This window comes from Nocardioides sp. NPDC101246 (genome assembly GCF_044767415.1).
Lineage (GTDB): Bacteria > Actinomycetota > Actinomycetes > Propionibacteriales > Nocardioidaceae > Nocardioides.
Genome location: NZ_JBIWNX010000005.1, coordinates 1 through 55484, shown reverse-complemented (window position 1 = coordinate 55484; position 55484 = coordinate 1). Strand labels below are relative to the sequence as shown.

The window sequence follows — 55484 nt, the reverse complement described above, 5'->3', positions numbered from 1 at the left end:
CAAGATCCCGCGCTACGTCCTGGTCGTCGAGGAGTTCCCGATGACCGTGACCGGCAAGGTCCGCAAGGTCGAGATGCGGCAGAAGACCGTCTCCGAGCTCGGACTCTAGGCGCTCAGGAGGTCAGGTCAGCGAGGCCGCCGCGACCGCGGTGTCCTTGCCGACGAGGGTGATCTCGACCCGCTCGACGTCGGTGATCGGCACCGCGGAGGAGGCGTCCAGCCCGAGCGTCTCCCCACCCGACCAGGTCCACGACCCGGCGACGGTGCGCGACCCGTCGCGGCCGACGAGCACCAGGTCGTACGTCACCGGCTCACCCTGATAGTCCGACGAGGCCGGCGGGCTCTTCCCGGGCTGAGGCGGGTAGTGGCAGCTCCAGTTGAGCTTGGTTCCCCACGACGTCGGGGTGACGACGAGCTGGGCCCACATGTCGACGCTGCCCACGGGGCGCAGATCGACGGTACGTACGTTCGCACCCTCAGAACCCGTCGGCGTGGCGGAGGACGAGGGGGCCGCGGCCGGCTGCTGGGTGCCGTCACGACCGAGCAGCAGGCCGCCGATCGCCGTACCGCCCGCGAGCAGGACGACCGCGGCCGCGACAGCGAAGGCCCGGCGACGGACCCGCGACCTGCGTACGGCCCCGGCCAGCTCTGCCAGCGGCGGCGTCGCCACCTCCGCGGCATTCTCCTCGAGCAGCTCCTCGGCCTCCTCGCGGGAGAGGGCGCCGAGCAGCCCGGGCATGCCGGCGAGCTCGGCGACGGCGCCGCGGCAGATGCTGCACCCGGTCAGGTGTCGCTCGTAGGCCCGCCGGTCGCTCGGGCTCAGCGCGCCGAGCACATAGGACGCGTCCCAGTCGGCGTACGTCTCGTGTGCGGAGGCGTCCGGTTCATCGTTCATGAGGTGACCCCCTTCTCTTGCAGGGCGAGACGCAGGGCTCGCAGACCGTAGTGCAGCCGGGACTTGACCGTGCCGGGCGGGATGTCGAGCTCGCGGGCGAGCTCGGTGACCGACCGGCCGCCGTAATAGGCGCCCACCACCACGGCCCGGTGCTCGGGGGAGAGGGCGAGCAGCGCGTCGGCGACGACCCAGGAGTCGAGCACCGCCTGGGTCTGGTCGGCCCGGCTCTGCTCGGGCGGCGACTCGGCGGCGTACTCCCGCTTCCGGCGTGCGCTGCGCAGGTCGTCGATGACGAGGTTGCGGGCGGTGGTGAACAGCCAGGCGCGCACGCCCTCGTCGGGCCGCTGCAGCACCTCGGGATGGCGCCAGGCGCGCAACAGCGTCTCCTGCACCACGTCGCGCGCCTCCTCGGCGTCACCGGTGCGGCGTACGACGTAGCGGTAGAGCGCCTCCGAGTGGGCGTCGTGCACCGCTACGAGCAGCTCGTCCTCCGCGCCCATGTCACCTCCCGCACCCACCCAGGATCCCAGAGCCCCGGATCAGCCCTTGGCCAGGTCGAGCGAGAACTCGATGCTGCCGGTGTCCTCGACGCTCACGAAGCCCAGGTTCGGCGCCTCGACACCGAAGTCGGCGAACGTGATCGGCACGCTCCCGACGACCTGCAGGGCGCTGGCGCCGTCACCGCCGACCTCGGCGTCCACGGTCACCGACTTCGTCTCGCCACGCACGGTGAGGTCACCGACGAGCTGGACCTCGGTCGCGCCCTCCTCGAGTGCTGCGGGCTCGGTCAGCTCGAAGGTGGCCGTCGGGAACTGATCCGCCTGGATCGCGTTCTCGCGGAAGTAGCCGTCGCGGTTGCCGGAGTCGGTGGCGATCGTCGCGACCTCGACCTCGATGCTCGCCTCGGTGACCTCGGCGTCGGCGATGGTGACCTCGCCGGTCACGTCCTCGGTGCGGCCGGTGACGGTGACGTCCTCGCCCCGCAGCACCTCGTCGACGCGGTAGCCGGCGAAGGAGCCGTCCGAGACGGTCCAGGTGCCGCTGCTGTCCGCGCCGTCGGCGGGCGCGGCCGACGCGCTGAGGCTGGGCTCGTCCGCAGCCGCGTCCTCGGCCCGGTCCGCGTACCAACCGGGCCCGAAGATCACCGCGACGCCTCCGACCACGACCACTGCCGCACCGATCCCGACTGCTGCTTTCGTACGTGTCCGCACGCCGTTTCCTCTCGCCTGGAGGCCGACCCGATGCCGGCCTTCACCCCCTACTACGGAGCGCTGCGCCGAACGGTTCAAACGACTTCCAGTGACGGGTGACACAATCGGCAGCGCCCTCTCTCGACCCCAAGGAGACCCCATGCCCCAGACCCCGCTCGAGCTCTTCGGCACCGAGGCACTCATCGGCGATGAGGACCGCGCGATCCGCGACACGGTGAGATCCTTCGCGGAGAAGGAGATCAAGCCGCACCTCGCCGACTGGTTCGAGGCGGGCTCGGTCCCGGTCAAGGAGCTGGCCCCTGAGCTCGGCAGGCTGGGCGTCCTCGGGATGCACCTGGAGGGCTATGGCTGCGCGGGCACCAGCGCCACGGCGTACGGCCTGGCCTGTCTGGAGCTCGAGGCGGCCGACTCCGGGATCCGCTCGCTGGTCTCCGTGCAGGGTTCGCTGGCGATGTTCGCGATCTGGAAGTGGGGCAGCGAGGAGCAGAAGCAGGAGTGGCTGCCGCGCATGGCGGCCGGCGAGGCGATCGGCTGCTTCGGCCTCACCGAGCCCGACTTCGGCTCCAACCCGGCCGGGATGCGGACGCGGGCGCGCCGGGACGCCTCGGGCGACTGGATCCTGTCCGGCACCAAGATGTGGATCACCAACGCCCCCGTCGCCGACGTCGCGGTGGTCTGGGCGCAGACCGACGAGGCGCCCGACGGCAAGGGCATCCGCGGCTTCGTGGTCCCCACCGACACCCCGGGCTTCTCCGCCCCGGTGATCAAGCAGAAGCTGTCGCTGCGGGCCTCGGTGACCGGCGAGATCGTCCTCGACGACGTGCGTCTCCCGGACTCTGCCGCGTTCCCCGAGGTCAGGGGCTTGAAGGGTCCGCTGTCGTGCCTGAACGAGGCGCGCTTCGGCATCGTCTTCGGCGCAGTGGGCGCGGCCCGCGACTGCCTCGAGGCAGCCATCGCGTACGCCGCCTCCCGCGAGATCTACGACAAGCCGCTGGCCGGCTACCAGATCACCCAGACGAAGCTCGCCGACATGAGCCTGGAGCTCGGCAAGGCGATGCTCCTCGCGCTGCACCTGGGCCGCCTGAAGGACGAGGGCACCCTCCGCTCGGAGCAGATCTCGCTGGGCAAGCTCAACAACGTCCGCGAGGCCATCGCCATCGCCCGCGAGTGCCGCACCATCCTGGCTGCCGCCGGCGTCACCCTCGAGTACCCGATCCTGCGCCACGCCAACAACCTCGAGTCGGTGCTCACCTACGAGGGCACCAGCGAGGTCCACCAGCTCATCATCGGTCAGGCGCTCACGGGGGAGTCCGCCTTCCGCTGAGGCTCGATGCTCACCTGCTCCGGGGGAGTCGTCGCGGCTGTGCACGACGGATCCTTCCTACATGGCAGGAGCTCTGGCCGTCACGGCGGCCGACGTCACACGCATCGCCGAACGCCTCTTCCTGACGTTGGGCGACCGGCGGCGCAACCTCACCGCCTTCTGGGTGCTGCTCGTGCTCGCCGGCGTCATCGCCACGGCGGGCGTGGTCGCCGACTCCACCGCGACCGTCATCGGGGCCATGATCGTGGCTCCGCTGATGACGCCGATCCTCGGCACGGCGTTGGCGCTCGTCCTCGCCGACCGGCGCCAGCTGGCGACGAACATCGCGCTGGTGGTCGGTGCCGCGATCGCGGTCGTCCTCATCGGATTCGTGATCGGACTGACCGTGCAGACCGACGTCGTCGCCGCCACCAACAGCCAGGTCGCGGGCCGGGTGAGCCCACGGCTGATCGATCTTCTCGCCGCCGTGGCCACCGGTATGGTCGGAGCGTTCGCGCTCGTCCGGCCCGACGTCTCCGACACCCTCCCCGGCGTGGCCATCGCCATCTCGCTGGTCCCGCCGCTCGCTGTCGTGGGCCTCACCCTCGAGTCCGGCGCGGCCGGCGAGGCAGCCGGCGCACTGCTCCTCTTCGGCACCAACGTGGCCGCGATCATCGCCACCGGTACCGTCGTGATGCTCGCGGCACGTATCCGTCACGTGGCCCCGGACGCCGGCATCCGCGTCGGGCGGCTCCGCGGACGTTCCCTGGTCGCCGTCGCCGCCTCGCTCGTCCTGGTCACCGTCCCGCTGGCCGCCGGCAGCATCCACGTGCTGCAGGAGCAGCGTCTGGTCAGTCAGGCCAAACCCGTCGCCGCCTCCTGGGCGGAGGCCAAGGGCTGGCAGGTGTCCGACGTGTTCCTCCGGGGGAGCTCGCTCCACGTCGTGGTGATCGGCACCCCACCGGAGCCCGACGGCGGTGAGCTGCGGGAGGCTTTCGACGCCGAGGGCCTCTCCGACGTCGAGGTCGAGCTGACCCTCCTCGTCGGCGGGTCCGAGACCCTGGATGGCGCCTGACCGACGCCGGCCGATCTCAGCTACCAGCCGTCAGTCGCGCGGGACCAGGAAGGATGCCCGCCACAGCTTGCGATCCTTCTCCGAGACCAGCCCGTGCTCGGTGAGGTACGGCATCATCTTCTCGCCCATCCAGGCCAGGGTCGCGCGGTAGTGCTCGTTGCCGAGCGCCTCGCGGCGGGCCGCCATCGGGTCGAGGCCGACGGCCGCGTAGCAGTCCGGGTGGACCAGCGAGCGCGCCATCACGTAGGCCGAGCGGGCGGTGAGGTTCTGGTGCAGCCGGAGCTGCGTACGGCCCATCTTCTGCGACATCGCCGCGGCGAGCTCCTCGCGGGCGAAGGTGACGTGGCGAGCCTCCTCGGTGACGTGGATGCGGGAGGCCATCCGGGTCAGCGGCTGGCAGCGCTCGTCCTTCATCAGCTCGCGCTGCCACCGGTCCAGCGGCTCCTCGCCGACGAGGGTCGCGGAGAAGACGCTGGGTCCGTGCAGCAGCGGAGCGAACTTCCCGATGCGCAGGACGGCGGGCCGGGGTCCGTACGCCGGTGCCCCCATCGCCGCGATCGCCCGGCCGAACATCACCGAGTGCCGGGTCTCGTCGCCGATCTCGGTCAGCGCGTACTGCGTCCGAGCCGTGCGCGGGTCCGCCCCGTAGACCTCCCGGAGCAGCAGCTGCATCAGCAGCACCTCGAACCACAGGCCGACGCTCATGATGCTGGCCACCTCGTGGCGAGAGAGCTCGATCTGCTGCTCCTGGCTGAGCCGGTCCCAGGTCGGGGTGCCGTAGAGGGAGACGCGCTCGGGCTGCATCCACCACAGTCCCTCGACGGGCGCGGCGTCCCAGTCGAGGTCGACCTCCGGGTCGTAGGACTGACGCGCGGTGGAGCGCAGGAGCCGGTCGGAGGTCGGGTCGGCGAGGGTCATGATTCTCCCAACTAGGTGTTACCAAGAGTTACAGGTAGTTGCTAGAGTGCAGGACATGACACGGAAGGTCAAGGACGACGGTCGCTCCTCGCGCTGGGACGCCCACCGCGAGACCAGGCGGGCGGAGCTGGTGGCGGCAGCCGTACGCGCCGTCGACTCGGCCGGGGCGGAGGTGTCGATCGCCGACATCGCCGCGGAGGCCGGTGTCAGCAAACCGGTGCTCTACCGCTACTTCGCCGACAAGGCCGAGCTGCACGCCGCGGTGGGGATGTGGGCTGCTCGGCAGATCCTCGATGCGGTCGTCGATGCCGTGCTCGCGCCCGCCCCGACCCGTGAGCGGGTCGGGGCCGGGGTCGCGGCGTACGTCGAGACCATCGCCGAGCACCCGAACGTCTACCTGCTCCTGGTGCGCCAGCACACCGGCGGCACCGACCCGCTCGCCGACGGCAAGCAGCTCATCGCGGCCACCTTCGCGCGACTGCTCGGCGACGCCTTCGGCCGCCTCGGTGTCGACGCCGCCGGCGCCGAGCCGTGGGCGCACAGCCTCGTCGGGATCGGTGAGTCCGCCGGCCAGTGGTGGCTCGAGCGGCGCACCATGTCCCGCGCGGCGTTCACCCGCTATCTCAGCGAGTTCGTCTGGCACGCGCTGGAGGGCACCACCGCCGAGTACGGCGTCGACCTGAGCGCCCTCGACCGACCCGAGATCGTCACCCCGCTGCGAAAGAGCCCCCGATGAGCGAGCGCCAGCAAGCGACCAAAGAATCTTTCATCGGGCCGCGTCCGTACTCTGGCGCTTGCGCTACGGAGGTGGCCCGATGAGCGAGCATCAGCCCCAGCACCTCTACGACGGCCCTGCCCGTCTCGAGTCCGAGCACGGCACCTGGGAGGTCGACGTCGCGCTGCGCGGCGTCTTCCAGCCGATCGACGGCCACTTCCACTGGTACGGCCGCGTCGGCGCAGCCCTCGAAGGCGTACGCAACGGCCAGAGCGTCACGGTCCACACCGACCACGGCGAGGCCGAGGGACGGCTCTCCGACATCGACCCCTGGGGACGCTTCCGCATCGCCGGGACGGGAAAGCCGCCGTTCTGACGCCGAGGTGCCTCAGCGCACGAGCATGAGCGTCGCGGCCCCGATCCCGACGACGACGATCAACGAGCGCAGCACCGTGGCCGGCAGCCGGCGGCCGATGTGCGAACCGACGTACCCGCCGACGACCGATCCTGCGGCGAGCAGGCCGATGGCGCGCCAGTCGAGGTCGGCGATGGCCAGGAAGATCAGGGTCGCGACCACGTTCGAGGCCATCACCGCGAACGTCTTGAGCGCGTTGACCGTACGGAACTCCAGATCGGTCCCGAGCCCGAGCACGGCCATCATCATCACCCCGGAGCCGGCACCGAAGTAGCCGCCGTAGGCGCCGGTGATCGTGGCGAACACCCCGGTGACGGGGGAGACCCGCATCCGCGGCCCGTCGCTGCGGGAGTGCTGGCGGACGAAGCGGCTCAGTCGTGGCTGCACGCCCACGAGTACGCAGGTGCCCAGGATCAGCCACGGCACGACCGCCTCGAAGACCGATCCCGGCAACCACAGCAGCAGCAACGACCCGACGATGCTGCCGCCGCCCGCGGTGAGCAGGACGGCGGCGGTCACGCCCGGATGCTCGGCCAGCTCGCGCCGGTAGCCGAAGGAGCCGCTGAGCCCGGCCGGCGTCATCCCGACCGTGTTGGACGTGTTGGCCACGACCGGCGGGAGACCGACCGCGACCAGGACGGGGAAGCTGAGCAGCGAGGCGACGCCGACGGTGGAGGTGAGGATGCCCGCACCCAGGCCCGCGGCGAGCACGACGAGCTGGTCGAGCGCCGTCATTCGCCGCGGAGAAGAGCGACGTCGCTGACCAGCATGACGTGGCCGTGCATGGCGGCGGCGGCACGTTCGGCATCGCCGGCGGCGATCGCGTCGGCGATCTTCTGATGGCCCGCGAGCGAGGTCCGGGGGCGGTCGGGCTGGGAGAGCGACTCGATGCGGGTCTCGCGGATCAGCTCGCTGATCTCGGACATCATCTGTTCGAGCAGGGGAGAGTGGGCGGCCTGGGTCACCGCCCGGTGGAACAGCTCGTCGCCGTGGACGCCGCGCCCGCCGCCCGCGATGTCCTCGTCCATCGACTTCAGGGCCGCGTCGATGTGGTCCAGGTCCTCCTGCGTACGCCGCTGCGCCGCGAGCGCGGCGAGCTTGGTCTCCAGTGCGTCACGCGCCTCGATGACGTCCGGGATCCGCTCCGCGTGCGCCCGGATCGCATCGGTGATGCGCTCGACCCTCGGCTTGTCGGTCAGCACCGTGCCGTCGCCGTGGCGAACCGCGACGACGCCGATCACCTCGAGCGCGACCAGGGCCTGGCTGAGGGTCGCTCGGCTCACGCCGAGGCTGGTCGCGAGCTGTCTCTCCGGCGGGAGGCGGTCTCCGGACTTCAGGTCGTTCTCCGAGATCCAGGCCGTGATCTGCTCCGCGACCTGCTCGTACAGGCGGGTTCGCTGCAGTGGACGTGGAAAGCGCGCGGACTCACTCATGGCTACAGGGTATTGACGTTCGCCCCATTGTCCTATTGGCTAGGCCACTGAGCCGTTGGTGATGTGAGTCACACCGGTGCCAGGCGGGGGCCAGACAGAAAGGAAGTCCGATGGGACCGGAATGGGTGGCGATCATCGCGCTGGTCGCCTTGTTCGTGGCAGGCACGTTGCTGCCGATCAACATGGGAGCGCTTGCGTACGTCGCCGCGTGGCTTGTCGGGATGTTCGCGCTGAACCTCGACGAGAAGGAGATCCTGGCCGGAGTCAGCGCCGACCTGATCCTGACGCTGATAGGGGTGACCTATCTGTTCGCGATCGCGAGGAACAACGGCACGGTCGATCTGATCGTCAGCAGTGCCGTACGCGCGGTGGGCGGCAGGGTCGCCCTGATCCCGTGGGTGATGTTCGGCGTGACCGCGCTGCTGACCGCCATGGGAGCCGCCAGCCCGGCGGCCTGCGCGATCATCGGACCGGTGGCGCTCGGGTTCGCGGGCCGCTACAAGATCAACCCGCTGATGATGGGCATGTTCGTCGTGCACGGTGCTCAGGGCGGTGGCTTCTCGCCGATCAGCATCTACGGCACGATCACCAACTCGGTCATGGTCGACAACGGCCTCCCCGCCAGTGAGATGACGATCTTCCTGGCCAGCCTGGTGGTCAACCTGATCATGGCGACCATCCTGTTCTTCGCCCTCGGCGGACGATCGTTGATGAGCATGCGGCTCGACCCCGACGAGGCGGCCAGGGCCGCCGCCGGCGTACCGAGCGACCTGAACGAGGGCGGCGTGACCGTCCCGGCCCGCGGCTACGGCACCGTCGCCCCGACCGGGACCAAGCCCGGCATCCGCACCGAGCAGGTCCTGACCCTGGCCGCCTTCGTGATCGTCGCCGCCGTCGCCCTGTTCTTCGACAAGAACATCGGCTTCGCCTCGATCACCGCGGCGACCGTCCTCGCGGCGCTCTCGCCGAGCCAGCACAAGGACGCCATCCGTCAGATCGCCTGGCCGACGGTGCTGCTGGTCGCCGGCGTCTCGACGTACGCCACGATCCTGAACACGGCCGGATCGCCGGAGTTCGTGGGCAGCTGGGCGGCCGGCCTGGGCGTCGCGGCGATCGGCGCCCTCGTCCTCTGCTACGTCGGCGCGGTCGTCTCCGCGTTCGCCTCCTCGACGGCGCTGCTTCCGATCATCATCCCGATCTCGGTCCCGCTGATCGCCGAGGGCGGGATCTCCGCCGCCATGTTCGTGGCCGCGCTGGCGATCTCCTCGACCATCGTCGACGTGAGCCCGTTCTCCACCAACGGCGCGCTGATGCTGGCCAACCGGCCCGACACCATCACCGAGGAGCGCTACTACAAGCAGATCCTCGGCTACAGCGTCATCGTGGTGCTCGTCGGTCCCCTCCTGGTCTGGGCCACCATGGTCCTCCCGGGCTGGTGACGCGCATGCGTGGACCACTCGACGACGTCGTCGTCCTCGACCTCTCCCGCGCCCTGGCCGGGCCGCACGCCGCGATGATGATGGGCGACCTCGGCGCCCGCGTGATCAAGGTGGAGGCGCCGGGGCACGGCGACGACACCCGCGGCTGGGGCCCGCCGTTCGTGGGGGAGGCGGGGCAGCGGGAGGCGACGTACTTCCTCTCCGCCAACCGCAACAAGGAGTCGATCACCCTCGACCTCAAGGACACCGACGACAAGGACGTACTGCTGCGCCTGGTCGACCGGGCCGACGTGCTCGTCGAGAACTTCCGCACCGGCGTCCTGGACCGGCTCGGGCTCGGCATCGACGACCTCCAGGCCCGCAACCCGCGTCTCGTCGTGCTCTCGATCACCGGGTTCGGCCACGACGGCCCCGAGGGCGGCCGCTCCGGCTACGACCAGATCGCCCAGGGCGAGGCCGGACTGATGTCGCTCACCGGATCGGGGCCCGGAGACCCCCAGCGGGTCGGCACCCCCATCGCCGACCTGCTGGCCGGGATGTACGGCGCCTACGGTGTGCTCGCCGCTCTTCACGAGCGCGACCGCACCGGCCGCGGCACCGTCGTACGCACCTCGTTGCTCTCCGCCGTCGTCGGCGTCCACGGCTTCCAGGGCACCCGATGGACCGTGGCCGGCGAGGTCGGGCGAGCGCAGGGCAACCATCACCCGAGCATCTCTCCGTACGGCCTGTTCCGCTGCGCCGACGGGACCGTGCAGATCGCGGTCGGGAGCGAGGGGCTGTGGCGGAGGTTCTGCACCGCCTTCGACATCTCGCCGGACCTCGAGGGGATGGCGACCAACCCCGAGCGGGCGGCCAACCGGGAGAAGGTCGTCGAGCTCGTCGAGGCGCTCTTCGCGCCCTGGCCGGCCGAGGACCTGCTCGCCAAGCTCGCCGAGGCCGGCGTCCCGGCCGGCAAGGTGCGCTCCCTGGACGAGGTCTACGCCTGGGAGCAGACCGCCAGCCAGGGTCTGCTGATCGACGTCGACCACTCCACCCTTGGCCACCTGACCCTCCCCGGGCCGCCGCTGCGGTTCTTCACCGACGGCGCTGAGGTGACCCCCACCGACCACGCCGCGCCACCCACCCTCGACCAGCACGGCCGGCTGCTGCGTACGTGGGCGGGGGAGCACCTCGACGAGACCGAGTAGAACGCCGTGGCAGTCCGGCCCTTTTCAGCATTCTCGCTGGCCAGGGCCGGACCGTCGTGGTTCTGCGTCCTAGGTGCAGGTCAGGAATCGGCGAGCCAGGCGTCGTAGCTGACCTTGCCGATCCGGGCGTCCGGTCCGGTGGTGAGGGAGTCCTCGGCGACGCGCGCGCCGTAGTACAGGGCGTTGGCATCGGCGACGATCGCGCGGGAGTCGCCTTCGTGGTCCAGCGCTCGGCGCCCGAGGTCGGCGAGCGGGATCGAGTCCGGTCCGCCGATCTCCACGATCCCGTTGGCCGCGGGCTCCAGGGTCGCGTCGGTCACGAACGCGGCGACGTCGTCGGCCGCGATCGGCTGGAACAGCGAGTCGGTCAGCCGGATGACGTCGCCGTCCACCCCCTGCTCGACGATCGCGCGAACGAACTCGTGGAACTGGGTCGAGCGCACGATCGTGTAGGGCTGGCCGGAGTCGGTGATCACCTTCTCCTGGGCGACCTTCGCCCGCATGTAGGCGCTGTCCTGCTCCCGATCTGCACCGACGATGGACAGGGCCACGTGGTGGCCCACCCCCGCCTCCTTCTCGGCCGCGAGCTGGTTCGTCGTCGAGCTGACGAAGAAGTCCATGACAGCCTGTGGCTCCCATGAGGGCGAGTTGGTCACGTCGAGCACCACGTCGGCACCCTCGAACGCCTCGGCGAGCCCTTCGCCGGTGATGGTGTTGACGCCGGTGTTCGGCGAGGCCGCCACTGCCTCGTGTCCCCGCTCGGTGAGGTCTGCCACCACCTTGGACCCGATCATGCCCGTGCCGCCGATCACGATGATCCTCATGTTGATCCCGTTTCCTGTAGTCGAAGTTTGATGTCCGTCGACACACTGACCGGGTCGGTCGCCGGAATGTGACAGCGAGACCTCAACGCGAGCAGACAACGCGGTTGACTGTGATACTGCTGGCACCTGCCTTCACCTTCGGAAGGGAAGGAGCACGATCATGACCAGCATCCCGCCCGACGGCGCGGCGCTTCGGCTGGGCACCCCGCGCGGCCGCTGGGTGTTGGCGACCACAGTGCTGGGCTCCGGCCTGGCGATGCTCGATGCGACGGTCGTCAACGTCGCGCTCGGACGGATCGGGGAGGACCTCGATACGGGCTTCGCCGGCCTGCAGTGGACGGTCAACGCCTACACGCTGAGCCTGGCTGCTCTCATCCTTCTCGGCGGCTCGCTCGGCGACCGCTTCGGCCGGCGTCGGGTGTTCCTCATCGGTGTCGTCTGGTTCGCCGTCGCCTCGCTGTTGTGCGGGCTCGCCCCCGACATCGAGCTGCTGATCGCGGCGCGCGGGCTCCAGGGGATCGGCGGCGCGCTGCTGACCCCAGGGAGCCTGGCGATCATCGCCGCGTCGTTCCATGCCGACGACCGGGCGGCCGCGGTGGGCGCCTGGTCGGGTCTGAGCGGCGTCGCTGCCGCGGTCGGTCCGCTCATCGGCGGCTGGCTGGTCGAGCTCGACTGGCGGCTCGTCTTCATCGTCAACGTCCCGGTCTCGGTTCTCATCGTCATCACCGCCCTGCGCTACGTACCCGAGAGCCGTGACCCGGACGCAACCGGCCGGATCGACGTGAGCGGCACCCTGTTGGCGGCCGTCGGGCTCGGCGCGCTCACGTTCGGGTTGACGAGGGCGGGCGAGGTGGGGTTCGCCGGCTCCGTGGCGGCGACAACCGTCTTCGGGATCGCGTGCCTGGCCGCGTTCCTCGTGGTCGAGGCCCGGTCGAGTCATCCGCTGGTCCCGCTCGAGCTCTTCCGCAACCCTCAGTTCAGTGCGGCCAACGCCGTGACCCTGCTCGTCTACGCCGCGCTCGGCGTGATCTTCGTGCTGCTCGTCCTCCAGCTCCAGATCGTCAGCGGCTGGTCGCCGCTCGCCGCGGGTTCGGCGATGCTTCCGCTTACCGTGGTGATGCTCCTCTTCTCCTCCCGTGCCGGAGCGCTGGCACAACGCATCGGCCCGCGGCTGCCGATGACCCTCGGCCCGCTCGTCGCGGCAGTCGGCGTGCTCTGGATGGGGCAGCTCGGCCCGCAGGCGTCGTACGCCACCGATGTGCTCCCGTCCGTCCTGCTCTTCGCCGCCGGGCTCACCCTGCTCGTCGCCCCTTTGACCGCCACCGTGCTCGACGCCGCCGACGACCGGCACGCCGGCATCGCCTCGGGGGTGAACAACGCGGTCGCCCGAACCGCCGGGCTGCTCGCCGTCGCCGTCATCCCGGCCGCCGTCGGGATCGCGGGCGACGACTACACGGACCCGACCGCGTTCGACGACGGCTACGGCATGGCGATGCTCATCAACGCCGGCCTCCTGGTCCTCGGCGCGGCGATCGCGGTGACGTTCGTACGCCGCCCGCTTGCGGCCGAACCCGAGCCCGAGGACCACCGGATGCACATCGAGACATGTGTGCACTGCGGCGTCACCGGGACGCAGCTGCACCCGGCCGACCACGACCACTGAGTCAGGTGTGACTCCGGCGACTTCGGAGCGGAAAGTGTCACGGATCGGCACCCAGTTCGGTCTTCATGGGTGACCGACCTCGCCGACACGAGAAGGAACCGTCGTGAACACACCAGAGACCAGAGTCGCCACCTCCGTGCTGGTCATCGGAACCGGGGGAGCCGGTCTGCGAGCGGCCATCGAGCTCGCCGAGCGCGGCGTCGATGTCCTCGCGATCGGCAAGCGCCCGAAGACGGACGCGCACACCACGCTGGCTGCCGGTGGTATCAACGCCGCCCTGGCGACGATGGACCCCGAGGACACCTGGCAGCAGCACGCCGCAGACACCATCCAGGAGAGCTACCTGCTGGCCGATCCGGAGACCGTACGCGTCGTCACCGAAGGCGCTGCCGAGGGCATCGCGGACCTGGTGCGATACGGGATGCCGTTCCACCGCGAGTCGGACGGTCGGATCTCGCAGCGCTACTTCGGAGCGCATACCTACCGGCGCACCGCGTACGCCGGCGACTACACCGGGCTGGAGATCCAGCGCACGCTCGTCGCCCGAGCCAAGCAGCTCGACGTGCCGATCCTCGACTCGGTCTACATCACCCGGCTCCTGGTCCACGACAACGCCGTCTTCGGGGCCTACGGGTTCGACGTGGGCGACGGGACCAGGTACGTCATCCATGCCGACGCGGTGATCCTGGCCGCGGGCGGGCACACCCGGATCTGGCGGCGCACCTCGTCACGCCGAGACGAGAACAACGGCGACTCGTTCCGCCTCGCCGTGGAGGCAGGCTGCCGAATCCGTGACGCCGAACTGGTGCAGTTCCACCCCTCCGGGCTCATCGCGCCCGAGAACGCCGCGGGCACACTGGTCTCCGAGGCCGCTCGTGGTGAGGGAGGCATCCTGCGCAATCAGCTCGGCGAGCGGTTCATGGCGCGCTATGACGCGGATCGGATGGAGCTGTCCACGCGCGACCGGGTCGCGCTGGCCGCCTACACCGAGATCAAGGAGGGCCGTGGCACCCCGGACGGCGGAGTCTGGCTGGACGTCTCCCACCTGCCGCACGACACGATCATGAAGAAGCTGCCGCGCGTCTACCAGACGCTCATGGAGCTGCAGATGCTCGACATCACCAAGGCCCCGATCGAGGTGGCGCCGACGGCCCACTACTCGATGGGTGGTGTGTGGGTGCGGCCCGAGGACCACGGCACCGACGTCGACGGCCTGTACGCCATCGGCGAGGCGTCCAGCGGTCTTCACGGAGCCAACCGGCTCGGCGGGAACTCCCTCATCGAGCTCCTCGTCTTCGGACGCATCACCGGCCGTGCGGCCGCCGAGTACTCCACGAACCTGCAGGCCCAGCGCCGATCCGTCGAGGCGCTCGCAGCCGCCCGGGCGGAGGTCGACGTGCTCCTTGCGGCGGATGGCCCCGAGAACGTACGCGCCATGCAGCGCGCCGTCCGCGACATCATGACCGAGCACGCCGGGGTGGTGCGCGACGAGGGCGGCCTGGTCAAGGGGCTCGCGCACCTCGACGAGCTCGAGACCCGGCTCGCCGATATCGGCGTCCACCCCGACATCGCCGGGTTCCAGGACCTCGCCCACGCCTTCGACCTGAAGGCCGCGCTGCTCTCGGCGCGGGCGACCATCGAGACCGCGATCGAGCGTCGGGAGACCCGAGGCTGCCACAACCGTTCCGACTACCCGGACCTCGACCCGAGCCTGCGCGTCAACCTCGTGTGGTCGGGTCCCGGGTCCGTCGCGCGCGAAGCGATCCCGCCGATCCCCGCCGAGGTCGAGGCGCTCATGCGCGAGGTCTCGGCTGAGGGGAAGCTCGTCGAGTAGCTCCGGATGGTGACCAACATCGGCGGGTTCCGGACGGAAGCAGTCATCTCGATCGGACCACGGACACGGTCCGTGCCCTCATCGGCCAGCACCGCAGGGTGAGTCATGATTGACACTCTGACGACGAAAGGATCCGCGATGGCGCCGGTCGATGAGCTGGACGATGCTCTCGAGGCCTTCAACCAGGCGCGGCCCAGGCTCTTCGGCGTCGCCTACCGCATCCTGGGCAGTGCGGCTGAGGCCGAGGACATCGTCCAAGAGGCGTGGCTGCGTTGGCAGCAGCACGATCGAGCATCCGTACGCAGCCCCGCTGCCTTCCTCACCACGGTGACCACGAGGCTGGCGATCAACTCCGTCGGTTCGGCCAGAGCTCGCCACGAGACCTACGTCGGGCCGTGGCTGCCGGAGCCGGTCAGCACCACCGAGGACCCCACCCTCGGCGCCGAACGAGCCGAGGCGCTGGAGCTCGCGACGCTCCTGCTGATGGAGAGCCTCGGTCCCGACCAGCGAGCCGCCTACGTCCTGCGGGAGGCGTTCGACTACTCCTACGAGAAGATCGCCGAGATCCTCTCGGTCTCCGTCGTCAACGCGCGCCAGCTCGTCAGTCGCGCGAAGAAGCACATCGGATCCGGTCGAAAGCAGCCGGTCGACATGGCGGAGTACCACCGGCTGCTCGCCGCTTTCGTCTCGGCTGCCCGCGATGGCGAGGTCAAACGCCTCGAGGCTCTGCTGAGCGAGGACGTCGTCAGCCGTTCCGACGGAGCCGGGATCGTGCCCAGCGCCGCCCGGCGCCCAGTCCGGGGCCGTGACCGGGTCGCACGGTTCCTCGCCGGCTGGTCCGATCGGTGGTGGCCCGAGGTCACCGTGGAGTGGGCCCAGATCAACGGGCTTCCGGGGTTGCTCATGCGTCGCGACGGTGCGCCTGCCGCGGTCCTCTCGATCTCCGCCTCGCCCGACGGGATCGACGAGATCATGTGGCAGATGGTCCCGGACAAGCTGCGTCGGGCGATGTAGGTCGACAGGCCCTAGGGTGCGGGTATGGCACTGACCCACGACTACACGGTCTCGGTGGAGTGGACGGGCAACCGTGGCACCGGGACGAGCGGCTACCGCGACTACGCCCGGGACCACGTCGTACGCATCGAGGGCCTGCCCGAGATCCTCGGCTCCGCCGATCCGACGTTCCGCGGCGACGCGAGCCGGCACAACCCCGAGCAGCTGCTGCTGACCTCGCTGGCGCAGTGCCACATGCTCTCCTACCTGCACCAGGCGGTGACGGTGGGCGCGGTCGTCATCGACTACCACGATGCCGCGACCGCCACCATGGAGACGCAGGGGACCGGCGGCCGGTTCACCCGCGCCGTCCTGCACCCGGTCGTCACCGTCACCGACGCGTCGATGATCGAGGCCGCGACCTCCGCCCACCACCAGGCCCACCTGGACTGCTTCATCGCGAGCAGCGTGAACTTCCCCGTCGACGTCGAGCCGACCGTTATCGTCGGCGGGCTGACCCTCTAGTCGTCCCGTGGGCGGTTCGGGGAAGTGGTCTGGGCCCGGACGAGCGAGGCCACGACCACGATGTTGAAGACGATCATCACGCACACCAACACCCTCGCGATCTGACCCTCGGCGTGGACATCGCCGTACCCGACCGTCGTCATGGTGCTCAAGGTGAAGTAGAGAGCATCGGTCCGCGTCTCCAGGCCGCTGATCTCGTGCGGGCGGATCTCGTTGAGCAGGAAGAAGGTCAGCGACGCTGCCATCACCAGCAGGATCAGCAACATGGCCAGCACGCGCGTGCTGTGCCCGGTCCCGCCCCTGCGGACGGCGCCGAGCTCCCTGATCATCACGGTCCCGACGAGCGAGAGTGCCCCCACCGTCACCAGCAGGCTCGCACCGACGGCCACCATCGAGTCTGTCGCCCACTTCAGAGGGAAGGCGTAGTAGGCGACCAGCAGGCCGCTGAAGGTCAGGATCGGACGCGACCAGGCCTTGGACCGCGGACTCCGCTCATCTGATCGACTGCTCGTCACCGGGCTCTCCGCTGGCCAGAGGTAGGCGCCTCGTAGGCGGCTTTCCCCATCGAAGTCTCGATTCGTCGTACGAACTGAAACCTCAGGATGCGGTCACGGACGGGGCCGCCGCGTCACCCGTCACGGGTGACAACCGCAACCAGCCGGCCAGGTTCCGCTGCACCTGGCCCCCTCTTCCGGGGGTAGGGCGGGTGTCGGCCTCGCGGCGATGATGACCGCCATGACTGGATCGACCTCGACCGACGCCCTGCTCGCCGCCCGGGACGCGCTGATCGCCCAGCGCCTCGACTACGCCGCGGCGCTCGACACCTTCCGCTGGCCCGACGTCGGAGAGAGCTTCAACTTCGCCCACGACTGGTTCGACCCGATGGCTCGGGGCAACGACGCCCCGGCGCTGGTGATCTCCGAGTCGGACGGGTCGCGGGCCGCGTACTCCTTCGACGAGCTGGCGCGCCGCTCGGACGCGGTGGCCCGCTACCTTCGGCGCCTCGGCGTCGGCTCGGGCGACAGCGTGGTCGTCATGCTCGGCAACCAGGTCGAGCTGTGGGAGACGATGCTCGCGGCGATGAAGCTGGGGGCGGTCCTGATGCCCACGACGACGGCGGTCGGCACGGCCGAGCTGGTGGACCGGCTCGAGCGTGGCCGGGCGAAGGCCGTGGTCTGCAATTCTGAGGACACCGACAAGTTCGACGGCGTCCCCGGCGACTACGTGCGGATCAGCGTGGGGGAGCGGGAGGGCTGGAACGGCTACGCCGCAGCTGCCGCGGAGCGCGAGGAGCCGCTCGAGCACCCCGGCAACGCCACCACCGACGCGCTGCTCCTCTACTTCACCAGCGGCACCACGAGCCGTCCGAAGCTGGTCGAGCACACCCACTACACCTACCCGGTCGGGCACCTCTCGACGATGTACTGGCTCGGGCTCCGCCCCGGCGACGTGCACATGAACATCTCCAGCCCCGGCTGGGCCAAGCACGCCTGGTCGAACTTCTTCGCGCCCTGGCTCGCCGGAGCGACCGTCTTCGTCCTCAACTACGCGCGCTTCGACGCGGCCACGCTGCTGCAGCGGATCCGGGAGGAGCAGGTGACCAGCATGTGCGCTCCGCCGACCGTGTGGCGGATGCTCATCCAGGCCGACCTCTCCGGCGGCTGCGGATCGCTGCGCGAGGCGATCAGTGCCGGTGAGCCGCTCAACCCCGAGGTGATCAGCCAGGTCGAGCGGGCGTGGGGCCTGACCATCCGGGACGGCTTCGGGCAGACCGAGATGACCGCGACGATCGCCAACAGCCCCGGTCAGCCCGTACGTCCCGGCTCGATGGGGCGCCCGCTGCCCGGTGTCCCGGTCGTACTGGTCGACCCGGTCGATGGGACCGTGATCGAGGGGCCCGGGGAGGGCGAGCTCTGTCTCGACCTCGCCCAGCGTCCCGCCACTTTGATGACCGGCTACCGCGACGACGAGAAGCGCACCGCCGACGCGATGCGCGACGGCTTCTTCCACACCGGCGACGTCGCCGCCCGCGACGAGGACGGCTACATCACCTACGTCGGCCGCACCGACGACGTCTTCAAGGCCTCCGACTACAAGGTCTCACCCTTCGAGCTCGAGTCGGTCCTGATCGAGCACCCCGCGGTGGCCGAGGCGGCGGTCGTGCCGGCTCCGGACCCGGTGCGACTGGCCGTCCCCAAGGCGTACGTCTCACTGACCGCGGGCCACGAGCCGACCGCCGAGACCGCCCGGGCCATCCTCGAGTTCGCCCGCGACCACCTTCCGCCCTACCTGCGCGTGCGTCGCCTGGAGTTCTTCGACCTGCCGAAGACGATCTCGGGGAAGATCCGGCGCGTCGAGCTCCGGGTGCGTGAGCAGGAGGTCGTCGACCAGCGGCCGACGGGGGAGCACCGCTACGAGGACTTCTTCTCACGTCAGTCCTGATCCACCAGGCGCCGGACGCTCTCGACGACGATCTCCCGGCATCGGGAGCGGCTCGGCCGGCGCACCAGGGCCAGCTCGGGGGTGTGCAGGTGCCAGCTCATCGCCAGCGCACGAACCTCGGTGAGCAGCTCGAGCGGCGAGAAGGCGGTCGTCAGCTTCCCTGCATCCTGCGCCTCCTCGATCTTGGCCAGCTTCGCATCGTTGGAGGCGACGATCGCCGGGAGCTTCCCGTCGGGGCGCTCGAGCTGATACCAGGTGGTCAGTCGTAGCGTCGTGGGGAAGCGCTCGTACAGGTCGAAGGACCGTCCGGCATAGGCGGGCAGGTCGGTGGCGTCGAACTCGACCTCGTCGACGAACGCGAGCACCCGGTGGGCGAACACGGCGTCGAAGAGCTCGTCCTTCGTGCCGAAGTACTTGTAGATCAGCGCCTTGTTCGCCAGCGCCGTCTCCGCGATCCGGTCGACGCGCGAGCCGGCGATGCCGTACGCCGCGAACTCGGCCTCGGCGGCGTCGAGGATGCGGGCACGGGTCGCCTCGGAGTCTCTGGCCATGCGCCCATACTAAAGCAAGTAACTAGTTAGTTGTCTTTTCCGGTGAGGAGTGCTTCACTGATATAACCAACTCGTTAGTTACATAGGAATGGTGCACTCATGTCTTCGACACCCCCGAGCGCCGGTGCCCGTCACCGGGCGGTGGTCCTCATGGTGATCCTCGGCTGCCAGCTGATGATGACCCTCGACGCCTCGATCGTGACCACGGCGCTCACCCACATCAAGACCGAGCTCGGCTTCACCGACTCCTCGCTGTCGTGGATCCAGAACGCCTACGTCCTCGCCTTCGGGGGTCTCCTGCTGCTCGGCGCCCGAGCCGGCGACCTGCTCGGCCGGCGCCGCGTGTTCATCGCCGGCACAGCGCTGTTCACCGCGGCCTCGCTCCTGGCCGGGCTGGCTCCGTCGGCCGGTCTGCTCATCGCGGCGCGCACGCTGCAGGGGCTGGCCTCGGCCTTCGCGATCCCGTCGACGCTGGCACTCCTGATCACGAGCTTCCCCGAGCCCGAGGAGCGCACCCGGGCCATCGCGATCTACAGCGCGGTGATCGGCGCCGGAGCAAGCGTCGGGATCATCGTCGGCGGCGTCTTCACCGAATACCTCTCCTGGCGCTGGGGTCTCCTGATCAACGTCCCGCTCGGGATCCTGATCCTGGCTCTCTCACCGCGCTATCTGCCCGAGACCGAGCCCCGGCCCGGCCAGGTCGACATCCTGGGCGCGCTGAGCGTCACGGTCGGCATGTCGGCACTGGTCTACGGACTCGTCGAGGCCGCCGAGATCGGCTGGGGCAGCGCCCGGACCCTGCTCCCGCTGGCCGGGTCGGCGGTTCTGCTCGTCGCGTTCGTGCTCATCGAGCTGCGCGCCGCCCAGCCGATCGTGCCGATCCGGCTCTTCCTCAGCGTGCAGCGCTCCGGGGCGTACGTCGGGCGGATCCTGATCGTCGGCGCGATGTTCTCGACGTTCTACTTCCTCTCGCAGTACCTCCAGAACGTACGCGGCCTCAGCCCTCTCGCCACCGGACTCGCCTACATCCCGATGACCGGCATGTTCTTCGCCATGGTGTACGCCGTGCGCTGGGCCGGCCCGCGGGTCAGCAAGCCCGCGCTGCTGGTGGTCTCCCTGGTCACCGCGGGGATCGGCATGGCCTGGCTCAGCCGGATCGACGCGACGACCAGCGTGGCGTGGATCCTGCCGCCGCTGCTCGTGCTGGGCATCGGCCAGGGCATCGCGATCATCCTGCTCACCGACCTCGGGATGGCCGAGGTCGACCCGGGTGACGCCGGCGCCGCGTCCGGGCTGGTCAACACCGCCCACCAGATCGGCGGCTCGATCGGGCTCGCGCTCCTCACCGTCGTCTACGGCAGCGCGGTGCACCACGATCCCGCCCCGGACACCATCACCCAGGCCCATGGCTACTCGACCGTCTTCGACGTCGCGACCGGCTTCTACGCCCTCGCGGTGATCGTCGCTCTGGTCATCCTCGCCGCCCACCGGCGCCGCGCGAGCAGGTCGATCACGCCGGTCACGGTGGCCGCCGCCGGCTGAGCCGTCACGGACGCACGGTCAGGCACTGCGTACTGACGCCGAAGGCGCCCTGCTCGTCATGGAGGACGGACGTGGTCACGCCGGCGCCGGCCGGCCCGAACGAGACGGTCGTGTCGAGGCCCAACCAGCCGGGAGCGGGAGCGCGGAACAGGTGCGCGGTCAGGTCGACGTTGGGGAAGCTGACCACCTTCGGGTCGACCCGGACCGCCACTCCGTTGGTGATGTCGAGCAGCCCGGCGACCTGCGCCAGCCGGCTCACCTCCTCGTCGGCGACGAGGGGGTGAGCCGTACGCACCCAGGACTGCGCCCGCCCCGGGCCGAGGTCGTGACGGCGCACCTCGACCGAGGCGATGAAGCCACCGCCCCACAGCGTGGTCATGTCCCAGACGGGCACCTCCTCCGGCGTGGGCATCGGCACGTGGTGAGTCCCCTCGAGCTCCGCGGTCGGGTAGCCGGCGGTGAGCCAGGCACGGAGGAGCACGACCGGTCGGCCGCCGTGGCAGGCGCGAGCCTCGACGAGCTCGATCGTGCGCCCGCCGCGGAGCAGCGTGACCTCGATGTCGACCGGCTCCAGCGGGACGGTGCCGAGGATGTCGTAGCCGATCCGGGTGACCTGGAGCCCGTCGTCACGGCGGGCGTCGCGGTCCCGTTCGACCTCGTGGGCGAGCACGCCGAGCAGGGTGGAGATGTGCTGCGTCTCCGGATCCCACGCCCCGCCGACGTGCTCGGTCGGAGTGAAGGCGTGCGGGCCGGTCCGGTGCCAGTAGGCCATCCGGCGGCTCACAGGCCGAGCAGAGCGACGCTCTGCTCGCGCATGTCGATCTTGCGGACCTTGCCAGTCACGGTCATCGGGAACTCCTCGACGAGCAGCACGTAGCGCGGTGCTTTGTAGTGGGCGAGCTTGCCGCTGGCGAAGGCGCGGACGGCCTCGGCGTCCAGCGGCTCGGCGCCGGGACGCATCCGGATCCAGGCGCAGAGCTCCTCGCCGTACCTCTCGTCCGGGACGCCCACGACCTGGGCCTCGGCGATGTCGGGGTGGGTGAAGAGGAACTCCTCGATCTCGCGTGGGTAGATGTTCTCACCGCCACGGATGACCATGTCCTTGATCCTTCCCACGACCACGCAGTAGCCGTCCTCGCGCATCACGGCCAGGTCGCCGGTGTGCATCCAGCCGTCGGCGTCGATCGCGTCGGCGGTCTTCACCTCATCGTCCCAGTAGCCGAGCATGACCGAGTAGCCGCGGGTGCAGAACTCGCCCGCGGTGCCGCGTGGGACGACCTCGCCGGTGGCCGGGTCGACGACCTTGATCTCGACGTGCGGGGCGGCCCGGCCGATCGTCTCGGTGCGACGCTCGAGGTCGTCGTCGGTGCGGGTCTGGCAGGAGACCGGCGAGGTCTCGGTCATCCCGTACGCGATCGCGACCTCGCTCATGTGCATCTCGCTGACGCACCGCTTCATGACCTCGATCGGGCACAGTGCGCCGGCCATGATCCCGGTACGCAGCGTGGAGAGGTCGTAGGAGGCGAAGCCCGGGTCGTCCTGCATCGCGATGAACATCGTCGGCACGCCGTACAGCGCCGTGCACTTCTCGTCCTGGACCGTCCGCAGCGTCGTCGCCGGGTCGAAGCCGGGGCCCGGGATGACCATGGTCGCGCCGTGGGTGGTGCAGCCGAGGTTGGCCATCACCATCCCGAAGCAGTGGTAGAAGGGCACCGGGATGCACAGCCGGTCCTGCTCGGTGAAGTGGATCGTCTCGGTGACGAAGAAGCCGTTGTTCAAGATGTTGCGGTGCGAGAGCGTCGCGCCCTTCGGGAACCCAGTGGTCCCGGAGGTGTACTGGATGTTGATCGCGTCGTCCGGGGCCAGCGCGTAGTCGACGTGGTCGGCCAGCCGCTCGCCACGGCCCGCGGCCAGCAGCGCATCCCACTGCGGCGTACCCAGGAAGATCGTCTGCTCGAGGGCGCCGCAGTCGCCCTCGACCTCGCCGACGAGCGAGACGTAGTCGCTGGACTTGAACGCCTTGGCGCTGATCAGCAGCCGCACCCCGGACTGGTTGAGCGCGTAGGCGAGCTCGTGGGTGCGGTAGGCGGGGTTGATGTTGACCAGGATCGCGCCGATCTTGGCCGTGGCGAACTGGACCATCGTCCACTCGGCGCAGTTCGGAGCCCAGATGCCGACGCGGTCGCCCTTGCCGATGCCGGCCTTGCGCAGGCCGACCGCGAGGGCGTCCACGTCGGCGTCCAGCTCGGCGTAGGTCCAGCGCCGGCCGGTGGCGATCTCGACGAGCGCCTCACGGTCTCCATGACGGGCGACGGTGCGCTCGAAGTTGGCGCCGATCGTCTCCTCGAGCAGCGGTACGTCGATGTCGCCACGAGCCGACGATGCGGTGATGGATGAGGTCTCGGTCATGCCGCGAGCATGACCGAGACCGTGGTGGCAGCCACACCCCCGAAGGAGGGTGAGCGGGTGCCGGATCAGGCGATCGCGGGCTCCGCGTCGAGCTCCACGCGGCTGGTCTCCTTGGCGACCAGCAGGCAGACGACGCTCAGCAGGGCCAGAGCGGTGAGGAAGTACGCGATCCCGTCGGTGCCCCACCTGGCCAGCAGGTCCTCGGCGATGACGAGCGGGACCGCGCCGCCGAGGATGCCGGCGATGTTGTAGCCGAGACCGGCGCCGGTGTAGCGGTACTTCGCCTGGAACATCTCGGGCAGGAACGCCGCGATCGGACCGTAGTTGAGGCCGAGCACGCACAGCAGCAGGCTGTTGCCCAGAGCGAAGCTCGCGAAGCTGCCCGGCTCCATCACCCCGAAGGCCAGCGGGCCGGCCACGATGCCGAAGGCGGCTCCCAGGAGCAGCACCGTGCGGCGGCCGAGCACGTCGGAGAGCCAGGCGGAGGCGATGACCGTGATGCTCATCGCGAACGCGGCGACGATGACCCCGAGCAGCGCCTGGGTCATGCTCAGGCCGAGCGTGCCGACCGCATGGGCGACCATGAAGCTCGCGCCGGTGTAGAACGCACCGAAGACGATCGCCATGATGCCGCCACCGAGCAGCACCTGGCGCCACTGGTCGCGGATGCAGCCGAGGAACGGCAGCGTGCTGCGGTTGCCCGCCGACTGCAGCTTCTTGAACGACGGGGTCTCCGCGACGTTGAGCCGGACCCAGAGACCGACGCCGACCAGGACTGCGCTGGCCAGGAACGGGATCCGCCAGCCCCAGGCGGCGAACGCGTCGGGATCCATCAGCCGGAAGGTGGTGAGCATGGCGCCGGCGGCGATGATCAGGCCCAGGCTGGGACCGAGCTGGGGGAACATGCTGTAGCGCCCGCGCTGGCCGTGGGCGGCGTACTCCGTGGTGAGGAGGGCCGCGCCGGCCCATTCGCCGCCGAGCGCGATGCCCTGCAGCGCTCGCAGGAGCACCAGGATCACCACGGCGCCCTTGCCGATCGACTCCACGCTCGGGATCAGGCCGATCGCGAACGTCGAAGTGCCCATGATCAGCAACGTGGTGATCAGAGTGGCCTTGCGGCCGATCCGGTCGCCGTAGTGGCCGAAGAGGATCGCGCCGAGTGGCCGGAAGACGAACGCGACGCCGAAGGTCGCGATCGAGGCCAGGGTCCCCTCCGGACCACCCATGGACGGGAAGAAGATGGCGTTGAACACCAGGGCTGCTGCTAGCCCGTAGATGAGGAAGTCGTAGAACTCGATGGTGGTGCCGGTCAGTGACGCCGTCGCGACGCGGCGCATGGTGCGCCCGTCGACCTCGGCTCGGTTAGCCGCGATTTGGGCCATGATCGTGCCTCCTACTCGGATTGGTGAACCGAGTGTGGGACTGTCCTCACCTGCCCGATACCCCCGGACGAGTGCCCTCGAAAGAGGGGGTACGCCTCTTGTTGCCTGTGATGGTCGTCACTTACGCTCAACGTCATGAGCACCACCGCGATCGCCCCTGAGGCGCCGTACGACGGGTCCCGGATCGCCCAGACGCTGGCCTCTTTCCGGTCGGCTTCGGGGCTGGATCTGGCCTTCGGCGGTCCGGTGCGCGGTGACGGCACGGCCATCGACATCACCGCGACCTGCGGCGCCAAGGGCGTCTCGCTGCGCGGTCTGCGGGTCGTCAACGGGGAGGGCCTGGGCGGGAAGACCCTGCAGACCCGCCAGCCCGGCTCGGTCGACCACTACTACACCGCTCGAGGCATCACGCACCTCTACGACACCGCGGTCGCCCAGGAGCAGATCCAGACCGTCGCCGCCCTGCCGATCCTGGTCGACCGGGCCCCGCGGATGCTCATCTATCTCGCCTCCCGTTCGCGGCTGGGTCTCGGCGGCGTCTGGTTCGACTCGCTGCGTCCGCTGATCCGCACCCTCGAGCGCGAGATCCTGATCGACGACGAGGTCCGTAACCGGCTCTCCCGGCTGGCGCCCGCGCCGACGGCGGCTCGGAGCACGGTCGACGCCGCGGCGAAGCGTGATCTCGCCGAACGCCGCGAGATGGCGGCCGAGCTCACCGACCTGGCCGGCCAGGTGATCGACCCCGAGGTCCGCAGCCGCCTCGAGGCCATGGTCCGGCGGCTCACCGCCACACCGGGGGAGAAGCCGGCTCAGCTCGCTCCGGCCGTACGCCTGGCCGCGCGCGAGGTCGACGTCCTGCGCCAGGTCGCTCTGGGGAACAGCAACCGGGAGGCCGCCGAGGCCCTCGGGATCGTGGAGAGCACGGTCAAGTCCTACCTCAAGAGCGCCACCCGCAAGCTCAACGCCAACAACCGCGTCCACGCGGTCCGGATGGCGCGCGAGGCCGGTCTGATCGACTGACGCCCCCGTACGGGGGTATCGCACGACAAGCAGCGTGCGCAGTATCTCGGCATGACGCATGGGGACTCGGGCGGAGTGTCAGAGAGATGGCGGACCGCGCTGGCGGACGCCTTCGCGGGGTTGCAGGCCGAGCGCCTGCCGCCCGGACAGCACGTGAAGCCCGGCCCGTTGGCCGGGGCGATCGAGCACGCGAGCCTGGGCCGGGTCGACGCGTTCCGCGTCGGCGGCACCCCACAGGTCGTACGCCGCACCCGCCGCTCCCTCGCTGACGTACCCGGTGAGCCGTTCAAGGTCTGCGTCCAGCGCCATGGACGGTCCGTCGTCCGGCAGGGCGGCATCGAGATCGTCCTGAGGCCCGGGGACATCGCGATCTACGACACCAGCCGCCCCTACGAGCTGCGCTTCGAGGAGACGTGGGAGTGCCTGGCGATGACGCTCCCGCGCCGTGCGCTGGCCGTCTCGGACGCCGTGATCGAGCGGTCCATGTCGCACGGCTGGACGGCGTTCGACGGACGGACCGGCGTACTCGGGCATCTGCTGGGGAGCGCTGTCCGCCAGGCCCCGCAGGCCGGGGGAGCGACGCATCTGGGCGAGGCCGCCATCCAGTTGCTCTCGAGCATGGTCGGCGGTGACGACCTGGTCGACCCGGGGGAGGCGCTCCGGGCCCGGATCATCGCCCACGTGGAGGCCCATGCCTGCGACCCGGACCTCGGCCACGATGCCGTGGCGGCCGCCCATGGGCTCTCGCCGCGCAGCCTGCACCGGCTCTTCGAGAGCCAGCCACTCTCCGCGATGGCGCACCTGCGCGAGTTCCGGCTGTTGGCGATCCGCGACGCGCTTCTCGACCCGGCCCTTGCCGCCCACTCCACCGCGTCGATCGCCGGCCGCTGGGGATTTCCGGACCCGTCGCACTTCGCCCGCACCTTCAGGTCGCGCTTCGGAGTCACGCCGGGTGCGCTGCGAAAACACACTTTGACCTCGGTGTGAGCTGATCGGCCGAGCTGGCGCGGAAAGTCAACGAAGTTGGCGTTCCATGGCGACACAGGTGTGACGGCCCGCACATAGCGTGACCTGGACCCGACCGGACCAACGGAGGTAACCGCCTTGTCAACACATCCCGAGACGTCATCAGGCCTATCGGTATCGGGCCTGGCCGAGCACGAGCTCGGCCGCCGTCGCTTCGTCGGCTATCTCCTGGCCGCTGCCACCGTCACCGGCGCGGCCCAGCTCGGGATCGGCCTCGGCACCCCGGCCGCGGCAGTCGTCCCGGGGGTGCCGCAGCCGGCCGACCTCTACGACCTCAACGACCTGCTCACCGATGCCGCACGCCCGACCGCGAACCTGATCCAGGTCGTCGTCGACAAGGACGGCACCGCCTCGTTCGAGCTGCCTCGCGCGGAGGTCGGACAGGGCATCACCACCTCGATCGCGATGCTGATCGCCGAGGAGCTCGACCTGCCCCTCAGCAAGGTGAACGTGACCTTGTCGAAGGCACGCCCCGAGCTGATCTGGAACCAGATGACCGGCGGCTCCAACACGATCCACGCCATGTACACGCCCGTACGTGTGGCCGCCGCCATCGCCCGTGGCGCGCTGCTCGACGCCGCGGCGATCGCGCTCGCGCAGCCGCACGACACCCTCTCCGTCTACGAGGGCGTGATCACCGCGCCCGGCGGTGCCTCCATCTCCTACGGCGAGCTCGCGACGTCCGCGGCCGCCCTGGTGACGAAGGTCGTCGACGTCGACCTCAAGCCCAAGTCCGACTTCGCCGTCATCGGCACCCCGCGGCGCCGCAAGGACGCCTTGGCCGCGGTCACCGGCAAGAAGCAGTTCGCGATGGACATCGACGTCCCTGACGCGCTGCCCGCGATGGTCTGCCGCGCCCCCGAGCACAACGGCACGGTGAAGTCCGTCCGCAACCAGAAGGACGTCGAGGCGATGCCGGGCGTGACGCATGTCGTCACCATCCCGACCGGGGTCGCCGTACGCGCCGGCACGTTCGGGCAGTGCATCAACGCCGTGCGTGCCCTCGATGTCGAGTGGAACCCCGGCTCGGTGAGCGGCAGGTCCGACGCCGATGTGCTCGAGGAGCTCCGCGGGATCGAGCGGCCGATGCTGGTGCCTGACGTCGACGAGCTCCTCGGCACGGTGACCGACGCGGTGGGCGGCCTGACCGGGCTCGGCGCGGCGGACGTGAAGACCCTCGACACCGACTTCGTCTTCTACACCCGCAGCGGCTCGCCGCTGGAGACCAACTGCGCCGTCGCGGATGTCCGCGCCGACAAGGCGACGATCTGGGCGGGCTCGAAGACGCCGATCGTGGCTGCCGAGAGCATCGCGCTCGACCTCGGTCTGCCCCCGACCGCCGTGACCTTCAACGTCGTGGAGTCGGGCGGATCGTTCGGCCGCAAGCTCTTCTGGGACGCGGCGAAGGAGGCCGCCCTGATCTCCCAGAAGTGCCAGGCGCCGGTCCGGCTGATGTGGCACCGCGCCGACGAGCCCCGCCAGGGCCGCAACCATCCGATGGCGACCTCCCGAGTGCGTACGGTCTGGGCGGGGGACAACATCCTCGCTGTCGAGCAGCAGCACACCTGCACCGCCACCGACTACCGCCACGGCTTCGGCGAGATCCTGACCTCGACGGCAATCTCGCTCCCGGCAGGGGTGAGCAACCTGGGTGTCTCGGAGACCATCTTCGTGACCTCCCAGCAGGTGCCGTACGACTTCGGGGTCACCACCCAGGGCCTCATGGAGACGACCAGCCGCGCGATCAACTCCGGCGCGGTGCGCAACGTCTACTCGCCCGACGTACGCACGGCGCTCGAGCTCACGATCGACAAGGTCGCCAAGAAGATGCGGCTGAGCCCGGTCGAGTTCCGGCTGAAGTACGCCAAGGAGGACCGCCTGCGACGCGTCATCAAGCAGGTGGCGGCCGCCGGCAGCTGGGGCAGGTCGATGCCGGCCGGCACGGCCCAGGGGATCGCGGTCCACCAGGAGTACAAGGGCTACTCCGCCTGCCTCGTCGAGATCGACTGCCGTCCCGAGACGGTCAACCGCAAGGTCTACAACGGCGTCACGGGACCCCGGGTCACCAAGGTGACCTTCGCGATCGACTGCGGAGAGGTGATCAACCCCAAGGGCGTCGAGGCGCAGATGCAGGGCGGGATCATGGACGGCATCGCGCTCGCCCTGACTGCGAGCACCCACTTGAAGGACGGCCACTACCTCGAGGCCAGCTGGGACAACTACTTCTACACCCGCCAGTGGAACACCCCTCCCGACGTACGCGTGTTCGTGATGGACCCGGTCACCGACATCCCCGGCGGCGCGGGGGAGGCCGGCGTCGCCGCCTCGTTCGCGGCGGTGGCCTGTGCCTACGCCCGGGCGACGGGCACCACACCGACCTCGTTCCCGATCAACCACCACGACCCGATCGGCTTCGAGGTGAAGTCGTTCGTCCCGCCCGTGCCCGCGTCGCCGACCGACGGCCTCAGCCACACCTACTGAGTAGAGGAAGAACATGCCCGAGTACACCTTCAAGCTCAACGGGGACAAGGTCACGGTCGACGTCCAGGACAGCGAGCGGCTGCTGTGGGTGCTGCGCGACGTCCTCGGCGTGCGTGGCCCCAAGTACGGCTGCGGCATCAACGTCTGCAAGGCCTGTACGTCCCACATCAACGGCAAGGCGTTCAACCCCTGCGCCACCCCGATCAGTGCCCTCGACGAGGACGACGAGATCACCACGATCGAGGGCCTCGCCGACACTGCTCCGGGCGACGGCCTGCACCCGATGCAGGAGGCCTGGCTCGATGCCGACGTGGCCCAGTGCGGCTACTGCCAGCCCGGCCAGATCATGGCCGCCGTCGCGACCGTCAACAAGGCGCACGCCGAAGGCCGCTCGGTCACCGACGCCGACATCGACGAGATCCGCAACATCTGCCGCTGCGGCACCTACGTACGGATCCGGGAGGCGATCAAGGCCGGCGCCGGGAAGATGGACTGACCCCTCGGCCCGGATCCTCGTCCCGTACGCTCGCGGGGTGGCCATCGTCGGAGTCATCGCCTGCGCTGCCGGCGGTGTGGAGCAACTCTGCGACGAGCTGGTCACCCCGTTGGTGGACGCCGGCCATCAGGTGCCGGTGACCCTGACGCCGACGGCGTTCACCTGGCTGACCGCCAACGGCGAGGCCGCCCGGATCGAGACCGCCACCGGTTTCCCGGTACGCGGCCCGAGCCGCCTCCCGTGGGAGCCTCGCACGCACCCGGCGAGGCTCGACGCCATCGTCGTCGCCCCCGCGACCTTCAACACCACCGCCAAGATCGCCCTGGGCCTGGCCGACAACCAGGCCCTCACGGTGGTGACCGAGAGCCTCACGACGGTCCCCGTCGTCCTCTTCCCACTCATCAACGCCGCTCACGCCGAGCACCCCGCCTGGCCCTCCCACATGGCAGCCCTACGCAGTGCCGGCGTCGAACTCATCGAGGGCCCCGACCTCTGGCCCCTCTACCCGCCCCGCCAGCTGCCATCGGACCAGCAACTGCCGTGGAAGGCGATCCTCGATGCCACTCAGCAGGCGGTAGGGCAGCGTTAGGGCCGGATCGAGTCCACAGGTGGCTTTTCGAACCGAGTTATCCACAGAAGCGGGTCTACGGATGGGCCTCTGGCGGGAGGGGTGTTGTCATCGAGGCATGACTTGCGATGACAAACAGCCCTGCGCACGAACCGAAGCCGCGGCCGTTGGACCTAGCGGAACGGCGTCCCAAGCATGTCGAAGAAGCCGGCCCGGAAGAGTTCGACCTCTACATAGTGTTGGTCAGTACGCAGCTGACGCCCAGCCAATCGATGACGGGCCTCCGTCGAATGACTCGAGCCCGCACCTTCCAGGAGGGCAGGTGGAGGCGCAACCGGTTGCCTAAGTGGCTCGAGACCGTACGCACCACATTGTGTATGTGGTTCATCGGCCCGCAACAGCAGGTCGCTTCCCTCGGCCTCCTCGTGGCTGCGTTCGCCGCGATCGCCGGTCTGCTCAAGTAACTGTCTTGGCCGGCGTGTTCGGACGGCCCGCGGCGGAGGATCTTCTACTTCTCGACAGTCGGCGTGATGCCGAGCGGCAGCCGCTGGACGCGGACCGGGCGGTCGGGCCCGATCGAGAAGACAGCGTCGCCAACCGTCTCGATGGCCTCACCGATCTGCGGCAGATGCCGGAGCAGTGCGGTCGCCAGCACGGCTCTATGTGGTGGGAATCCGCGCAGGATCACGACGCTCGGGGCTATCGCTCTCGAGGATGCGAGAAACTTCGTGAGCTTCTTGTCAGCTGTGACCAGGACTCTCGCAGTTGTGATGCAGTAGGAGAAGATCTCGGGATCGGTGACCTGCTGAAGCGCGACATCCTCGGTGTGGACGACATCGCATTCCTCGGCGAGCGCCGCGGTCACGGAGTAGGGCAGATTCTGGTCCAGCAGCAGTCTCACGCAGATTCCTGCAGCGGAAGGTAGAAGTCACGCTGCGCCAGAGCGGCTGCGTATGCGAACACTTGCTGGGCGTCCTCGGGCTCGAGGAACGGAAAGTCCTCGTGGATCTCCTCGAAGGTCATCCCGGCCGCGAATAGTTCCAGCAGCTGATTGACGCTGAACCGGTAGCCGCGGATACACGGCTGACCACCGAGTTTTTCGGACTCAACGGTTAGCCGGTCGTATCCCGGAACTGTCTGCGTCATGCCTCGAGTCTACGCCTCCTGGACATATCCGCTGGCTGACTGACTCGCTTGTTCGGGACGCAGGGGATGCCATGTGCGCAACGGAAAACGTAAGAACCCCGCTGGAGTCTCGGGTCACCAGCGGGGCAAGCACCATCATGCACGATACCCATGGGGGTTGTCCGAACTTCCAGGCGAGTCGCCCAAGAACTTTCAGCCGTAGACGTTGCCGCCGGTGCGTCAGGCGACATAGACCTCGATCGACTCCGGGTCGAGCATAACGACATGCCCCAGGATCGAGCCGGTCTTCCAGGTAGGGTGCTTGCCGGCCATCGACCAGACCACCGACGGTATCTGTCGGTGTGCGACGAGTACGACACATGGGCTCGGCAGTCAGGCGATGCGCCGTACGCGCATCCATGACGCGACGCGATTGCCCCCGTTCGAGAGCGTCAACCCGCGTACGGCTCCTTAATCTCGCCTGCCACACACGGGCGACCCTCGGCGTCGATCTACCGCCTGATTCAGTGATGACACCATCCGCCACCTCGCAGCGATCGCGCGGATCTGTCAGTGCGGATTGTGAATCTCTTCAGTCTGCGGGTCATACAGCACCAACCCATGTCGCCGGGCGAGCCGGGCGATCAGGTTGACGACCCCGGGTGGGCTCGCGAAGCTCATGCAAAGGTAAGTCGACAAGCGCGTGTCAGGGCCAGGCGTGACGCTCCAGACGCTGCTCCCCAGCTCGTCGTCACTGAGCGATTCGAGCGGGGGATAGCTGGCGAAGATGTCGCGGAGGAAGGCTCGTACGCGTGGATCGACCTCGTCCTCAGGTGGCTCATGCCACTCCTCCCCATCCGCCTCGAGATCGAGGAGGCGCTCGGCGTCAGCAATCGAAGCAGGTCCGTCATTGGCGAAGACCATCAGGTCCAAACTCATTCGTCGCGTCCCGTCGTCCGGCCGACCAGATGCCTTGTCGGTTCGTTGCTTCTTCTACGCCCCGAGATTCCCGGATGTAAGCGACCCCCGGCAGTTGTCGATCTGTGTGTCACCTACATCTGGTACGTCGTACGACCCGGATCTGTGCTGGCCCAGACCGCCCGGTGATGGAGATCGGCACTCAGGCCGTGGACGCCGCATTCGGCAAGCCCCACAAGGAAGATCGTCCCGAAGCCAGTTAGTCAGGCACTTCGTCAGGCAACGTCGAACACCCATTCGATATGGTGAAATCGAACTGGCCCCTGATCTGCGTTTCAGCAGATCAGGGGCCAGTTTCGGTGGTGGACGATACTGGGTTTGAACCAGTGACCTCTTCCGTGTCAAGGAAGCGCGCTACCGCTGCGCCAATCGTCCGTGGTTATTCAGTTATATCAGGGTGGTGCTTCGAGGTGGGTACGGGATTTGAACCCGTGTACACGGATTTGCAGTCCGTTGCCTCGCCTCTCGGCCAACCCACCGCTGGAGGCAATGCCTCCGGTGGAGACCTACTCCGAGCGGACGACGAGGCTCGAACTCGCGACCTCAACCTTGGCAAGGTTGCGCTCTACCAACTGAGCTACGTCCGCTTGTGCTTCCGGCCCGGTTTCCCGTGCCCTTGGCGACGAGAAGAACATTAACGGAGCCGCTGCCGGGGGACAAATCCGGGGTCACCTCCGTGTCATTCGGTCGTCGTCTCGGAGGCCGCACCGGCGCGTATTCCGCCCTCTGACCAGGGACGTTTTAGAGTTGCCGCATGCGCGCGTGGATCGATGGTCAGCTTCTCGACAACCCGGCCGCCCCGGCGGTCTCCATCAAGGACCACGGTCTGGTGGTCGGCGACGGCGTCTTCGAGACGCTCAAGGTGATCGAGGACCAGCCGTTCGCGCTCGCCCTCCACCTCGACCGCCTGGAGCGGTCGGCAACCGGCCTCGGTCTGCCCGCCCTCGACCGCGGGCTCATCACCAAGGGTGTCGAGGCTGTGCTGGGCGCGGCCCCGACGGCGTACGGGCGTCTTCGGATCACCGTCACGGGCGGACCGGCGCCGTTCGGGTCCGGTCGCGTGGAGGTCGCGCCGACGATCATCATCGGCCTCGAGGACGCGGCCCCCAACCCGGCCGAGACGAAGGTCGTGAGTGTGCCGTGGCGCCGCAACGAGCACGGCGCGACCACCGGCCTGAAGACGACGTCGTACGCCGAGAACGTCATCGCCCTCGCCGAGGCCCGCAAGTACGGGGCCAGCGAGGCGATCTTCGCCAACACCGTGGGCGACCTGTGCGAAGGCACCGGCAGCAACGTCTTCTACGTGCTCGACGGCACGCTCAAGACCCCGACGCTCTCCAGCGGCCCGCTGGCCGGGATCACCCGTGCCCTGGTGCTGGAGTGGTTCGGTGCGGAGGAGACCGACGAGCCGCTGGCCGAGGTCGAGGAGTACGCCACGGAGGTCTTCCTGACCTCCAGCCTGCGCGATGTCCAGGCGGTGACCGGGTGGGGCACGCGCACGCTCCCGCACGGCCCGGTCACCAGGGCGGCGCAGGAGGCGTGGCGTACGAACGAGCCGAGCCTGCTCGGCCTCTAGGCCTCCGAAGGCACCCCGCTCAGCTCGATCTCCATGAGCACCCGCCGCCCCTCCTGCTCTAGGCCGAGCCGCCGTTCGGTCTCGACCAGCCGATGTTGGTACGCCTCGGTCGGCTCGGTCTCGACGAACCCGAGATGGCGGTACAACGGCGCGTTCCAGGGCACGTCGGCGTAGGTCATGAGCGTCATCCTGCGTGCCCCGGTGGCCGCGGCCCGCCCGGTCGCCGCCTCCACCAGGGCTCGCCCGTGTCCGCACCCCTGGGACGCCGGATCGACCGCCAGCTGCTCCAGGTGCATGTGTCCGTCGAGCTCGAGAACGTGCGCGAAGCCGACGACGTCTGCGCCGTGCACCGCGAGCAGCAGGAACCCCGGCTCGGTGGCACGTACCGCTCCTTCCGTCGGTGGTGGCCAGCCCGGGTCGTGCCCGAAGTGGTCGACGAACATCGCGTCCCCAGCCGCCTCGATCCTGCTCAGCAGCGGAAGGTCGTCCGGCTCGGCCACCCGGGTCGTGTTCATGGTCATGGGACGCTAGCAGCGTCTCGCCGACGCTTCGAACGCCTTTTCGAGCGCTTACAACGTCGGCCGACGAGAAGCGTCAGCCCGTGAAGAGCTGCGCCGCACGGCGCAGTGTCTCGATGACGCCGTAGGCCAGCGGGATCCCGACCAGGGCCCAGGCGCCTGCGATCCTGGCTTTCATGCTGCGCTCCTCTCGGTCTCGGTGGAGTCGGCGGACGTCGGTTCGTGGAACCGGTCGGGGACCTGGTGGACCAGGAGGTTGGCGATGAAGCCGACCGCGAGGACGCCGACCATGGTCAGCAGCGCCGGCCGGTAGGCGGCCGCGGTGAGCGTGCCTGGTTCACCCTGCGCGTCCAGGAAGGCGTTGATGATGAGCGGTCCAGCGATGCCGGCAGCCGACCAGGCGGTCAGCAGCCGGCCGTGGATGGCGCCGACCTGGAAGGTGCCGAAGAGGTCGCGCAGGTAGGCGGGGACGGTCGCGAAGCCGCCTCCGTAGAAGGACAGGATCACGACGGCGAGCAGCACGAACAGCGCCATCGAGGTGTCGCCGACGGTCGCCAGCAGGAGATAGAGCACCAGTCCGACCCCGAGATACATCATGTAGATCGGCTTGCGGCCGATGACGTCGGAGGTCGAGGACCAGATGAACCGGCCGCTCATGTTGGCGATCGAGAGCAGACCGACGAAGCCGCCGGCCGCGACCGCGCTGACCGTGGAGACTCCGTCGGTGCGGAAGAAGTCCTGGATCATCGGGGCCGCCTGCTCGAGGATGCCAATGCCTGCGGTGACGTTGCAGAAGAGGACGATCCACACCAGCCAGAACGACCGGGTCCTGATCGCGTTGTTGGCCGAGACGCTGGCGGTGGTGACGAGCTTCTTCTGCTTCACGCTGGCTGGGTCCCAGCCCGCCGGTGTCCAGCCCTCGGGTGGGACGCGGACGGTGGCCGCACCGAAGGACATGAAGATCAGGTAGACCACGCCGAGGGTCACGAAGAGCATCATCACCGCGTGGCCGTCGGGGACGGTGCTGGCGTCACCGGTGTAGGACGGGTCGTAGAGCGCCAGCAGCCGACCGCTCAGCGGGCTGGCGATCATCGCGCCGCCGCCGAAGCCCATGATCGCCATGCCGGTGGCCAGGCCCGGCCGGTCAGGGAACCATTTGATGAGCGTGGAGACGGGGGAGATGTAGCCGATCCCGAGTCCGATGCCGCCGATGACGCCGTAGCCGAGGTAGACCAGCCACAGCTGGCCGGTGCCGATGCCGAGCGCGCCGATGAAGAAGCCGGACGACCAGAAGATCGCGGCCGCGGTCATCGCGGCACGCGGTCCGTTGCGGTCGACCCAGGTTCCCATCACCGCGGCCGAGAGGCCGAGCATCACGATCGCGATCGAGAAGATCACCCCGATCGCGGTCTGGCTGGTGTCGAAGTGCTCGACCAGGGCGGTCTTGTAGACGCTGGTGGCGTACACCTGGCCGATGCAGAGATGGACGGCGAGGGCGGCGGGTGGGATGAGCCAGCGACTGTAGCCGGGACCGGCCACCGTTCGCTCGCGAGAAAGGAAAGCTGGCAGCACTGTGACCTCCGAGGGGTGCATGCGGGTGACGCACATCACTACCACAGTTGACGTGGAAACGGCGAGGGATCGCTTCCGGCCAGCAAAAGCACGAACCCTCCCGCCCCGGGAATCCGGGACGGGAGGGTTCGCAGACGAATGAGCAGGCGGACGGAGTGCCTACTCTGCGTCGAAGGACGAGCCCAGCAGGTCCGCGATCAACCCGTCGAGATCCATGTGCTGGCTCTCGGAGCCGACCGGAACGGCCGAGAAGGACTTGCCGAGGAACATCTGCACCTCGCGCGAGTCGGCGGTCGCGATCAGGCGGCCGTCGGGGGAGCTGAAGTCGAAGACCGCGACGGCCTTGGCGTCCTCGTCGATGCTGGGGTAGATCTTCACGTCGCCCTCGCCGGCGGGGGCGGCCAGGCCCTGCAGCATCAGCGTGCGGGACACGACCCACTCGACGTCACCGGTGCCGGAGTGGAAGGTCAGGCTCACTGCGTACGGGTCGTTCTCGCGGTAGCCGAGGGTCGTCGGCACCTCCACCGTCCGGCCCCACGGGTCGAGGCAGGAGATCTTGATGTCTTGCTGCACTGCCGGGTGCTTGATGTCGCTCATTCGTCCGCTCCTTGTTCGTGGTCTTGCCAAGGAGACGGAGCGGTACGCGGAGTCTGATGCTGTTTCTACGAACTTTCTGAACGAAGTTGTGGAGACCCCGATCACACCCGCGCGAGAGCGGCTTCCAGGCGCGCGACTGGGGAGCTCAGGTTGTACGTGGCGGCCAGCTCGTGCAGGCGTTCCGGGTCCACCGGAGCGCTGGGCAGAGCGGTGCCGCTGCGGTCCAGCGGGAGGTCCCGGGCGACCGCCACGACCTTCGGTGCGACCGCCAGATACGGGGCCGCGTCGATGAACTTCTGCCGTTGCGCCTTGGTGATCGGGGTGCTCGGGTCGGCGACCGCGGCGATGATCCCCTCCAGATCCCCGTACTGCTCGAGGAGCTTGGCGGCGGTCTTCTCGCCTACGCCCTTCACCCCCGGCAGCCCGTCGGAGGTGTCGCCACGCATCGTTGCGAAGTCGGCGTACTGCGCCGCGCTGATCCCGTACTTGGCGAGCACCCACTTCTCGTCGACCAGATCCGGGTCGCTCACGCCCCGGGTCGGGTAGAGGATGCGTACGCCGGCAGCGTCGTCGACCAGTTGGAACAGGTCGCGGTCGCCGGTGACGACGTCGACCGGCATCCCCGCGCCGGTCGCGAGGGTGCCGATCACGTCGTCGGCCTCGTAGCCGTCGGCGCCGATGACACGGATCCCGGCCGCGGCCAGCACCTCGCGGATGATCGGCACCTGCACCTGCAGCGGGTCCGGGACCTCCTCGACGTCGGGAGCGGTCTCGACCTCCTCCACCACCCGGTGCGCCTTGTAGGAGGGGATCAGGTCGACCCGCCACTGCGGTCGCCAGTCGTTGTCCCAGCAGCACACCAGGTCGGTGGGGGAGTAGTCGTTGACCAGCCGGGTGATGAACTCCAGCAGGCCGCGCACGGCGTTGACCGGAGTGCCGTCCTCGGCCTTGATCTCGGGCACTCCGAAGAAGGCCCGGAAGTAGAGCGACGCGGTGTCCAGCAGGAGCATTCGAGATTCAGCCACGAGGTGAAGCCTAGTGAATCGCCCGCGTCGTGTCGGTCGGGTCGGACGAGAGTCGCTGGGCGAGCCAGATCGGCGCGACCGAGACGACGATCATGACGACCGCGACCACGTTGACGATCGGCGCCTGGCCGGGCCGGAACAGGTTGGTCAGGATCCAGACCGGCAGGGTGGTGACACCGGGGCCGGCGGCGAACGTCGTCACGATGATCTCGTCGAAGCTGAGCGCGAACGCCAGCAGCCCGCCGGCCAGCAGCGCCGAGCGCAGCTGGGGGAGCGTGATCAGCCGGAAGGTGGTCCACATCCCCGCGCCCAGGTCGGCGGAGGCCTCCTCGAGGTTGCCGCCCATCCGCCGCAACCGCGCCTGCACGTTGTTGAAGACGGTCACGATGCAGAACGTCGCGTGGGCCACCACGAGCGTGAAGAACCCCAGACGTACGCCGAGGATCGAGGAGAACGCGTTGGACAGCGCGATCCCGGTGACGATGCCCGGCAGGGCGATCGGGAGCACGACCAGCAGGTTGACGGTCTCCTTCCCGAAGAAGGCGTATCGCTGCATCGCCAGGCCGAGCAGGGTACCGAGGGCGAGTGCCATCACGGTCGCGCACGCGGCCACCGTCAGCGAGGTGAGGATCGCGTCGTGGGCTCCCGGGTTGACCGCCGCGCGCTGCCACCACTGGGTGGTGAAGCCGCTGGGCGGCCAGGTGAGCGCCTGGGAGGTGTTGAACGAGTTCACCACGACCAGGGCGAGCGGTGCGTAGAGCATGGCGAGCACCAGGCCGGTGATCGCGGCCAGCAGGCGCCGCGTCGATCTCGAGATGGTCATAGGTTCTCCAGAGCTCCGGTGCGGCGTACCAACGCCAGGTAGATCATGATCACGAAGATCGGGATCAGTGCGATCGCGGCGGCCAGCGGCAGGTTGGACCCCGAGTTGATGTAGACGAGGTTGCCGAGCATCTGGTTCGCGCCACCGACGATGTTGACCGTGATGTAGTCGCCCATGGTCAGCGAGAACGAGAAGATCGAGCCCGCGACCAGGCCCGGGACCACGAGCGGCAGCACCACCGTGCGGAAGGTCAGCGCAGGCCGGGCACCGAGGTCGCCGGCGGCGTCGAGCAGCGAGTCCGGGACACGTTCGTAGGCCGCGTAGACCGGCAGGATGACGTACGGAAGCCAGATGTACGCCTGGGTGAGCACGATCGCGGTGAGGCCGAATCCCGGTGTGCCGAGGCCGACCAGGCCGCCGGCCCAGTCCAGCAGCCCGCCGTTGGACAGCAGCGAGCGCCAGGCGAGCGCCTTGACCAGGTAGGACGCCCACAGCGGCATCAGGAACGCGATCACCAGCAGATGGCGGGAGCGCCGCGAGGCGACCTTGGCCATGTAGAAGCCGACCGGGAGCGCGATCAGGCAGTCGATGAGCGTCACCAGAAGGGCCACCCCGATGGTGCGCAGGGTGACGGTCCGGTAGAGCGCTTGACCGGTGATCTCGCGGATGTTGTCGAGGGTGAAGGTGCGCTCGAGCTCGTTGGTGAAGGAGTCGATCGTCCAGAAGGCCGTCACCAGCAGCGCGGCGAGGGCGACGACGTAGACGAGCACCAGCCAGGTGAGGGGTGCGGCCAGCAGGAGGCCGAGGCGGATCCCCGGCCTCCTGCTGAGCGTGCTGCTGACAGAGCTCAAGGTCACCCCTTGATCTCTGCCCAGGCCTTGGTCCAGTCCTGGTAGTCGGTGCACTTCACGTCGGTCCGGCCGTCCAGGCACTTCTCGATCGGCGTGTTCCAGAACCAGATCTGCTTGGCGTACTCCTCATCGCCGGCGTGGAAGGTCTCGCAGTGACCCTCGGAGGCGAACTCGCAGGCCTTGTCCGAGTTGGGGGCCTCACCGAAGTACTCCGTCGCCTGGGCGTTGGTCTCCGGGTCGGCGATGTGGTTGAGCCAGGCGTAGGCGCAGTTGGGCGACTTCGCGTTCGAGGAGATCATCCAGGTGTCGTTCCACCCGGTCGCGCCCTCGGACGGCAGGATCGCCTCGACCTTGGCCTTCTTCGGGTCGATCAGGTTGGCGATCACCTGCCAGGTGGTGCCGACCACGGTGTCGCCGGTCTCGAAGGAGGCCTGCGTCTTGGTGTAGTCGGACCAGTACTCACCGACCGAGGCCCGCTGCGACTTGAGCAGGTCGACGGCCGCGGCGAGCTGCTCCTCGTCGAGCGAGTAGGGGTTCTCGATCCCCAGGTCGGGCTGGTGCGCCATCAGGTAGACCGCGGCGTCGGCGATGTAGATCGGCGAGTCGTACGCGGTGACCTGGCCCTTGTGCTGGGGCGCGTCCTCGAAGACCGCCTTCCACGAGGTCGGGGCCGGGGCGACGTCCTCGGTGTTGTACATCAGCAGGTTCGCGCCGTAGCCGTGCGGGATGCCGTAGTTCTTGCCGTCCACGGTGTTCCACTCGCGGTCCTTGAGGAAGTCGTAGATGCCCTCGTAGTTCGGGATCAGGTCGGTGTTGACCTCGGCCGCCTCGCCCGCCGCGATCATGCGCAGGGTGAGGTCGCCGGAGGCGGCCACGACGTCGTACTCGCCCGACTTGGCCAGGTTGAAGGCCTCGTCGGAGGTGCCGTAGACCTTCGCGGTGACCTGACAGCCGGTCTCCTCCTCGAAGCTGGAGACCCAGTCGACCTCGGGGTCGGTCGAGCCGTCCTCGACGTAGCCGGGCCAGGCCAGGATCGAGACCTCGCCCTCGTTCTCGCCCAGCTCCTCGACCGCTCCGGTCGAGGAGTCGCCGTCGTCACCGCCACAGGCACTCAGCGTGATCAGGGACAGGGCCGCGAGAGCGCCGCCGATGGTGCGCCTGGCGGCGCGTGTGGTTGGGATGTTTCGCATGGTCAACCTCTCTGGTTTCGTTGGCTCATCGGTGTTGCACGGCACGGGACGAATCGGTGCCCAGGGGGACCAGGTCGCCCGGCGACCAGGAGGCGACCACGCGGTCGCCCCGAGACTCTGGTTCGGCGGCATCGGGGTGCAGCGAGCCACGGCTCTGTTCGAGGGCGACCAGCCTGGTGCCGTCCTCGAGCTCGATGTGGACCCGATGCCCGGTGCCGATGTAGATGGACTCGGTGATCACTCCGGCGGCGGTCATCGCGCCGACCGGGGCGCCCGCGGCCTCCTTCGAGAGCAGGATCTTCTCGGGCCGCAGCGCGAACGCGCCGTCCATCTTGAGCATCCGCTTCGACGCCTGCTCGTCGAAGACGTTGGAGGTGCCGACGAAGTCGGCGACGTACTGCGAGGTGGGCCGCTCGTAGATCTCCTTCGGTGTGCCCAGCTGCACGATCTGGCCGCTGTCGAAGACCGCGATCCGGTCGCTGAGGGTGAGCGCCTCCTCCTGGTCGTGGGTGACGAAGACGAAGGTGATCCCCAGCTCGCGCTGGATCTGCTTGAGCTCGACCTGCATCTGCTCGCGCAGCTTGAGGTCGAGCGCGCCGAGCGGCTCGTCGAGGAGGAGCACCCGAGGACGTACGACGATCGCGCGAGCGAGCGCGACCCGCTGTCGCTGCCCGCCAGAGAGCTCGGTCGGCTTCCGGTTCGCGACGTGTCCCAGACGCACCATCTCCAGGGCCTCGCGTGCCCGGGAGCTGCGCTCGGACTTCGAGACGCCACGCACGCGCAGGCCGTACGCGACGTTCTCGAGCACGTTGAAGTGCGGGAAGAGGGCGTAGTCCTGGAAGACGGTGGTGACGTCGCGGTCGAAGGGTGCCAGGGCGGTGACGTCTTCGCTGCCGAGGCGGATGGTGCCGGAGTCGGCGTGCTCGAAGCCGGCGATCAGGCGCAGCACCGTCGTCTTCCCGGAGCCGGACGGTCCGAGCATCGAGAAGAACTCACCATCGCCGATGGTCAGGTCGAGGGCGTCGACAGCCATCACGTCGCCGTAGGCCTTGGTCACGGCTTCGAGCTGGATCTGCGGAGATTCGGTCGGTCCCATTGTTGAATCATATGGAACCAGATCTTAGATTTTAAAGGGTCTGTCCGTAAGTTCTTTGTAAACCCACTCGAAGGAGGAGCCCGATCGTGGCCAACGCCCGTGCGACGACCTCGCGCGCCCGGTCGGCGATCTTCGCGCCGATCGGCGACGAAGGCAGAGCCGTACGTGTAGAGAACCGGCTGGCGGAGGCGATCCGCTCGGGCGTGCTCGCCGACGGTGACCGGCTCCCGAGCGAGCTCGAGCTCGCCCAGATGCTGGGCGTGGCGACGGTGACCGCCCGGGAGGCCCTGGTCTCCCTGCGGGCACAGGGCCTGGTGGTGACGACCCGTGGTCGCGGGGGTGGCTCCTTCGTGCGCGCTCCCGACCCCGGCGACATCGTGAAGGGGCGGTTGGCGACCATGTCGCGCGTGGAGCTGCGCGACCGGGCCAGTCTCTATCAGGTCGTGCTGACCGGCTGTGCCGAGCTCGCGGCCGAACGAGCGGCCCCCGACGAGGTCGAGGACCTCCAGGACCTGCTGCTCCCGCTCGACGGGGACGACGTCGGCCGGTGGCGCGACGCCGAGAGCGAGCTCTATCTCTCCGTGGCCGCGCTGACCCAGTCGGCGCGGCTCACCCGGGAGGTGGTGCGACAGGAGGCCGACTTCGGTACGTTGCTGCGAGTGCCGCTGAGCGAGTCGGACTTCCGTCACGCCTCCGCCGCGCGGCACCGCGCGCTCGTCGCGGCGCTGGAGGCGGGAGACGTCGCCGCGGCGCGGGGGAGCGTACGCGACCACGTGACCCACGCCGTTGAACGTCTGACCGAGATCCATGAGGTGGTACGACCATGAACATCGATGTGTCGGCCGCCTGTGCTGCCCGGATCGAGCAGCACTTCGGTTCCATCCTCACCGAGCTCGAGCGGGTGCGCGACGAGGTCGGTGCCCTCTTCGCCGCGGGACCGGTCACCTCGGAGGCGCTGATCGCACAGGTCGAGACGGGGACGCTGGCCTTCCTGCAGGACCCGAACCTCCTGGGCGGCGGGTTCGTCGTCGCACCGGACGCGCTCGCCGACCGACGGCTCTACCTGGCCTGGTGGCAGGGCCCGGGCCGGGACTTCCTCGGCGAGGCCGAGGTGCCGGCGACGGGGGAGGCCATCGACTACACGCGTCAGCCGTGGTTCCGGGTGCCGGAGCGCACCGGCGAGCTCTACGTCGCCGGTCCCTACGTCGACTTCATCTGCGCCGACGAGTACGTCCTGACGACCACGCTGCCGGTCTACGCGGGCGGCCGGATGGTGGGCGTCGCGGGCGCCGACAGCTCGGTCGAGACCCTGGAGACGATGCTGCTGCCCGGCCTGCGCGAGGTCGGCGCGACGTTGGTCAACTCGCACGGCCGGGTCGTCGTCTCCGCCGACCCGCACCTGGCCACCGGCGAGGCACTGAACGCCGTCCCCGACGAGGCCCGTGCCGGGTGGCTGCTGTCGGTGGTGCGGCGCTCCGTGGACGGTCCTGGCGAGCAGATGACACTCGCCGGTTGGCCCTCCTGAGGCCCTCCCGTCCCGGCGGCGTGGCCGGAAATCTTTCGACGTCAACTAGTTTCGTGGACGTTGCGGCGGAGATATTGCTGTTGTGGGTACGCTGTCGCCGTGACTGCACCTGAGATCGAGGCCACGGACCGTAAAATCCTCCAGCTTCTTGCGGAGGACGGCCGGATGTCCTACACAGACCTGGGCAAGGCGACCGGCCTGTCGACCTCCGCGGTGCACCAGCGCGTCAAGCGGCTCGAGCAGCGTGGCCTCATCACCGGCTACGGCGCCACCGTCAACTACGCCGCGATCGGCGTGCCGCTGACCGCGTTCGTCGCGGTGCAGCCGATGGACCCCTCGCAGCCCGACGACTGCCCCGAGCGCGTCGCCGACCTCAACGAGGTCGAGGCCTGCTGGTCGATCGCAGGCGTCGAGTCCTACATGCTCAAGGTGCGCGTGGCCACGCCCGAGGCGCTCGAGGAGCTGCTCGGCCGGATCCGCTCGGTCGCCAACGTGTCCACGCGCACCACGATCGCGATGTACACCTACTACGAGCACCGCCCCACCATGACGCACTGAGACCCGGCGACCAGCGCCGGGTCCCAGTCACTCGGGGGGTCACTCCCCGTGCGTACGCCACCACTCCTGGCCCGACTCGGGCAGGGTGTGGATCGGGTCGTAGTACTCGTAGGTCCGGGTCAGCGCCTCGGAGTCCGACGCCTCGATCGAGGTGCGGTAGTTCTTGGTCCAGTAGGAGATGCCGCGCTCGGTGTCGTAGTCGGCGATCTGGTGGACCCAGCGCTTGCCGACGAAAGGCACGTCGCAGACGATGCGCGGGGTGGCGAACCCGGGCAGATAGCCCATGATGTCGTGCTGCATCCGCTGGGCCTCGGCGACCGAGACCCGCCAGTGCTCGCTGAACGGGATCATGTCGCACATGTAGAAGTAGTAGGGCATGATCTGCGCGCCGTCGAGCAGGCGGAAGCTCAGGTCGAGCAGGCTGTGGCTGTCGGCGTTGACGCCGGCGAGCAGCACTCCCTGGTTGCGTACGTCGCGCACGCCGGCCGCCAGCAGCGCCTTGGACGCCTCGGCGACCAGGGGAGTGACCGAGTTGGCGTGGTTGGCGTGGGTGTGGATCGCCAGGGAGACGCCGCGCTCGCGGGCGATGGTCGTCACCCGGTTCATCCCCTCCAGGAGCGGCTCCTGGAGCCAGTGCTGCGGGAGACCGATCAGGCCCTTGGTGGCCAGTCGGATGTCGCGGATGTTGTCGATCGCCATCAGCTTGGTGAGGAAGTCCTCCAGCCGCGGCCAGGGCAGGTTGGCGACGTCGCCGCCGGAGACCACCACGTCGCGCACCTGCGGGGTGTTGCGGAGGTATTCGAGCATCGCCTCGTGGCGGTCGACCGGCTTGCCGGTGAGCTTGAGCTTGTCGATGACCGGGGTCGAGTTGCCGACCAGGTCCATCCGGGTGCAGTGGCCGCAGTACTGCGGGCAGGTGGAGAGCAGCTCGGCGAGCACCTTGGTCGGGTAACGGTGGGTCAGCCCCTCGGCGACCCACATGTCGTGCTCGTGCAGCGAGTCGCGGCTCGCCTGCGGGTGTGAGGGCCAGTCGGTGCGGCGGTCGGAGAAGACCGGGATCATGTAGTGCCGGATCGGGTCGGCGTAGAACGCGGCGGTGAACTCCTCGCCCGCCGAGGCGCCGGAGGGAACCATCGTGTTGACCATCTGGGGCGGCACCAGCATCGACATCGTCGCCCGCTCCGCCATGTCGCGCTCGAGGTCGGCGTAGAACCGCTCGTCGAGAAGATCGCCCATCAGGGCGCGCATCTGGCGGACGTTCTTGATGCAGTTGACCCGCTGCCACTGCACGTCGCGCCACTGCTCGTCGGTCACGTCGGCCCACCCCGGGAACCGGGTCCAGTCGGGCTCGACCAGCTCGACGCGCTGGTAGGCGTAGGGCTGTCCGTCTCGACTGTGCCCATTGCCTCGGGCTTCGCTTCGGCGGTTGGGCTCGATGGTTGCCGTCATGTTCTCCACCATAGCGGGAGATCCTCCGGTGGTTGCAAGCCTAGGCCGCAATTCTTCCATCAGCCGCTGGTAGGGTCCGGCGTGAGATGCACGCAAGGAGGCGTACGACGATGACCACTTCTGACCCGACAGGACTGCACCGGGTGCTCGACGAGCCGGTGAGCGGCTCGTTGCCGCTGCCCCAGGCAGCCCGCAGGCTCGACACCCGAAAGACGTTGTGGCCCGACGAGGTGCGGATCCGGGTGGAGCGGCTGAACCTGGACGCCGCCTCGTTCCGGCAGCTGGAGTCCGCACACGACGGCGACGGAGAGGCCGTACGCCGCGAGGTTCTCGACATCGTCGCCGACCGCGGCAAGATGCAGAACCCGGTGACCGGGTCGGGCGGCATGCTCGTCGGTGTCGTCGAGGAGGTCGGCCCCGAGTCGCCTCTGGGGCTGAAGGTCGGGGACAAGGTCGCGACGCTGGTGTCGCTGACCCTGACGCCGTTGGTGATCGAGGACGGCCTCGCGGGTTGGACCGGCGAGGACGAGCAGGTGCCGTGCGACGGCTACGCCATCCTTTTCGGCCGCTCGATCGCCGCGGTTCTACCCGACGACCTGGCTCCCGAGCTCGCGTTGTCGGTGATGGACGTGTGCGGCGCCCCGGCGCTGACCCGGCGGGTCGTCGCCGAGCGCTACACGGGCGGAGTGGTCGCCGTGATCGGTGGCGGCGGCAAGTCCGGCTCGCTCTCGCTGGCCGCGGCCCGCGACGCCGGCGCCGGCCACCTGATCGGCATCGTCCCGACCGAGGCCGAGGCGTCGCGACTTCGGGAGGCAGACCTCGCCGACGAGGTCGTGGTCGCCGACGCCCGCAACCCGGTGGCGCTGCGCGACGCCGTCGCCAAGGCCGGCGGCCCGGCCGATGTCACCGTGGTGTGCGTGGACGTGCCAGGCTGCGAGGGCGGCGCCATCCTGGCCACCGCCGACCAGGGCACGGTCGTCTTCTTCTCGATGGCGACCTCCTTCTCCGCCGCCGCGCTCGGCGCCGAGGGTCTGGCCGCCGACGTCACGATGCTCGTCGGCAACGGCTACGTCCCCGGGCATGCCGCGTACGCCCTGGATCTTCTCCGGGCGAACCCGGGCGTCCGGACGCTCTTCGAGGGCAGACTGGCGCCGTGACCCGCATCCTGCTGCGCAACGGTGTGATCCACACCGGCCTGGCCACGGGCGGACCGATCTCGGCGATGGCCGTCGAGGACGGCCGCATCATCTGGACCGGCACCGACCCCGAGGCTTTCGCAAGTCCCGACGAGGTGGTCGACCTCGACGGGCGGCTGGTGACGCCGGCCTTCGTCGACAGCCATGTCCACGTCGTCGAGACCGGTGAGCAGATCCTCGGCCTCGACCTCGTCGGCGCGCCCAGCCGGGACGCGGTGCTCGAGAAGCTCGCCACCTATGTCAAGGGCCTGACCCCCGACGCCCTGGTCATCGCCCAGGGCTGGGACGAGTCGCTCTGGCCGGATCCGACCCTGCCGACCGCGGCCGAGCTCGACCGCGCCTCGGGCGGGCGCAAGGTCTATCTCAACCGCATCGACGGCCACTCCGCGGTGGTCTCCAGCGCGCTGATGACCGAGGTGCCCGGGATCACCGGGCTCGCCGGCTGGGCGCCGGACGGACGAGTGGAGCGGGAGGCGTTGCGTGCGCTGCTCCCGCTGCTGGCCGACCTCACCCCCGCCGGCGATGCCCAGCGCGGTGCGCGTGCGGCGTTGCGGAGCATGGCCGCCCTGGGCATCGGCGCCTTCCACGACAACGCGGGGCCCGACATCGGCCCCGAGTCGGACCTGACCGCCGTCCAGTCCGAAGCCGCGGCGGCCGGCCTGCACGGCACCTACTACTGGGGCGCCCACCTCGGCTTCGGCGACCTGGACCGTCTCGAGGACCTCTCCGGCCTCGCCGGCGACCTCAGCGCCGACGGCTCGATCGGGTCCCGAAGCGCGGCCCTGACCAGCGACTATGCCGATCTGGCCGGCCACCGTGGCCACGCCTACCTCGCCCCGGAGCAGATGGCCGAGCACATCATCGGCTGCACGCGGCGTGGCGTACAGGCCGGCTTCCACTGCATCGGCGACCAGGCGATCGACAACATCGCCCGGGCGTTCCGGCTCGCCGCCCGCGCGCTCGGCCCCGAGGTGGTGAGAGCCCGTCGCCACCGGCTCGAGCACTGCGAGCTGCCCTCGCCGGCCGCGATCGAGACCTTCGCCGACCTGGGGGTGATCGCGAGCGTGCAGCCGATGTTCGACGGTCTGTGGGGCGGCCCCGACCGGATGTACGCCGCCCGGCTGGGGGAGCGCTGGCAGGAGATGAACCCGTTCCGGACCCTGCTCGACGCCGGCGTACGCCTCGCCTTCGGCTCCGACTCGCCGGTCACGCCGCTGGACCCGTGGGCAGCCGTGCACGCGGCCGTTCACCACCGCACGCCCGGCCAGGGCATCACCCCGGCCGAGGCGTTCGCCGCCCACACCGCCGGCGGCTGGTACGCGGCCGGCATCGACGACGCCGGCACCCTCGCCGTCGGTCAGCGTGCGACGTACGCCGTGTGGGACCGCACCGCGTTCCCCGACCTGACCGCACCCGACGTCGCCGACGTCATCACTGCCTGCCTGCAGACCGTCGTCGACGGCAGGACCGTATTCGAGAAGGACCGATCCGAGAAGGAGGGTGTCCGGTGAGACTGGATCTGGACCCACGCACGATCGCCCAGGCCCGCGCTCTGGCCGCGAAGGTCGGCGACCCGATCGTCGAGATGGCCACGAAGCACACCACCGTCGCCGTCGAGCGGGCCACGCTGCGGCTGGCCGGGCTCGCCGGCGCCGACCCGGACGGCACCCCGTGGGTCAACCATCTGGTCGACGCGGTGCGCGCCGACATCGGGCTGGAGCACGGAGTCGCGCTGCCGGTCTGGCAGGCGCTGGCCGGCCACGGCAACGACCTCTCGCGCCTCGCCGAGGAGGCCGCCGCCGGCCAGGTGACGTTCCGCCTGCCCGAGGGCGCCGAGGCCGAGCTGGCTGCCAAGCACGCCCGCGAGGCGGTCGGGGTCGGCATCGCCCGGCTCGACGCCAGCCGGGTGGCGCGCGAGCGGATGATCGCCGAGATCGGCGACGCGCCCCGCAAGCCGTGGATCTACCTGATCGTGGCCACCGGCGACATCTACGAGGACATCCCGCAGGCGCAGGCGGCCGCGCGCGAGGGCGCCGACATCATCGCGGTGATCCGCTCGACCGGCCAGTCGCTCCTCGACTACGTGCCCGAGGGCGCCACCCGGGAGGGGTTCGCCGGGACGTACGCGACCCAGGAGAACTTCCGGCTGATGCGAGCCGCCCTCGACGAGACCAGCCGTGAGCTCGGCCGCTACGTCCGGCTCACGAACTACGCGAGCGGGCTGTGCATGCCCGAGATCGCGGCGCTGGCGGGGATGGAGCGTCTCGACATGATGCTCAACGACTCGATGTACGGGATCCTGTTCCGCGACATCAACCCGGTGCGTACGTTCGTCGACCAACGGCTCTCGCGCCAGATCCACGCGCGGGCGGGGATCATCATCAACACCGGCGAGGACAACTACCTCACCACCGCTGACGCGGTGGAGGCGGCGCACACCGTCACCACGAGCCAGCTGCTCAACGAGTACTTCGCCAAGGAGGCCGGCCTCGAGGACTGGCAGCTAGGCCTGGGCCACGCCTTCGAGATCAACCCCGATGTCCCGGACTCGTTCCGCCTCGAGCTCGCGCACGCGCTGCTGGCGAAGACGATCTTCCCCGACGCCCCGCTGAAGTGGATGCCCCCGACCCGGCACATGACCGGCGACATCTTCAAGGGCTACCTGCTCGACGGGTTCTTCAACCTGGCCGGCGCGATGACCGACCAGGGCATCCTGCTGGTCGGGATGATGACCGAGGCGGTCGTGACCCCCTGGCTCTCCGACCGCGACCTGGCCCTGCAGAACGTCCGGTACGTCATGGACGCGGCCGGGCGCCTCGGCGAGGACTTCCACCCGGCCCCCGACGGTTTCATCGCCAACCGCGCGCGGGAGGTGCTGGGGGAGTCGATCGACCTGCTCGGGAAGATCATCGACGAACCCAACGGGCTGCTCGACGCGATCGCGGACGGCACCTTCGGCCTGATGAAGCGCCCCGCCGACGCCGGCAAGGGCCTCGAGGGCGTGGCCGAGAAGTCCTCGGCGTACTACAACCCGGCCAGCGACATCTTGGAGGGAAAGTGAGCATCATCAGGCCTTACGGCGACACCACCGGCGACGGGATGGTGCAGGTCTCCTTCACGTTGCCGATCAAGCACAGCAAGGTCGCCGACGGCGCCGCGCTGCAGCTGGCCAACAAGATGGGTATGGAGCCGGCGATGGTCGTCCACTCCAAGCCGATGGGGGACGACTTCACCTTCTTCGTCGTCTACGGGCAGGTGAACCACCTCGTCGACACCGACAAGGTGCAGGTCGTCGAGCGTGACTTCCCGCTGCTGACGCCGAAGGAGGCCAACGCGGTGATCAAGGAGACGCTGCGGCGTCCGATGGTCGTCGTCGGCGCCTGCATCGGCACCGACGCCCACACCGTCGGGATCGACGCGATCCTCAACATCAAGGGCTTCGCGGGGGAGAAGGGCCTGGAGTACTACAAGGAGATCGAGGTCGTGAACCTTGGAGCTCAGGTCTCGGTGCCCTCCCTGGTCGAGGCCGCCGTCACCCGAGGTGCCGATGCCGTCCTCGTCTCCCAGGTCGTCACCCAGCGCGACGCGCACCTGCTCAACACCCGGGAGATGTCGGCGGCGTTCCGCGAGGCCTACCCGGCGGGGGAGCGGCCGCTCCTGGTCGCCGGTGGTCCACGATTCGACGAGTCGATGACCACCGAGCTCGGCGTCGACCGCATCTTCGGCCGCGGCACCACCCCTGCCGAGGTCGCCTCCTACCTCGTCCACCGCACCACCGCGAAGGAGCCCGCCGCATGACGTCACCGGAGATCGGCACCAAGGTCGTCCACCGCCGCTACGTCCCCTACTCCCACGCCCACTACGCCGGGAACCTGGTCGACGGGGCCTACAGCCTGGGTCTCTTCGGCGACGTCGCGACCGAGATGTGCATCCTCACCGACGGTGACGAGGGTCTGTTCGCCTCCTACGACGACGTGCAGTTCAAGGCACCCGTGCGTGCCGGCGACGTCCTGGAGATCACCTGCGAGCTGATCAGGGCCGGGACCCGGTCGCGGGTGATGGAGTTCGCGGTGTACGTCGTGGCCCGAGGAGCCGCGACCGAGGCCCGTCCAGGGGCTGCTGAGATACTGGGGGAGCCGCTGCTCGCCACCTCCGCGCGAGGTACCGTCGTCGTTCCCTGAGCGTCATAGCGGGTACGCGAAGACGACACGCCGAGGTTCCTCGCGAATTCTTCACTTTCTCGCGCCCGACAGGCTGTGGCTGACCTGGGAAAACATCTGTTTTTGCAGGTCAGAGCCGTGTTGACTTCCGCGGAGTCATCGGGTGATGGTGGCAGCGTTCGCCCATGCAGAGTTGCGGCCGGCGGACCGGCGCTCGATGAATCGGGTCGGGGGGTGTCGTGCCAGGCATGCCTTCGACACGTTTTCGTGGGCGCGGTCAACGGCCGCGAGGGCAACGCGGGAGGGCCGAGGCGCCCTTAGACAACGATCGTCCCCTTGCCTCCAGCAGGGATCGGAACGGCCCGAAGATCGTCTTGGTGCTCCCGCGACTCTGCTGATTGGCATTCGAGCATGTGACCAACGGCCGGATATCCTGTGATCTCCACCCCCATTCCTTGACAAGGCCGGCGTACGTGACGAACGAGCAGCTTCCTCCCTGGACCGAGATCGGTCGGGCGGTGATGGTCATCCCGACCTACAACGAGGCGGACAACCTCGCCTGGATCGTCGGGCGGCTACGCAAGGCGCAGCCACGTGTCGACGTCCTGGTCGTCGACGACGGCTCACCCGACGGCACCGGCACGATCGCCAACGAGCTGGCCGACAACGACGACCAGATCCACGTGCTTCACCGCACCGAGAAGGCCGGGCTGGGGGCTGCGTACCTGCACGGGTTCGGATGGGCCCTGGAGCAGGGCTACGACGTCGTGGGAGAGATGGATGCCGACGGCTCGCACCAGCCCGAGGAGCTCCACCTGCTGCTGGAGGCGCTCACCTCTGCCGACCTGGTGATCGGCGCCCGCTGGATTCGCGGCGGCTCGGTGGTCAACTGGCCGCTGTCGCGGCGCCTGCTCTCGGTCGGTGGCAACTTCTACGTCCGGCTCCTGCTCGGCATCGGCGTCCACGACGCCACCGCGGGCTACCGCCTCTTCCGGCGTACGACGCTGGAGAAGCTGCAGCTGAACAGCGTCGAGTCGACCGGCTATGTCTTCCAGACCGAGATGGTGACGCGTACGCTGCGGGCCGGTCTCACCGTCAAGGAGGTCCCGATCCAGTTCATCGAGCGGGTCCGGGGCGAGTCGAAGATGAGCCCGGCGGTCGCCGCCGAGTCGATGCGCCGGGTGACCCACTGGGGCCTGGCCGAACGCCGCGACCAGCTGCTCCGCCTGCTGCGCCGCTTCGGCTTGGACCGTCTCGCAGGAGGCCGTCGATGACCACGCGACGCCGCCGGTTCTCCTGGGTGCTGGTGCTGCTGTTCCTGGTGGTGCCTCTGGCCGAGCTGTTCGTACTCATCCAGGTCGGCCAGGTCATCGGCGTGTGGTGGACGATCCTGCTGCTGATCGCCGACTCGATCTTCGGTGCCTGGCTGATGCGCCGCGAGGGCTCCCGTGCCTGGTCCGCGCTCTCGACAGCGCTGTCCACCGGCAAGCTCCCGTCCAACGAGATCGCCGACGGCGCGCTGATCCTGCTCGGTGGCGCGATGATGCTCAGCCCCGGCTTCGTGACCGACATCTTCGGCATCGTGCTGATCCTGCCGTTCACCCGGCCGTTCTTCCGCCGCATCCTGGCCACGGTCGTGCAGAAGCGCCTGGTCACCGCGACGATGCCCTCCACCTTCGGGCCCGGAGCCCGGCCGCGTAACGACGACATCGTGACCGGCGAGGTCATCGACAAGGACAAGGCCTGAGATACGCCGACGGCGGCCTTCCGTGATGGAAGGCCGCCGTCGGCGTATCTGGCTGTCTCAGAAGTCAGGCGTTGGCCTTCTTCTTCCCCGGTCCCTTGCGGTGCAGGTGAGCCGGGCCGATCTCGCCACCACGAAGCAGGTCGAGGCGTTCCTTGAGGATGTCCTCGAGCTCCTTCTCCGAGCGCCGCTCCAGGAGCATGTCCCAGTGCGTACGCGCCGGCTTCTCGGCCTTCTCCTCCGGCTTGGCGCCGGAGAGGTTGAGAGCTTCCATGCCGCAGCGCGGGCACTCCCAGATGGCCGGAACCTCGGCCTCGTCCGACATCGTGATCTCGAAGTCGTGACCCTGCGGGCAGCGGTACGCCACCTGCTGACGACCCGCGAACTCGATCCCGCGTTCGTCCTCAAAACTTTGTCCGCCCAGTCGGGCGCCGCGCAACGTGCGCTCGGCCATGAAGCACCTCCTGAGTCGATCGTCCCCCGTTGAATGAGCTGAAGAGCGAGGCGGTCTGCGGACTCATGACGCAGGCCGTCTGGCCTCTTCACATCGTCAACGGTACAGAGGAGGTGATGATTCCGTGAAATGTAGAGATCGTCGCCGTGTTGTTCGACACAGGACCCGCCTGACCTGCGAATCTCCCTGAGAAAGTCCTGAGCAGCCGATGTCTCGAAACCGCCAGCCGCTGAGCACGCTCTCACGCCCTCGCTCAGTCGTCTCAGACGCGCTGGGGCGCTCGGTTGCCCGCCTGTTCGATGCCCTTCGCGGTGTTCACCAGCGCCAGCAGGCCGCCACCGACGACGAAGAACGCGATCAGCGCCAGGATCGCCGGCCGGTAGGAGTCGGTGAGCTGGTAGACGAGTCCGAAGACCAGGGTGCCCATCCAGGAGGTGCCGCGGTCCATGGCGTGGTAGAGGCTGAAGTACTCCGCCTCCTTGCCGGCCGGGATGAACAGCGAGAAGTAGGACCGGGCCAGCGCCTGGGTGCCGCCCATGACCAGACCGATCCCGACCGCGACGACCAGGAGCGGCACCAGGGTCTGCTCCGGCACGAAGTAGGCCGCGACGACGATGACCATCCAGCCACCCAGACCGCCGAGGATCACCCGCTTGGCGCCGAAGCTCTTGGCCAGCCGGCCGAAGAAGACCGCGCCGCCGACCGCCACGAACTGCACCAGCAGATAGATGCCGAGCATCGTGCCGGTCTCGAACCCGAGCTCCTCGACCCCGTAGATCGACGCCGAGCTGATCACCGTCTGGATGCCGTCGTTGAAGAAGAGGTACGCCAGCAGGAAGGTCAGCGCGACCGGATACTGCGGCAGCTCGCGCAGCGTCACGAACAGCTGACCGAAGGAGCGCGCCACGACACCGCCGGAGACGTCCTCGACGTCGGCGGGCTCGCGCCGGCGGATCCGGCGCCACGGGATGATGATGAACCCCGCCCACCACAGCCCGGCCGAGAGCATCGAGATCCGTACCGCCAGCGCCGTCCCGAGCCCGAGGGGATCGGCGAAGGTGACCAGGAGGAAGTTGACGGCGAGCAGGAGCCCACCACCGGCGTACCCGTAGGCCCACCCGATCGAGGAGACCCGGTCGCGCTCGTCCTCGGTCGAGATCAGCGGAAGGATCGAGTCGCTGACCACGACCGCCGCACCCGCGCACAGGTTGGCGATGATGAACATGATCGAGCCGAACCACCAGTTGTCCCCGGTCATGAAGAACAACAGCGCCGCGCAGAGCGCGCCGGCCCAGGCGAACCCGGCCATCAGGTCCGGCTTGCGCGAGGTACGGTCGGCGATCGCGCCGACCAGCGGATAGATGAGCGCCGACAGGATCGTCGAGAACGTGATCACGAACGACGGCAGCGCGCCGGGCGCGATCGAGAGCCCGAGCACGTCGATGCGGTTGTCGACGGCGGCGGCCTTCGCGATCTCGATCAGGTAGGGCGCGAACAGCACACCGGCCACCGTCGTCTGGAAGGCGGAGACGGCCCAGTCGGTGAAGAACCAGCCCTTCTGCTCCCGCGCCCGCTCGACCGGCGTGAAGTCGCCGATCCCGGCTGATGTGGTCACTTCTCGGGCTCCTCATCGTTCGGTCTCGCTCCGGTCGGAGCAGCCTCCCACAGGCCACGCTCTTCCAGGAACGCTTTCAGGACGTCGGTTCGGTCGGTCATCAGACCGTCGACGTCGCGCTCGAGCAAACGCGCCATCTCGGCCGGATCGTCGACGGTCCAGACGTGGACCTCCTTGCCGGCCTTGTGGGCGCGGCGGACGAAACCGCGCGACGCGACCCGGATCGAGAGCGGGCCACGAAGATGCTGGTGGTGCGGGATCTGGAAGGCGTCGAAGCGCGACCCGACCAGGCGCTTGGCGATCCCGGTGGTCGGCGCCAGCAGGTAGGCGAGCACCTCACGCGGATGCGCCGAGGTTCGCACCCGCCCCTCGGTCAACCGGCGGAACGCCTTCAGCCGCCTGACCGAGAACGAGCCGACGATGACCTTGTCCTCGTGGTCGGTCGCGGCGAGCAGCTCGGCCACCGCGCCGACCGAGCCGTCGGACTTGAGATCGATGTTGAAGGTGACCTCCGGGAACGCCTCGAAGAGCTCAGCCAGCGTCGGCACCCCGTGGATATCGCCGATCCGGGCGGCCCTCACCTCGGCGTACGTCATCTCCGCGATCAGCCCGCTGACGTCGGTCACCCGGTCGAGCGCCTCGTCGTGGAAGGCGAGCAGCACACCGTCGCGGGTGACGTGCACGTCGGTCTCGAGATGGGTGTAGCCGAGCTCCACCGCATGCCGGAACGCCTCCATGGTGTTCTCCATCCCGACCAGGTCGGGATGGAGCGCTCCACCACGGTGCGCATAGGCGCGTACGCGTCGTTGCTGCTCCTTCACGGGGAGCATCTAACCACCCGCGAGGGACGGATCACATGAGCCCGCGGACTCAGATTTCACCGAAGATCGGCAAGTCCGCCGAGTCGGGGGGGGCGGGCCCCAAAAAACCGGGGGGGGGGGGGGGGGGGGGGGGGGGGGGGGGGGGGGGGGGGGGTGGGGGGGGGGGGGGGGGGGGCGGGGTGGGGGGGGGGGGGGGGGGGGGCGCGCGGGGCCCCCCCCCCCCCCCGGGGCTGACGCCTCGGCGAGGGTCTGCGGGGAACCCAG

At 69.2% G+C, this 55484-nt stretch carries 57 protein-coding genes and 3 tRNA genes (1 of these 60 running past the window's edge); 30 read left to right on the top strand and 30 right to left on the bottom strand.

Going from position 1 to position 55484, the window contains the following annotated elements:
* Positions 1-109: the 3' portion of an AMP-binding protein gene (locus ACIRON_RS10350; RefSeq protein WP_402992241.1), read on the top strand. It extends 1502 nt beyond the left edge of the window; 109 of the gene's 1611 nt are visible here — the last part of the coding sequence; its start codon lies off the left edge, out of view; its stop codon occupies positions 107-109.
* Positions 110-121: 12 nt separating this feature from the next.
* On the opposite strand, the gene ACIRON_RS10345 is transcribed toward ACIRON_RS10350, so the two are convergent.
* The 3 genes from ACIRON_RS10345 to ACIRON_RS10335 are packed head-to-tail and all read right to left on the bottom strand — an operon-like array spanning position 122 to position 2106.
* Entirely contained in the window at positions 122-895 is a 774-nt protein-coding gene (locus ACIRON_RS10345; RefSeq protein ID WP_402992240.1) for an anti-sigma factor family protein, read from the bottom strand.
* The gene (locus ACIRON_RS10340; RefSeq protein WP_091041757.1) at positions 892-1395 is read right to left on the bottom strand and encodes a sigma-70 family RNA polymerase sigma factor; all 504 of its coding nucleotides are present in this window, start codon (positions 1393-1395) and stop codon (positions 892-894) included. Before ACIRON_RS10340 ends, ACIRON_RS10345 begins: the two co-directional genes overlap by 4 nt.
* A 39-nt stretch (positions 1396-1434) precedes the next feature.
* Positions 1435-2106: a YceI family protein gene (locus ACIRON_RS10335; protein WP_402992239.1), complete on the bottom strand. Its 672-nt coding sequence runs from the start codon at positions 2104-2106 to the stop codon at positions 1435-1437.
* A 139-nt stretch (positions 2107-2245) separates the two neighbouring features.
* Here ACIRON_RS10335 and ACIRON_RS10330 point away from each other — a divergent pair, with 139 nt between their 5' ends.
* Positions 2246-3430: an acyl-CoA dehydrogenase family protein gene (locus ACIRON_RS10330; protein WP_402992238.1), complete on the top strand. Its 1185-nt coding sequence runs from the start codon at positions 2246-2248 to the stop codon at positions 3428-3430.
* A gap of 61 nt (positions 3431-3491) precedes the next feature.
* Complete coding sequence (locus ACIRON_RS10325) at positions 3492-4484, top strand: DUF389 domain-containing protein (protein ID WP_402992237.1); 993 nt, start codon at positions 3492-3494, stop codon at positions 4482-4484.
* A 30-nt stretch (positions 4485-4514) separates the two neighbouring features.
* Here the strand turns inward: ACIRON_RS10325 and ACIRON_RS10320 are convergent, their stop codons facing one another.
* The gene (locus ACIRON_RS10320) at positions 4515-5402 is read right to left on the bottom strand and encodes a diiron oxygenase (RefSeq protein ID WP_402992236.1); all 888 of its coding nucleotides are present in this window, start codon (positions 5400-5402) and stop codon (positions 4515-4517) included.
* 55 nt (positions 5403-5457) lie between these two features.
* On the opposite strand from ACIRON_RS10320, the gene ACIRON_RS10315 reads away from it, so the two are divergent.
* Both ACIRON_RS10315 and ACIRON_RS10310 read left to right on the top strand, forming a co-directional pair.
* Positions 5458-6138: a TetR/AcrR family transcriptional regulator gene (locus tag ACIRON_RS10315; protein WP_402992235.1), complete on the top strand. Its 681-nt coding sequence runs from the start codon at positions 5458-5460 to the stop codon at positions 6136-6138.
* A 79-nt stretch (positions 6139-6217) separates the two neighbouring features.
* Positions 6218-6493, top strand: a complete 276-nt coding sequence (locus ACIRON_RS10310; RefSeq protein WP_402992234.1) for a DUF4873 domain-containing protein — start codon at positions 6218-6220, stop codon at positions 6491-6493.
* Positions 6494-6505: 12 nt separating this feature from the next.
* On the opposite strand, the gene ACIRON_RS10305 is transcribed toward ACIRON_RS10310, so the two are convergent.
* Together ACIRON_RS10305 and ACIRON_RS10300 are read right to left on the bottom strand one after the other, a co-directional pair.
* Positions 6506-7267 carry a sulfite exporter TauE/SafE family protein gene (locus ACIRON_RS10305; protein WP_402992233.1) on the bottom strand — a complete coding sequence of 254 codons (762 nt, stop codon included), beginning with the start codon at positions 7265-7267 and terminating at the stop codon, positions 6506-6508.
* A complete protein-coding gene (locus ACIRON_RS10300; protein WP_402992232.1) occupies positions 7264-7965 on the bottom strand; it encodes a FadR/GntR family transcriptional regulator in 702 nt (233 codons plus the stop codon). The genes ACIRON_RS10305 and ACIRON_RS10300 overlap by 4 nt, the downstream gene beginning before the upstream one ends.
* Before the next feature lie 110 nt (positions 7966-8075).
* Between ACIRON_RS10300 and ACIRON_RS10295 the strand changes: the two genes are divergently transcribed.
* The gene (locus ACIRON_RS10295; protein WP_378864485.1) at positions 8076-9404 is read left to right on the top strand and encodes an SLC13 family permease; all 1329 of its coding nucleotides are present in this window, start codon (positions 8076-8078) and stop codon (positions 9402-9404) included.
* Between the two features lie 5 nt (positions 9405-9409).
* Complete coding sequence (locus tag ACIRON_RS10290) at positions 9410-10591, top strand: CaiB/BaiF CoA transferase family protein (RefSeq protein ID WP_402992231.1); 1182 nt, start codon at positions 9410-9412, stop codon at positions 10589-10591.
* An 80-nt stretch (positions 10592-10671) separates the two neighbouring features.
* On the opposite strand, the gene ACIRON_RS10285 is transcribed toward ACIRON_RS10290, so the two are convergent.
* Positions 10672-11415 carry an SDR family oxidoreductase gene (locus ACIRON_RS10285; protein WP_402992230.1) on the bottom strand — a complete coding sequence of 248 codons (744 nt, stop codon included), beginning with the start codon at positions 11413-11415 and terminating at the stop codon, positions 10672-10674.
* A gap of 160 nt (positions 11416-11575) precedes the next feature.
* On the opposite strand from ACIRON_RS10285, the gene ACIRON_RS10280 reads away from it, so the two are divergent.
* The 4 genes from ACIRON_RS10280 to ACIRON_RS10265 all read left to right on the top strand — a co-directional run bounded on the left by ACIRON_RS10280 (position 11576) and on the right by ACIRON_RS10265 (position 16430).
* Positions 11576-13078 (top strand): MFS transporter, encoded by a 1503-nt coding sequence (locus tag ACIRON_RS10280; protein ID WP_402992229.1) that lies wholly within the window; start codon positions 11576-11578, stop codon positions 13076-13078.
* Positions 13079-13181: 103 nt separating this feature from the next.
* Positions 13182-14912, top strand: a complete 1731-nt coding sequence (locus ACIRON_RS10275; RefSeq protein ID WP_402992228.1) for an L-aspartate oxidase — start codon at positions 13182-13184, stop codon at positions 14910-14912.
* Positions 14913-15050: 138 nt separating this feature from the next.
* The gene (locus tag ACIRON_RS10270) at positions 15051-15926 is read left to right on the top strand and encodes an RNA polymerase sigma-70 factor (protein ID WP_402992227.1); all 876 of its coding nucleotides are present in this window, start codon (positions 15051-15053) and stop codon (positions 15924-15926) included.
* 24 nt (positions 15927-15950) lie between these two features.
* Positions 15951-16430 carry an OsmC family protein gene (locus ACIRON_RS10265; protein ID WP_402992226.1) on the top strand — a complete coding sequence of 160 codons (480 nt, stop codon included), beginning with the start codon at positions 15951-15953 and terminating at the stop codon, positions 16428-16430.
* On the opposite strand, the gene ACIRON_RS10260 is transcribed toward ACIRON_RS10265, so the two are convergent.
* Positions 16427-16945, bottom strand: a complete 519-nt coding sequence (locus tag ACIRON_RS10260; protein ID WP_402992225.1) for a potassium channel family protein — start codon at positions 16943-16945, stop codon at positions 16427-16429. The two genes, ACIRON_RS10265 and ACIRON_RS10260, sit on opposite strands and share 4 nt — an antisense overlap.
* A gap of 220 nt (positions 16946-17165) precedes the next feature.
* Between ACIRON_RS10260 and ACIRON_RS10255 the strand changes: the two genes are divergently transcribed.
* Complete coding sequence (locus ACIRON_RS10255) at positions 17166-18872, top strand: AMP-binding protein (RefSeq protein ID WP_402992224.1); 1707 nt, start codon at positions 17166-17168, stop codon at positions 18870-18872.
* Here the strand turns inward: ACIRON_RS10255 and ACIRON_RS10250 are convergent.
* Positions 18863-19423: a TetR/AcrR family transcriptional regulator gene (locus tag ACIRON_RS10250; RefSeq protein WP_402992223.1), complete on the bottom strand. Its 561-nt coding sequence runs from the start codon at positions 19421-19423 to the stop codon at positions 18863-18865. The genes ACIRON_RS10255 and ACIRON_RS10250 overlap by 10 nt on opposite strands.
* Before the next feature lie 99 nt (positions 19424-19522).
* Between ACIRON_RS10250 and ACIRON_RS10245 the strand changes: the two genes are divergently transcribed.
* Entirely contained in the window at positions 19523-20965 is a 1443-nt protein-coding gene (locus tag ACIRON_RS10245; RefSeq protein WP_402992222.1) for an MFS transporter, read from the top strand.
* Between the two features lie 4 nt (positions 20966-20969).
* Here ACIRON_RS10245 and ACIRON_RS10240 read toward each other — a convergent pair whose 3' ends face one another.
* From ACIRON_RS10240 to ACIRON_RS10230, 3 genes are all read right to left on the bottom strand, one after another.
* Positions 20970-21749: a thioesterase family protein gene (locus ACIRON_RS10240; RefSeq protein ID WP_402992221.1), complete on the bottom strand. Its 780-nt coding sequence runs from the start codon at positions 21747-21749 to the stop codon at positions 20970-20972.
* A complete protein-coding gene (locus ACIRON_RS10235) occupies positions 21746-23374 on the bottom strand; it encodes an AMP-binding protein (protein ID WP_402992220.1) in 1629 nt (542 codons plus the stop codon). The genes ACIRON_RS10240 and ACIRON_RS10235 overlap by 4 nt, the downstream gene beginning before the upstream one ends.
* Positions 23375-23439: 65 nt before the next feature.
* Positions 23440-24756, bottom strand: a complete 1317-nt coding sequence (locus ACIRON_RS10230) for an MFS transporter (RefSeq protein WP_402992219.1) — start codon at positions 24754-24756, stop codon at positions 23440-23442.
* Between the two features lie 135 nt (positions 24757-24891).
* Between ACIRON_RS10230 and ACIRON_RS10225 the strand changes: the two genes are divergently transcribed.
* The 6 genes from ACIRON_RS10225 (at position 24892) to ACIRON_RS10200 (ending at position 30811) form a co-directional block, all read left to right on the top strand.
* Positions 24892-25776: a response regulator transcription factor gene (locus tag ACIRON_RS10225; RefSeq protein ID WP_402992218.1), complete on the top strand. Its 885-nt coding sequence runs from the start codon at positions 24892-24894 to the stop codon at positions 25774-25776.
* A 51-nt stretch (positions 25777-25827) separates the two neighbouring features.
* Positions 25828-26763, top strand: coding sequence for a helix-turn-helix domain-containing protein (locus ACIRON_RS10220; RefSeq protein ID WP_402992217.1), 936 nt, complete (start codon positions 25828-25830; stop codon positions 26761-26763).
* Positions 26764-26880: 117 nt separating this feature from the next.
* Entirely contained in the window at positions 26881-29283 is a 2403-nt protein-coding gene (locus ACIRON_RS10215) for a molybdopterin cofactor-binding domain-containing protein (protein ID WP_402992216.1), read from the top strand.
* A 13-nt stretch (positions 29284-29296) separates the two neighbouring features.
* Entirely contained in the window at positions 29297-29779 is a 483-nt protein-coding gene (locus ACIRON_RS10210; protein WP_402992215.1) for a (2Fe-2S)-binding protein, read from the top strand.
* 37 nt (positions 29780-29816) lie between these two features.
* A complete protein-coding gene (locus ACIRON_RS10205; protein WP_402992214.1) occupies positions 29817-30368 on the top strand; it encodes a flavoprotein in 552 nt (183 codons plus the stop codon).
* 317 nt (positions 30369-30685) lie between these two features.
* On the top strand, positions 30686-30811 hold the full coding sequence (locus ACIRON_RS10200) for a hypothetical protein (RefSeq protein WP_402992213.1): 126 nt from the start codon (positions 30686-30688) through the stop codon (positions 30809-30811).
* Between the two features lie 44 nt (positions 30812-30855).
* On the opposite strand, the gene ACIRON_RS10195 is transcribed toward ACIRON_RS10200, so the two are convergent.
* The 6 genes from ACIRON_RS10195 to ACIRON_RS10170 form a co-directional block, all read right to left on the bottom strand.
* Positions 30856-31248 (bottom strand): DUF5615 family PIN-like protein, encoded by a 393-nt coding sequence (locus ACIRON_RS10195; RefSeq protein ID WP_402992212.1) that lies wholly within the window; start codon positions 31246-31248, stop codon positions 30856-30858.
* Positions 31245-31493 (bottom strand): DUF433 domain-containing protein, encoded by a 249-nt coding sequence (locus ACIRON_RS10190; RefSeq protein ID WP_402992211.1) that lies wholly within the window; start codon positions 31491-31493, stop codon positions 31245-31247. Before ACIRON_RS10190 ends, ACIRON_RS10195 begins: the two co-directional genes overlap by 4 nt.
* Positions 31494-32042: 549 nt before the next feature.
* Positions 32043-32411, bottom strand: a complete 369-nt coding sequence (locus ACIRON_RS10185; protein WP_402992210.1) for a hypothetical protein — start codon at positions 32409-32411, stop codon at positions 32043-32045.
* Positions 32412-32750: 339 nt separating this feature from the next.
* Positions 32751-32825: transfer RNA gene (locus ACIRON_RS10180), tRNA-Val, on the bottom strand.
* A gap of 33 nt (positions 32826-32858) precedes the next feature.
* Positions 32859-32929 (bottom strand) — tRNA-Cys (locus ACIRON_RS10175).
* A gap of 35 nt (positions 32930-32964) precedes the next feature.
* A tRNA-Gly gene (locus tag ACIRON_RS10170) sits at positions 32965-33037 on the bottom strand.
* A 167-nt stretch (positions 33038-33204) separates the two neighbouring features.
* On the opposite strand from ACIRON_RS10170, the gene ACIRON_RS10165 reads away from it, so the two are divergent.
* Positions 33205-34026: an aminotransferase class IV gene (locus ACIRON_RS10165; protein WP_402992209.1), complete on the top strand. Its 822-nt coding sequence runs from the start codon at positions 33205-33207 to the stop codon at positions 34024-34026.
* On the opposite strand, the gene ACIRON_RS10160 is transcribed toward ACIRON_RS10165, so the two are convergent.
* The 8 genes from ACIRON_RS10160 to ACIRON_RS10125 form a co-directional block, all read right to left on the bottom strand.
* Positions 34023-34541: a GNAT family N-acetyltransferase gene (locus tag ACIRON_RS10160; RefSeq protein WP_402992208.1), complete on the bottom strand. Its 519-nt coding sequence runs from the start codon at positions 34539-34541 to the stop codon at positions 34023-34025. The two genes, ACIRON_RS10165 and ACIRON_RS10160, sit on opposite strands and share 4 nt — an antisense overlap.
* A 177-nt stretch (positions 34542-34718) precedes the next feature.
* Positions 34719-36083, bottom strand: a complete 1365-nt coding sequence (locus tag ACIRON_RS10155; protein WP_402992207.1) for an OFA family MFS transporter — start codon at positions 36081-36083, stop codon at positions 34719-34721.
* Between the two features lie 192 nt (positions 36084-36275).
* A complete protein-coding gene (locus ACIRON_RS10150; protein ID WP_402992206.1) occupies positions 36276-36713 on the bottom strand; it encodes an SsgA family sporulation/cell division regulator in 438 nt (145 codons plus the stop codon).
* Between the two features lie 101 nt (positions 36714-36814).
* A complete protein-coding gene (locus ACIRON_RS10145; protein WP_402992551.1) occupies positions 36815-37723 on the bottom strand; it encodes a 5'-3' exonuclease H3TH domain-containing protein in 909 nt (302 codons plus the stop codon).
* A gap of 25 nt (positions 37724-37748) precedes the next feature.
* Positions 37749-38561 (bottom strand): ABC transporter permease, encoded by an 813-nt coding sequence (locus tag ACIRON_RS10140; RefSeq protein WP_402992205.1) that lies wholly within the window; start codon positions 38559-38561, stop codon positions 37749-37751.
* On the bottom strand, positions 38558-39418 hold the full coding sequence (locus ACIRON_RS10135) for an ABC transporter permease (RefSeq protein ID WP_378683216.1): 861 nt from the start codon (positions 39416-39418) through the stop codon (positions 38558-38560). Before ACIRON_RS10135 ends, ACIRON_RS10140 begins: the two co-directional genes overlap by 4 nt.
* Entirely contained in the window at positions 39415-40602 is a 1188-nt protein-coding gene (locus tag ACIRON_RS10130) for an extracellular solute-binding protein (protein WP_402992204.1), read from the bottom strand. The genes ACIRON_RS10135 and ACIRON_RS10130 overlap by 4 nt, the downstream gene beginning before the upstream one ends.
* 25 nt (positions 40603-40627) lie before the next feature.
* Entirely contained in the window at positions 40628-41698 is a 1071-nt protein-coding gene (locus tag ACIRON_RS10125) for an ABC transporter ATP-binding protein (protein ID WP_402992203.1), read from the bottom strand.
* Positions 41699-41784: 86 nt separating this feature from the next.
* On the opposite strand from ACIRON_RS10125, the gene ACIRON_RS10120 reads away from it, so the two are divergent.
* The 3 genes from ACIRON_RS10120 (at position 41785) to ACIRON_RS10110 (ending at position 43781) form a co-directional block, all read left to right on the top strand.
* Positions 41785-42525, top strand: a complete 741-nt coding sequence (locus tag ACIRON_RS10120; RefSeq protein ID WP_402992202.1) for a FadR/GntR family transcriptional regulator — start codon at positions 41785-41787, stop codon at positions 42523-42525.
* Positions 42522-43223 carry a cache domain-containing protein gene (locus ACIRON_RS10115; protein WP_402992201.1) on the top strand — a complete coding sequence of 234 codons (702 nt, stop codon included), beginning with the start codon at positions 42522-42524 and terminating at the stop codon, positions 43221-43223. The genes ACIRON_RS10120 and ACIRON_RS10115 overlap by 4 nt, the downstream gene beginning before the upstream one ends.
* Positions 43224-43337: 114 nt before the next feature.
* Complete coding sequence (locus tag ACIRON_RS10110) at positions 43338-43781, top strand: Lrp/AsnC family transcriptional regulator (RefSeq protein WP_091042468.1); 444 nt, start codon at positions 43338-43340, stop codon at positions 43779-43781.
* A 39-nt stretch (positions 43782-43820) separates the two neighbouring features.
* Here ACIRON_RS10110 and ACIRON_RS10105 read toward each other — a convergent pair whose 3' ends face one another.
* Complete coding sequence (locus ACIRON_RS10105; protein ID WP_402992200.1) at positions 43821-45230, bottom strand: KamA family radical SAM protein; 1410 nt, start codon at positions 45228-45230, stop codon at positions 43821-43823.
* 110 nt (positions 45231-45340) lie between these two features.
* Between ACIRON_RS10105 and ACIRON_RS10100 the strand changes: the two genes are divergently transcribed.
* From ACIRON_RS10100 to ACIRON_RS10070, 7 genes are all read left to right on the top strand, one after another.
* Positions 45341-46387, top strand: coding sequence for an L-erythro-3,5-diaminohexanoate dehydrogenase (locus tag ACIRON_RS10100; RefSeq protein WP_402992199.1), 1047 nt, complete (start codon positions 45341-45343; stop codon positions 46385-46387).
* Complete coding sequence (locus ACIRON_RS10095; protein WP_402992198.1) at positions 46384-47937, top strand: amidohydrolase; 1554 nt, start codon at positions 46384-46386, stop codon at positions 47935-47937. The genes ACIRON_RS10100 and ACIRON_RS10095 overlap by 4 nt, the downstream gene beginning before the upstream one ends.
* Complete coding sequence (locus tag ACIRON_RS10090) at positions 47934-49487, top strand: lysine 5,6-aminomutase subunit alpha (protein ID WP_402992197.1); 1554 nt, start codon at positions 47934-47936, stop codon at positions 49485-49487. Before ACIRON_RS10095 ends, ACIRON_RS10090 begins: the two co-directional genes overlap by 4 nt.
* Entirely contained in the window at positions 49484-50224 is a 741-nt protein-coding gene (locus ACIRON_RS10085; RefSeq protein ID WP_402992196.1) for an OAM dimerization domain-containing protein, read from the top strand. The genes ACIRON_RS10090 and ACIRON_RS10085 overlap by 4 nt, the downstream gene beginning before the upstream one ends.
* Entirely contained in the window at positions 50221-50607 is a 387-nt protein-coding gene (locus ACIRON_RS10080) for a hotdog domain-containing protein (RefSeq protein WP_402992195.1), read from the top strand. Before ACIRON_RS10085 ends, ACIRON_RS10080 begins: the two co-directional genes overlap by 4 nt.
* A 500-nt stretch (positions 50608-51107) precedes the next feature.
* Positions 51108-51860 carry a polyprenol monophosphomannose synthase gene (locus ACIRON_RS10075; protein WP_402992550.1) on the top strand — a complete coding sequence of 251 codons (753 nt, stop codon included), beginning with the start codon at positions 51108-51110 and terminating at the stop codon, positions 51858-51860.
* Positions 51857-52333: an FxsA family protein gene (locus ACIRON_RS10070; protein ID WP_402992194.1), complete on the top strand. Its 477-nt coding sequence runs from the start codon at positions 51857-51859 to the stop codon at positions 52331-52333. Before ACIRON_RS10075 ends, ACIRON_RS10070 begins: the two co-directional genes overlap by 4 nt.
* 64 nt (positions 52334-52397) lie before the next feature.
* Here ACIRON_RS10070 and ACIRON_RS10065 read toward each other — a convergent pair whose 3' ends face one another.
* The 3 genes from ACIRON_RS10065 to ACIRON_RS10055 all read right to left on the bottom strand — a co-directional run bounded on the left by ACIRON_RS10065 (position 52398) and on the right by ACIRON_RS10055 (position 55229).
* Positions 52398-52784: an RNA polymerase-binding protein RbpA gene (locus ACIRON_RS10065; RefSeq protein WP_008359714.1), complete on the bottom strand. Its 387-nt coding sequence runs from the start codon at positions 52782-52784 to the stop codon at positions 52398-52400.
* Positions 52785-53046: 262 nt separating this feature from the next.
* On the bottom strand, positions 53047-54399 hold the full coding sequence (locus tag ACIRON_RS10060) for an MFS transporter (protein ID WP_402992193.1): 1353 nt from the start codon (positions 54397-54399) through the stop codon (positions 53047-53049).
* Positions 54396-55229 carry a glycerophosphodiester phosphodiesterase gene (locus tag ACIRON_RS10055; RefSeq protein ID WP_402992192.1) on the bottom strand — a complete coding sequence of 278 codons (834 nt, stop codon included), beginning with the start codon at positions 55227-55229 and terminating at the stop codon, positions 54396-54398. Before ACIRON_RS10055 ends, ACIRON_RS10060 begins: the two co-directional genes overlap by 4 nt.
* Positions 55230-55484 lie beyond the last annotated feature (255 nt).

Coding starts and splice junctions, on each gene's coding strand:
- ACIRON_RS10345 (WP_402992240.1), bottom strand. CDS start 895: ATGAACGATGAACCGGACGCCTCCGCACACGAGACGTACGCCGACTGG.
- ACIRON_RS10340 (WP_091041757.1), bottom strand. CDS start 1,395: ATGGGCGCGGAGGACGAGCTGCTCGTAGCGGTGCACGACGCCCACTCG.
- ACIRON_RS10330 (WP_402992238.1), top strand. CDS start 2,246: ATGCCCCAGACCCCGCTCGAGCTCTTCGGCACCGAGGCACTCATCGGC.
- ACIRON_RS10325 (WP_402992237.1), top strand. CDS start 3,492: ATGGCAGGAGCTCTGGCCGTCACGGCGGCCGACGTCACACGCATCGCC.
- ACIRON_RS10320 (WP_402992236.1), bottom strand. CDS start 5,402: ATGACCCTCGCCGACCCGACCTCCGACCGGCTCCTGCGCTCCACCGCG.
- ACIRON_RS10315 (WP_402992235.1), top strand. CDS start 5,458: ATGACACGGAAGGTCAAGGACGACGGTCGCTCCTCGCGCTGGGACGCC.
- ACIRON_RS10310 (WP_402992234.1), top strand. CDS start 6,218: ATGAGCGAGCATCAGCCCCAGCACCTCTACGACGGCCCTGCCCGTCTC.
- ACIRON_RS10305 (WP_402992233.1), bottom strand. CDS start 7,267: ATGACGGCGCTCGACCAGCTCGTCGTGCTCGCCGCGGGCCTGGGTGCG.
- ACIRON_RS10300 (WP_402992232.1), bottom strand. CDS start 7,965: ATGAGTGAGTCCGCGCGCTTTCCACGTCCACTGCAGCGAACCCGCCTG.
- ACIRON_RS10295 (WP_378864485.1), top strand. CDS start 8,076: ATGGGACCGGAATGGGTGGCGATCATCGCGCTGGTCGCCTTGTTCGTG.
- ACIRON_RS10290 (WP_402992231.1), top strand. CDS start 9,410: ATGCGTGGACCACTCGACGACGTCGTCGTCCTCGACCTCTCCCGCGCC.
- ACIRON_RS10285 (WP_402992230.1), bottom strand. CDS start 11,415: ATGAGGATCATCGTGATCGGCGGCACGGGCATGATCGGGTCCAAGGTG.
- ACIRON_RS10280 (WP_402992229.1), top strand. CDS start 11,576: ATGACCAGCATCCCGCCCGACGGCGCGGCGCTTCGGCTGGGCACCCCG.
- ACIRON_RS10270 (WP_402992227.1), top strand. CDS start 15,051: ATGGCGCCGGTCGATGAGCTGGACGATGCTCTCGAGGCCTTCAACCAG.
- ACIRON_RS10265 (WP_402992226.1), top strand. CDS start 15,951: ATGGCACTGACCCACGACTACACGGTCTCGGTGGAGTGGACGGGCAAC.
- ACIRON_RS10255 (WP_402992224.1), top strand. CDS start 17,166: ATGACTGGATCGACCTCGACCGACGCCCTGCTCGCCGCCCGGGACGCG.
- ACIRON_RS10250 (WP_402992223.1), bottom strand. CDS start 19,423: ATGGCCAGAGACTCCGAGGCGACCCGTGCCCGCATCCTCGACGCCGCC.
- ACIRON_RS10245 (WP_402992222.1), top strand. CDS start 19,523: ATGTCTTCGACACCCCCGAGCGCCGGTGCCCGTCACCGGGCGGTGGTC.
- ACIRON_RS10235 (WP_402992220.1), bottom strand. CDS start 23,374: ATGACCGAGACCTCATCCATCACCGCATCGTCGGCTCGTGGCGACATC.
- ACIRON_RS10230 (WP_402992219.1), bottom strand. CDS start 24,756: ATGGCCCAAATCGCGGCTAACCGAGCCGAGGTCGACGGGCGCACCATG.
- ACIRON_RS10225 (WP_402992218.1), top strand. CDS start 24,892: ATGAGCACCACCGCGATCGCCCCTGAGGCGCCGTACGACGGGTCCCGG.
- ACIRON_RS10220 (WP_402992217.1), top strand. CDS start 25,828: ATGACGCATGGGGACTCGGGCGGAGTGTCAGAGAGATGGCGGACCGCG.
- ACIRON_RS10210 (WP_402992215.1), top strand. CDS start 29,297: ATGCCCGAGTACACCTTCAAGCTCAACGGGGACAAGGTCACGGTCGAC.
- ACIRON_RS10190 (WP_402992211.1), bottom strand. CDS start 31,493: ATGACGCAGACAGTTCCGGGATACGACCGGCTAACCGTTGAGTCCGAA.
- ACIRON_RS10185 (WP_402992210.1), bottom strand. CDS start 32,411: ATGAGTTTGGACCTGATGGTCTTCGCCAATGACGGACCTGCTTCGATT.
- ACIRON_RS10165 (WP_402992209.1), top strand. CDS start 33,205: ATGCGCGCGTGGATCGATGGTCAGCTTCTCGACAACCCGGCCGCCCCG.
- ACIRON_RS10160 (WP_402992208.1), bottom strand. CDS start 34,541: ATGAACACGACCCGGGTGGCCGAGCCGGACGACCTTCCGCTGCTGAGC.
- ACIRON_RS10150 (WP_402992206.1), bottom strand. CDS start 36,713: ATGAGCGACATCAAGCACCCGGCAGTGCAGCAAGACATCAAGATCTCC.
- ACIRON_RS10145 (WP_402992551.1), bottom strand. CDS start 37,723: ATGCTCCTGCTGGACACCGCGTCGCTCTACTTCCGGGCCTTCTTCGGA.
- ACIRON_RS10140 (WP_402992205.1), bottom strand. CDS start 38,561: ATGACCATCTCGAGATCGACGCGGCGCCTGCTGGCCGCGATCACCGGC.
- ACIRON_RS10130 (WP_402992204.1), bottom strand. CDS start 40,602: ATGCGAAACATCCCAACCACACGCGCCGCCAGGCGCACCATCGGCGGC.
- ACIRON_RS10125 (WP_402992203.1), bottom strand. CDS start 41,698: ATGGGACCGACCGAATCTCCGCAGATCCAGCTCGAAGCCGTGACCAAG.
- ACIRON_RS10115 (WP_402992201.1), top strand. CDS start 42,522: ATGAACATCGATGTGTCGGCCGCCTGTGCTGCCCGGATCGAGCAGCAC.
- ACIRON_RS10105 (WP_402992200.1), bottom strand. CDS start 45,230: ATGACGGCAACCATCGAGCCCAACCGCCGAAGCGAAGCCCGAGGCAAT.
- ACIRON_RS10100 (WP_402992199.1), top strand. CDS start 45,341: ATGACCACTTCTGACCCGACAGGACTGCACCGGGTGCTCGACGAGCCG.
- ACIRON_RS10080 (WP_402992195.1), top strand. CDS start 50,221: ATGACGTCACCGGAGATCGGCACCAAGGTCGTCCACCGCCGCTACGTC.
- ACIRON_RS10075 (WP_402992550.1), top strand. CDS start 51,108: ATGGTCATCCCGACCTACAACGAGGCGGACAACCTCGCCTGGATCGTC.
- ACIRON_RS10070 (WP_402992194.1), top strand. CDS start 51,857: ATGACCACGCGACGCCGCCGGTTCTCCTGGGTGCTGGTGCTGCTGTTC.
- ACIRON_RS10065 (WP_008359714.1), bottom strand. CDS start 52,784: ATGGCCGAGCGCACGTTGCGCGGCGCCCGACTGGGCGGACAAAGTTTT.
- ACIRON_RS10055 (WP_402992192.1), bottom strand. CDS start 55,229: ATGCTCCCCGTGAAGGAGCAGCAACGACGCGTACGCGCCTATGCGCAC.